General features: G+C 72.5%; 51 protein-coding genes (1 of these 51 running past the window's edge). 20 read left to right on the top strand and 31 right to left on the bottom strand.

Features of this window, described 5'->3' with window-relative positions:
- The 5 genes from J0911_RS00645 to J0911_RS00625 all read right to left on the bottom strand — a co-directional run.
- Positions 1-590, bottom strand: partial view of a fumarylacetoacetate hydrolase family protein gene (locus tag J0911_RS00645; protein ID WP_207273469.1) — the 5' portion only. It extends 193 nt beyond the left edge of the window; the window shows 590 of its 783 coding nt (coding positions 1-590); it begins with the start codon at positions 588-590; its stop codon lies off the left edge, out of view.
- A 67-nt stretch (positions 591-657) separates the two neighbouring features.
- Complete coding sequence (locus J0911_RS00640) at positions 658-1470, bottom strand: aminoglycoside 3'-phosphotransferase (RefSeq protein ID WP_207273468.1); 813 nt, start codon at positions 1468-1470, stop codon at positions 658-660.
- A 40-nt stretch (positions 1471-1510) separates the two neighbouring features.
- Entirely contained in the window at positions 1511-2320 is an 810-nt protein-coding gene (locus J0911_RS00635; protein WP_207273599.1) for an aminoglycoside 3'-phosphotransferase, read from the bottom strand.
- A gap of 190 nt (positions 2321-2510) precedes the next feature.
- Positions 2511-3281: a lytic polysaccharide monooxygenase gene (locus J0911_RS00630; protein WP_207273467.1), complete on the bottom strand. Its 771-nt coding sequence runs from the start codon at positions 3279-3281 to the stop codon at positions 2511-2513.
- 152 nt (positions 3282-3433) lie between these two features.
- Positions 3434-4348 carry a class I SAM-dependent methyltransferase gene (locus tag J0911_RS00625; RefSeq protein ID WP_207273466.1) on the bottom strand — a complete coding sequence of 305 codons (915 nt, stop codon included), beginning with the start codon at positions 4346-4348 and terminating at the stop codon, positions 3434-3436.
- Between the two features lie 88 nt (positions 4349-4436).
- On the opposite strand from J0911_RS00625, the gene J0911_RS00620 reads away from it, so the two are divergent.
- Positions 4437-5693, top strand: coding sequence for a heparan-alpha-glucosaminide N-acetyltransferase domain-containing protein (locus tag J0911_RS00620; RefSeq protein WP_207273465.1), 1257 nt, complete (start codon positions 4437-4439; stop codon positions 5691-5693).
- Here the strand turns inward: J0911_RS00620 and J0911_RS00615 are convergent.
- Positions 5662-6540: a PhzF family phenazine biosynthesis protein gene (locus tag J0911_RS00615; RefSeq protein ID WP_207273464.1), complete on the bottom strand. Its 879-nt coding sequence runs from the start codon at positions 6538-6540 to the stop codon at positions 5662-5664. The genes J0911_RS00620 and J0911_RS00615 overlap by 32 nt on opposite strands.
- A 45-nt stretch (positions 6541-6585) precedes the next feature.
- Between J0911_RS00615 and J0911_RS00610 the strand changes: the two genes are divergently transcribed.
- The 3 genes from J0911_RS00610 (at position 6586) to J0911_RS00600 (ending at position 11665) form a co-directional block, all read left to right on the top strand.
- Positions 6586-7461, top strand: a complete 876-nt coding sequence (locus J0911_RS00610) for a 3-methyladenine DNA glycosylase (protein ID WP_207273463.1) — start codon at positions 6586-6588, stop codon at positions 7459-7461.
- A 59-nt stretch (positions 7462-7520) separates the two neighbouring features.
- Positions 7521-10184 carry a DEAD/DEAH box helicase gene (locus tag J0911_RS00605; RefSeq protein WP_207273462.1) on the top strand — a complete coding sequence of 888 codons (2664 nt, stop codon included), beginning with the start codon at positions 7521-7523 and terminating at the stop codon, positions 10182-10184.
- 140 nt (positions 10185-10324) lie between these two features.
- Positions 10325-11665, top strand: a complete 1341-nt coding sequence (locus J0911_RS00600; protein ID WP_207273461.1) for an SGNH/GDSL hydrolase family protein — start codon at positions 10325-10327, stop codon at positions 11663-11665.
- Between the two features lie 65 nt (positions 11666-11730).
- On the opposite strand, the gene J0911_RS00595 is transcribed toward J0911_RS00600, so the two are convergent.
- A complete protein-coding gene (locus J0911_RS00595; RefSeq protein WP_207273460.1) occupies positions 11731-12147 on the bottom strand; it encodes a YccF domain-containing protein in 417 nt (138 codons plus the stop codon).
- 116 nt (positions 12148-12263) lie between these two features.
- On the opposite strand from J0911_RS00595, the gene J0911_RS00590 reads away from it, so the two are divergent.
- Positions 12264-12998, top strand: a complete 735-nt coding sequence (locus J0911_RS00590; protein ID WP_207273459.1) for a YggS family pyridoxal phosphate-dependent enzyme — start codon at positions 12264-12266, stop codon at positions 12996-12998.
- 17 nt (positions 12999-13015) lie between these two features.
- On the opposite strand, the gene ybaK is transcribed toward J0911_RS00590, so the two are convergent.
- Positions 13016-13522 carry a Cys-tRNA(Pro) deacylase gene (gene ybaK, locus J0911_RS00585; RefSeq protein ID WP_207273458.1) on the bottom strand — a complete coding sequence of 169 codons (507 nt, stop codon included), beginning with the start codon at positions 13520-13522 and terminating at the stop codon, positions 13016-13018.
- Between the two features lie 76 nt (positions 13523-13598).
- On the opposite strand from ybaK, the gene J0911_RS00580 reads away from it, so the two are divergent.
- Positions 13599-14354, top strand: coding sequence for a sulfite exporter TauE/SafE family protein (locus J0911_RS00580; protein WP_207273457.1), 756 nt, complete (start codon positions 13599-13601; stop codon positions 14352-14354).
- A gap of 141 nt (positions 14355-14495) precedes the next feature.
- Positions 14496-15023, top strand: a complete 528-nt coding sequence (locus J0911_RS00575) for a GNAT family N-acetyltransferase (protein WP_207273456.1) — start codon at positions 14496-14498, stop codon at positions 15021-15023.
- 28 nt (positions 15024-15051) lie between these two features.
- Here J0911_RS00575 and J0911_RS00570 read toward each other — a convergent pair whose 3' ends face one another.
- Positions 15052-15990 (bottom strand): N-acetylmuramic acid 6-phosphate etherase, encoded by a 939-nt coding sequence (locus J0911_RS00570; protein ID WP_207273455.1) that lies wholly within the window; start codon positions 15988-15990, stop codon positions 15052-15054.
- 365 nt (positions 15991-16355) lie between these two features.
- On the opposite strand from J0911_RS00570, the gene J0911_RS00565 reads away from it, so the two are divergent.
- Together J0911_RS00565 and J0911_RS00560 are read left to right on the top strand one after the other, a co-directional pair.
- A complete protein-coding gene (locus J0911_RS00565; protein WP_207273454.1) occupies positions 16356-17513 on the top strand; it encodes an N-acetylglucosamine kinase in 1158 nt (385 codons plus the stop codon).
- 33 nt (positions 17514-17546) lie between these two features.
- On the top strand, positions 17547-18437 hold the full coding sequence (locus J0911_RS00560; RefSeq protein WP_207273453.1) for a MurR/RpiR family transcriptional regulator: 891 nt from the start codon (positions 17547-17549) through the stop codon (positions 18435-18437).
- Positions 18438-18497: 60 nt separating this feature from the next.
- Here J0911_RS00560 and cimA read toward each other — a convergent pair whose 3' ends face one another.
- Positions 18498-20186, bottom strand: coding sequence for a citramalate synthase (gene cimA / locus J0911_RS00555; RefSeq protein ID WP_207273452.1), 1689 nt, complete (start codon positions 20184-20186; stop codon positions 18498-18500).
- 376 nt (positions 20187-20562) lie between these two features.
- Between cimA and J0911_RS00550 the strand changes: the two genes are divergently transcribed.
- The 7 genes from J0911_RS00550 to J0911_RS00520 are packed head-to-tail and all read left to right on the top strand — an operon-like array spanning position 20563 to position 27773.
- The gene (locus tag J0911_RS00550) at positions 20563-21774 is read left to right on the top strand and encodes an inositol-3-phosphate synthase (RefSeq protein ID WP_207273451.1); all 1212 of its coding nucleotides are present in this window, start codon (positions 20563-20565) and stop codon (positions 21772-21774) included.
- The gene (locus J0911_RS00545; RefSeq protein ID WP_207273450.1) at positions 21771-22679 is read left to right on the top strand and encodes an SCO3242 family prenyltransferase; all 909 of its coding nucleotides are present in this window, start codon (positions 21771-21773) and stop codon (positions 22677-22679) included. Before J0911_RS00550 ends, J0911_RS00545 begins: the two co-directional genes overlap by 4 nt.
- Positions 22676-23533 (top strand): sugar phosphate isomerase/epimerase family protein, encoded by an 858-nt coding sequence (locus J0911_RS00540; RefSeq protein WP_207273449.1) that lies wholly within the window; start codon positions 22676-22678, stop codon positions 23531-23533. Before J0911_RS00545 ends, J0911_RS00540 begins: the two co-directional genes overlap by 4 nt.
- Entirely contained in the window at positions 23530-24255 is a 726-nt protein-coding gene (locus tag J0911_RS00535; protein WP_207273448.1) for an EboA domain-containing protein, read from the top strand. Before J0911_RS00540 ends, J0911_RS00535 begins: the two co-directional genes overlap by 4 nt.
- A gap of 2 nt (positions 24256-24257) precedes the next feature.
- The gene (locus J0911_RS00530) at positions 24258-25136 is read left to right on the top strand and encodes a TatD family hydrolase (protein ID WP_207273447.1); all 879 of its coding nucleotides are present in this window, start codon (positions 24258-24260) and stop codon (positions 25134-25136) included.
- 10 nt (positions 25137-25146) lie between these two features.
- Positions 25147-26361, top strand: a complete 1215-nt coding sequence (gene eboE / locus J0911_RS00525) for a metabolite traffic protein EboE (protein ID WP_207273446.1) — start codon at positions 25147-25149, stop codon at positions 26359-26361.
- Positions 26358-27773: an alkaline phosphatase family protein gene (locus tag J0911_RS00520; protein ID WP_207273445.1), complete on the top strand. Its 1416-nt coding sequence runs from the start codon at positions 26358-26360 to the stop codon at positions 27771-27773. The genes eboE and J0911_RS00520 overlap by 4 nt, the downstream gene beginning before the upstream one ends.
- Positions 27774-27862: 89 nt before the next feature.
- On the opposite strand, the gene J0911_RS00515 is transcribed toward J0911_RS00520, so the two are convergent.
- From J0911_RS00515 to J0911_RS20940, 3 genes are all read right to left on the bottom strand, one after another.
- Positions 27863-28993 (bottom strand): branched-chain amino acid aminotransferase, encoded by a 1131-nt coding sequence (locus tag J0911_RS00515; protein WP_242636085.1) that lies wholly within the window; start codon positions 28991-28993, stop codon positions 27863-27865.
- Positions 28994-29107: 114 nt separating this feature from the next.
- Positions 29108-30172, bottom strand: a complete 1065-nt coding sequence (locus J0911_RS00510; protein WP_207273444.1) for a 3-isopropylmalate dehydrogenase — start codon at positions 30170-30172, stop codon at positions 29108-29110.
- 62 nt (positions 30173-30234) lie between these two features.
- Positions 30235-31008 carry an ASCH domain-containing protein gene (locus J0911_RS20940; RefSeq protein WP_307864845.1) on the bottom strand — a complete coding sequence of 258 codons (774 nt, stop codon included), beginning with the start codon at positions 31006-31008 and terminating at the stop codon, positions 30235-30237.
- A gap of 108 nt (positions 31009-31116) precedes the next feature.
- On the opposite strand from J0911_RS20940, the gene J0911_RS20935 reads away from it, so the two are divergent.
- Entirely contained in the window at positions 31117-32079 is a 963-nt protein-coding gene (locus J0911_RS20935; protein WP_207273443.1) for a DMT family transporter, read from the top strand.
- Positions 32080-32110: 31 nt separating this feature from the next.
- On the opposite strand, the gene ilvC is transcribed toward J0911_RS20935, so the two are convergent.
- The 7 genes from ilvC to J0911_RS00465 form a co-directional block, all read right to left on the bottom strand.
- Positions 32111-33139: a ketol-acid reductoisomerase gene (gene ilvC, locus J0911_RS00495; protein ID WP_207273442.1), complete on the bottom strand. Its 1029-nt coding sequence runs from the start codon at positions 33137-33139 to the stop codon at positions 32111-32113.
- A 92-nt stretch (positions 33140-33231) separates the two neighbouring features.
- Positions 33232-33756, bottom strand: coding sequence for an acetolactate synthase small subunit (gene ilvN / locus J0911_RS00490; RefSeq protein WP_207273441.1), 525 nt, complete (start codon positions 33754-33756; stop codon positions 33232-33234).
- Between the two features lie 22 nt (positions 33757-33778).
- Positions 33779-35620 (bottom strand): acetolactate synthase large subunit, encoded by a 1842-nt coding sequence (locus tag J0911_RS00485; RefSeq protein WP_207273440.1) that lies wholly within the window; start codon positions 35618-35620, stop codon positions 33779-33781.
- A gap of 257 nt (positions 35621-35877) precedes the next feature.
- Positions 35878-36642, bottom strand: a complete 765-nt coding sequence (locus tag J0911_RS00480) for a hypothetical protein (protein WP_207273439.1) — start codon at positions 36640-36642, stop codon at positions 35878-35880.
- Entirely contained in the window at positions 36643-37824 is a 1182-nt protein-coding gene (locus J0911_RS00475) for an ATP-binding cassette domain-containing protein (RefSeq protein WP_207273438.1), read from the bottom strand.
- Positions 37825-37995: 171 nt separating this feature from the next.
- Positions 37996-38985: an NAD-dependent epimerase/dehydratase family protein gene (locus J0911_RS00470; RefSeq protein WP_207273437.1), complete on the bottom strand. Its 990-nt coding sequence runs from the start codon at positions 38983-38985 to the stop codon at positions 37996-37998.
- A 128-nt stretch (positions 38986-39113) separates the two neighbouring features.
- Positions 39114-41111: a class I adenylate-forming enzyme family protein gene (locus tag J0911_RS00465; RefSeq protein ID WP_207273436.1), complete on the bottom strand. Its 1998-nt coding sequence runs from the start codon at positions 41109-41111 to the stop codon at positions 39114-39116.
- A gap of 248 nt (positions 41112-41359) precedes the next feature.
- Between J0911_RS00465 and J0911_RS00460 the strand changes: the two genes are divergently transcribed.
- Entirely contained in the window at positions 41360-43576 is a 2217-nt protein-coding gene (locus tag J0911_RS00460; protein ID WP_207273435.1) for an HNH endonuclease signature motif containing protein, read from the top strand.
- 56 nt (positions 43577-43632) lie between these two features.
- Here J0911_RS00460 and J0911_RS00455 read toward each other — a convergent pair whose 3' ends face one another.
- From J0911_RS00455 to J0911_RS00445, 3 genes are all read right to left on the bottom strand, one after another.
- Positions 43633-44775: a cytochrome P450 gene (locus J0911_RS00455; protein ID WP_307864844.1), complete on the bottom strand. Its 1143-nt coding sequence runs from the start codon at positions 44773-44775 to the stop codon at positions 43633-43635.
- Positions 44776-44918: 143 nt separating this feature from the next.
- Positions 44919-45680 (bottom strand): glycosyltransferase, encoded by a 762-nt coding sequence (locus J0911_RS00450; protein WP_207273433.1) that lies wholly within the window; start codon positions 45678-45680, stop codon positions 44919-44921.
- Between the two features lie 50 nt (positions 45681-45730).
- Positions 45731-46951 carry a 3-oxoacyl-ACP synthase III family protein gene (locus J0911_RS00445; RefSeq protein ID WP_307864843.1) on the bottom strand — a complete coding sequence of 407 codons (1221 nt, stop codon included), beginning with the start codon at positions 46949-46951 and terminating at the stop codon, positions 45731-45733.
- 71 nt (positions 46952-47022) lie between these two features.
- Here J0911_RS00445 and J0911_RS00440 point away from each other — a divergent pair, with 71 nt between their 5' ends.
- A complete protein-coding gene (locus tag J0911_RS00440) occupies positions 47023-48342 on the top strand; it encodes a cytochrome P450 (RefSeq protein WP_207273432.1) in 1320 nt (439 codons plus the stop codon).
- On the opposite strand, the gene J0911_RS00435 is transcribed toward J0911_RS00440, so the two are convergent.
- The 4 genes from J0911_RS00435 to ilvD all read right to left on the bottom strand — a co-directional run bounded on the left by J0911_RS00435 (position 48312) and on the right by ilvD (position 52853).
- Positions 48312-49289 (bottom strand): ABC transporter ATP-binding protein, encoded by a 978-nt coding sequence (locus J0911_RS00435; RefSeq protein ID WP_207273431.1) that lies wholly within the window; start codon positions 49287-49289, stop codon positions 48312-48314. The two genes, J0911_RS00440 and J0911_RS00435, sit on opposite strands and share 31 nt — an antisense overlap.
- Positions 49286-50116, bottom strand: coding sequence for an ABC transporter permease (locus J0911_RS00430; RefSeq protein ID WP_207273430.1), 831 nt, complete (start codon positions 50114-50116; stop codon positions 49286-49288). The genes J0911_RS00435 and J0911_RS00430 overlap by 4 nt, the downstream gene beginning before the upstream one ends.
- Positions 50109-50903, bottom strand: a complete 795-nt coding sequence (locus J0911_RS00425) for an ABC transporter permease (protein WP_207273429.1) — start codon at positions 50901-50903, stop codon at positions 50109-50111. The genes J0911_RS00430 and J0911_RS00425 overlap by 8 nt, the downstream gene beginning before the upstream one ends.
- Positions 50904-50990: 87 nt before the next feature.
- Positions 50991-52853, bottom strand: a complete 1863-nt coding sequence (gene ilvD / locus J0911_RS00420) for a dihydroxy-acid dehydratase (RefSeq protein WP_207273428.1) — start codon at positions 52851-52853, stop codon at positions 50991-50993.
- Between the two features lie 183 nt (positions 52854-53036).
- Here ilvD and J0911_RS00415 point away from each other — a divergent pair, with 183 nt between their 5' ends.
- Complete coding sequence (locus tag J0911_RS00415) at positions 53037-53573, top strand: DoxX family protein (protein ID WP_207273427.1); 537 nt, start codon at positions 53037-53039, stop codon at positions 53571-53573.
- A 40-nt stretch (positions 53574-53613) separates the two neighbouring features.
- Here the strand turns inward: J0911_RS00415 and J0911_RS00410 are convergent, their stop codons facing one another.
- Genes J0911_RS00410 through gatC form a run of 4 tightly spaced genes read right to left on the bottom strand, consistent with a single transcriptional unit; the run spans position 53614 to position 57526 of the window.
- On the bottom strand, positions 53614-54198 hold the full coding sequence (locus tag J0911_RS00410; protein WP_207273426.1) for a GNAT family N-acetyltransferase: 585 nt from the start codon (positions 54196-54198) through the stop codon (positions 53614-53616).
- Complete coding sequence (gene gatB / locus J0911_RS00405; RefSeq protein WP_207273425.1) at positions 54195-55706, bottom strand: Asp-tRNA(Asn)/Glu-tRNA(Gln) amidotransferase subunit GatB; 1512 nt, start codon at positions 55704-55706, stop codon at positions 54195-54197. Before gatB ends, J0911_RS00410 begins: the two co-directional genes overlap by 4 nt.
- The gene (gene gatA, locus J0911_RS00400; RefSeq protein WP_207273424.1) at positions 55703-57226 is read right to left on the bottom strand and encodes an Asp-tRNA(Asn)/Glu-tRNA(Gln) amidotransferase subunit GatA; all 1524 of its coding nucleotides are present in this window, start codon (positions 57224-57226) and stop codon (positions 55703-55705) included. The genes gatB and gatA overlap by 4 nt, the downstream gene beginning before the upstream one ends.
- Before the next feature lie 3 nt (positions 57227-57229).
- Positions 57230-57526 (bottom strand): Asp-tRNA(Asn)/Glu-tRNA(Gln) amidotransferase subunit GatC, encoded by a 297-nt coding sequence (gene gatC, locus J0911_RS00395; protein WP_192861885.1) that lies wholly within the window; start codon positions 57524-57526, stop codon positions 57230-57232.
- Between the last annotated feature and the right edge of the window lie 145 nt (positions 57527-57671).

Here is a 57671-nt window from a genome sequence, read left to right as displayed (position 1 = left end):
CCGTCCTGCTTGGTCTCGCCGTTCACGCGGGACATGACGCCGACGTCCTCGGGGTCGAGGTCGGTGTCGATCCAGGGCCCGAGCGGGCAGGACCCGTCGAAGCCCTTGGCGCGGGCCCACTGGCCGTCGGTGCGCTGGGCGTCGCGGGCGGTGACGTCGTTGGCGACGGTGTAGCCGAGGACGTAGGACGGCGCCGCCTCCTCGGTCACGTCCTTGCACAGCTTGCCGATCACGACGGCGAGCTCGGCCTCGTAGCTGATCTCGTCGGAGAAGTCGGGCAGCACGATCGGGTCGTCGGGCCCGATCACGGAGGTGTTCGGCTTGAGGAAGAGCAGCGGGCTGGCCGGCACCTCGCCACCCATCTCGGCGGCGTGGGCCGCGTAGTTCTTGCCGACGGCCACGATCTTGGACCGGGGGATCACCGGCGCGAGCAGCCGGACGCCGTCGCCCAGCTCGACGCGCTCGCCCGTGGGCATGGCCGGCATGTACAGCGGGTCGCCGCCGAGCACGGCGAGGAAGGTCCTGTCCCCCTCGGTCTGCACGAGGCCGAACCTGGGGTCGTCTCCGGTGGTGAATCTCGCGATGCGCACGCGACCAATCTACGTGTCCGGCGGCGGAGGTGGTGGTGGCCGGAGCCGGCGGGGTCCGGCTCGCGGGCTACGTCGCGTCCCACAGCAGCCGGTAGTAGGCGATGCGGTCGGGGTCGGGGTCGATGCCGTACGCCTCGTACACCAGGTGCTCGTGACCGGGTCCGTAGTTCCACACGGTGCTGAGCGCGGCGATCGACAGGTCGGCCCACGGGTCGGCGACGCCGAGCCGCCCGAGGTCGACGTGGGCGGCCCAGGTGCCGTCGTCGTGCAGGAGGGTGTTGGGGGCGCAGGCGTCACCGTGGCACACGACGGGGCCGACGACGTCGGGCGCGTCGGCCAGCCGCGCGAGCATGTCCGGGCCGGCCTTCGCGGGGACGACGCGCGCGACGCGCTCCTCGACCGACCAGGTCCAGGGGCAGTCGGCGACGGGCAGGGCGTCGTGCAGCGCCCGCAGGGCGAGGCCGATCGCGCGGACGGCGGTCTCCGGTGCCGCGAGCCATCGCGGGTCGACGGCGCTGCGCGCGCCGATCGCCTCGGTCACGAGCCATTCGCCGTCGTCGTCGCGTCCGTGCTCCAGGACGCGAGGTACGGGGGTCCGGGCCGCCGCCCAGCGGAGCCGTTCCGCCTCCTCGGACACGGTCGCGACGCCCGGCCCGATGTCGCGGGGATGCCACTTGACGTAGCGCAGGCGTCCGGCGGGCCGGTCGCCGGGCTTCTCGTCGGCCGGTGACCGGCCCGCCGGACGCCCGCCACCGGACGGCGGACCGAGCCGGAAGGTGAGACCGCCCAGCTCGTTGGCCCAGACCGGGACGACACGTTCGCCCCTCGCGAGACGGCGCACGACATCGGGCACGACGACGGGTTCGGCCGGGACGGACACGGAGGAAGGATACGAGCCCTGGGGCGGGCGGTGTCGCCGCCTATCGCCACAGCCGGGTGCGGTGCCGTTCGACGACGTCCCACAGGCGGCGGTAGTACTCGATGCGGTCCGGGTCGGGCGCGATCCCGTAGGCGGCGAAGAACTCGGTGACGAGCTGCGGGTCCTGGAACCGCCGGGCGACCGACCGTGACGCGACGGCGAGGTCGCTCCAGCGGTCGGCGACGCCGAGCTCGCCGAGGTCGACGTGCGCGGCGAACGTCCCGTCGTCGTGCAGGAGGGTGTTGGGGACGCACGCGTCGCCGTGGCAGACCACGAGCCGGTCGACGGCCGGGGGCCGTCCGACGGCGGCCCGCGCCTCGGCGGGAAGGGCGGCGGTCCGGGCGGCGGGTGTCCAGGTGAACGGGCAGTCGGCCACGGGTGCGGTGTCGTGCAGCAGGCGCAGGCCCTCGCCGATCGCGTGCGCCGCGGCTCGCGGCCGCCCCCGCCAGCGCGGCTCGATGGCGGACGTGCCCCGCAGTTCCTCGGTGAGCAGCCACGCGCCGTCGTCGCCCCGTCCGACGTCGATCACCTTCGGGACGACGGCGAACCGGCGGGCCCAGGACAGCCGGCCGGCCTCGGCGAAGGGGTCGGGGCAGGGTGCGCCGGCGGGCACCCACTTGAGGTAGCGGGCGGGCCGGGATCCTGTGTCCGGGCCGGGCAGCAGCGGCGCGCCCTCCAGGCGGAACGTGAGTCCGCCCAGGTCGTTGCGCCAGACGGGGGTGACGCTCCCCCAGCCCACGTACCAGCCGGCGAGCGCGTGCACCGCGTCCGGGATCTCGACAGGGGCGGGGTGGACACCCCGCACGACCATGGTCGGCACGCGATCATGCTGCCATGGAACGGGTGAAAAATGGATTCCAGTTCTCCAGCGTGGCGGGTAGGCACCGACCACCGGCGGGCGACGAAGGTCCCCGCCATGGCGTGCGACGCCCGGCCCCGGCGCCGAACGGCGCCGTCGACGCCGGCCGGTGCCGGCGTCGACGGGCTGGAACCGGTGTCGGTCAGCAGGGACCGAGGTCCTCCCAGACGCCCCACTGGCCGGAGTCGCTGGGCACCTCACCCTGGGTCCACCACTTGGCGCGGTAGTGGTTGCCCTGGTAGGAGACCTGGGCGCCGCCCAGGTAGGCCACACCGGCGGACCACGGCTCGGCGGAGCACTCACCGGGGTCGGGGTCCGGCGGGTCGGTCGGGTCGCCGCCGCCACCGCCGACGTTCACGTCGATGCAGGCGTAGAACGCCATCGCGGTGTCGTGGACGTTCCATCGCGCGAGGATCTTGTGGTTGCCCGACGGCAGGCCGGACAGCGTGTGGTGCACGGTCGAGGGCGGCTGGGCACCGCCGTCGTCGAACGTGCGGAACAGCTGTCCGTCCACGAAGTACTCCCACGTGGAGGTCCGGTGGTTGGCCGTGATCGTCCACGTGAACGTGTGCGTGCTGCCGATGCTGGTGCGCGGCCACGCGAGCGAGTCGTTGTCGAGGTTGGTGAAGCGCGAGCCGCCGGAGCACTGCATCGAGCCCTTGGGGGCCTCGACGCTCTGGGGCTCGTACTGGATGCCCTGGCAGTCGTGGCTCACCGTGCCGCTGGCGCAGTGGTCCTGCCGGCTGGGCGGGTCGGAGACCCAGCCGTGGGCCTGGGCGGACGGGGTCATGGAGACGGGAGCGGCGACGAGCGCCGTGACGGCCAGCGCGAGCACGGCCAGGACGGCCAGCGCCAGGCGGCCCGGCGTGAGCCGGGTGCGGGGAAGTGCTGGGGAGAGTGCGGTGCCTTTCATGTCGGATCACCTCGGTCAGTGGATGCGCGGGGAAGGCCTCCGCGTCGCGTTCGGTCCACTTGACCGTAGGAATACGCCACTCGCCTGACAATTGGGGCAACCACGTAGCCGGGGAACCCCGTATCCCCCGGCGCCGGCCGCCGGGCCGTCCGTCAGGCCCGGGCCAGCACCTCACCGTGCAGCACGGCGAACCAGCCGTCGTCGGCGGCCGCCCACTCCTGCCAGCCCTGCGCGAGCTGTTCCAGGCCGACCTCGTCCGCGAGCGCCGACTCCTTCGCCTGCACGGCGAAGTTCGACTCGGTGCACCGTTGCGCCCACAGCTCGCCCCACCAGCGCCGGTCCTCCGGGGTGGCGTAGCACCACGAGCTGGCGGTGGGCACGATCCCGGACGGGTCGAAGCCTGCCTCCCGGACCCAGGAGAGCAGGTGCCGGCCGGCGTCGGGCTCGAAGCCGTAGGCGTGCGTGACCTCGTGGTAGAGGGTGTTCCACTCGGTCAGCTCGGCGGACGCCGGGTACCAGGCCATGGCGGCGTAGTCGGCGTCGCGGACGGCGACGAGGCCGCCGGGCCGTGCGACGCGTCTCATCTCGCGCAGCGCCACGACCGGTTCCGACAGGTGCTGCAGGAGCTGGTGGGCGTACACGACGTCGAACGTGTCGTCCTCGAACGGCAGCTCGTAGGCGTTCGCGTGCTCGAACCGCACGTCGGCGGAGGGGTGCTGCGCGGCCAGCTCGCGGGCCGAGGCGAGCACGTCGGCGGCGGCGTCGACGCCGACCACCTGGCCGCCGTCGAGCTTCTCCGCCAGGTCGACGGTCACGGTGCCGGGGCCGCACCCGACGTCCAGCACGCGCATGCCGGCGCCGAGACGGGGCAGCAGGAACGCGGCGGAGTTCGCGGCGGTGCGGGCGCGATGCGATCGCAGCACGGATTCGTGGTGGCCGTGCGTGTACGACTCCGACTCCTTCGTCAGGTCGCTGCGGTGGTGACCGGGGGCATCGATCGCGTCGACGGGATCGGTCCCTGCGGGCACGTCGTGTGGGGGCACCGCAGGTTCGGTACTGGGTCTCATGTTTTCACGCTACCGAGGTGAGGCGGGCGTCACACAGGGGTTCTCACTGGTCGGGACAAGCCTCGGGGAGACCTGGGAGGATGCCGTCATGCCCACGTCGTCAGCGAGACCGCCCGCCCCGGGACCGGGCACGGCGCAGGCGCCGCACGAGGGCCGGGTGCCCGGGGTCGACATCGCCCGGGGTCTGGCCGTGCTCGGCATGTTCACGGCGCACGTCGGCGTGACGTCGGCGGACCTCGCCACGCTGGAGGGCTGGCTGGGCTTCTCGCACGGTCGTTCCTCCATCCTGTTCGCCACCGTGGCGGGCGTGTCGCTGGGGCTGGCCACGGGACGTCAGGAGCCGCCGTCCGGTGCGGGGCTCGCCGCCGCCCGGGTGGCGATCCTGGCGCGGGCGGTCGCGCTGCTGGGCCTGGTCGCGGTGCTCGACCTGCTGGGCACGCGCGTCGCGCTCATCCTCGGCTTCTACGCGGCGTACTTCGTGCTGGCGTTGCCCTTCCTGCGGCTGCGGCCCGCGCAGCTCGCGTCGTGCGCGGTGGTGATCGGCGTGGCGGGGCCCCCGATCGCGTACTACGGGCCCGAGGCCCTGGCCCGGCTGGGACTGCGGCTGCCGCGTGACGGGTCGGGCGCCTTCACGGACTTCCTGCTCACCGGCCACTACCCGGCGGTCGTGTGGATGGCCTTCGTGCTCGCGGGCCTGGCGGTGGGTCGCAGTGACCTGCGCCGCGCCGGGCTGCGGCTCGGCCTGGTCGGCGGGGGGTTCGGTGTGGCGTTCGTCTGCGCCCTCGTCTCGGCCGGCATGACGGCGGCGGGCGGCGGGCGGGCGGCCGTCGAGGCGAACCTTCAGGGGACGACCACCGCCTGGGCCGGGCCGGGCACGCTCGGCCTCGGCGATCCCTGGCCGACACCGCACTACCTCTGGCTCGACGGGCCCCATGACGACACGATGCTGGAGGTGTTCGGGTCCGGCGGGTTCGCTCTCGGGCTGATCGGGCTGTGCCTGTTCGCGGGCGGTGCCGGTGCGCGCGTGCTGGCACCGCTGGCCGCCGTGGGCTCGATGGCGCTGACGGTCTACTCGGCGCAGATCGTCGCGATCTGGGCGGTGACCGAGAGTGGCTTCGATCTGCTCGACCCGCCGACGAACGGCCCGCTGGGCTGGATGGTGCTGATCACCCTGGCGGCGGCGACGCTGTGGCGGGCCTTGTTCGGCCAGGGCCCGCTGGAGCGGGTGTTCGCCGCCTGGGTCCGGTGGGTGACCGGACGCGTGGGGCCGGGCCGGGCGACGCCGCCCACCGGTGCGACGCCGCCGTCGCCCGTCAGAGGCGTACCTCGCCCACGACGGTCGTGATCGTCTCGCCCGCGACCCACACCTCGCCGTCGTCGCCCTTCGTGACGCGGACGCGGCCCTCGCGGCCGAGCACGGTGCCCTGCGCCGCCACGTACGACGACGGCAGGACGTCCCCGGCGAGCCACTGGCCCAGGCCCGCGTTGAGACTCCCGGTCACCGGGTCCTCGGCCGCACCGAGCGACGGCACGAACGCCCTCACCTCGACGTCCGCGCCGAGGCGGCGGCGGTCGGCGGGCGAGTGCGGGCCGATGACGCCGATGGTGAGCTCCCCGAACCGTGCGGCGTCGACCCGCAGGGCGAGCACGGCCTCGGCGTCCCGCAGTTGCGCGGCCACCCAGCCGGGACCGTTGTCGACCCAGGCGGCGCGGGCGATGTCGGTCACGTGGATCCCCAGCGCACCGGCGATACGGGCCCGGTCCTCCTCGGTGACGGGGCCCGAGCGCAGGAGCGGCGGGGCGGCGAACGCCAGGGCGGCCGACCCGGTGCGCGACGGTTCGGCGCCGGCCACGGACACCTCCCTACGCACCGTCACCAGGCCGACCCCGCACTCCTGGACCACGTCGTCGCCGGCGGGCACGCCACCGGCCTCGAGCCACGCGTGGGCCGTGCCGAGCGTCGGGTGTCCCGCGAACGGGAGCTCGTGCGTCGGCGTGAAGATCCGCACGCGGTAGTCGGCGGCGGGATCCGTGGGCGGGAGAAGGAACGTGGTCTCGGACAGGTTCGTCCATCGCGCGAAGGCGGCCAGCTGCTCGTCCGTGAGGGCGCCCGCGTCGTGGACGACGGCGACGGGATTGCCGCCCGTGGGCGCCGCGGAGAAGACATTGACCTGCCGGAAGGGAAGAACCATGCGGGTCAGCCTAGGGTGCGGCGGATGCGGCCCTAGAGTTGGTGGGTGACCTCGACCCTCGGTGAGCGTACCGGCCTGCTCCCGTCCGCCACGTGGCGGGCGGCGGCCGCCGCGCACCGCGCACGTGCCGACGCGCTGACGGCGGTCCGCCGCGAGGCGCGGGCCGCCGGACGGAAGCACGCGATCGAGGACTTCCTGTTCACCTACTACCCCACCCGGATCTCCCACCTGCGTCGCTGGCATCCCGGGGCCGGGGTGGTCCTGGCCGGTGCCGCCGCGGGCCGCTGGTACACGCGGGTGCTCGGCGGCGTCACCCTCGACGTGGAGGCCTTCCTCGCCGAGCGTGGCGACACCGTGCGGTACGTGCGCACGCTGGTCGCCGCCACCGCGTCGCGCCCGGGAACCTTCGGCTGCTTCGGGCTGCACGAATGGGCGATGGTCTACCGCGACAAGGAGGCGGGGCGCGACCATCGGCACCCGCTGCCCCTGCGGCTGGGCCACACGGGGACGGACGCGGTCGTGGAGTCGCACCCGGTGCGTTGCTCGCACTTCGACGCCTACCGGTTCTTCACCCCCGAGGCCCGCGACCGCAACGCCCTGCGCCCCACCCGCGCCACACAGCCCGCGCTGGAGCAGCCGGGCTGCCTCCACGCGAACATGGACCTGTACAAGTGGTGCCTCAAGCTCGGCCCGGCCGTGCCGGGAGAGCTGCTGCTGGACACGTTCGAGCTGGCCCGCGACATCCGGTACACGGACATGGCGGCCTCCCCCTACGACGTGTCCGCGTACGGCGTCGAACCGGTCGCGATCGAGACGCCCGAGGGCAAGGCGGAGTACGTCCGCCGCCAGCGCGGCTTCGCCGACCGGTCCGCCGCGCTCCGCGACCGCCTGCTCACGGCCTGCGACGCGCTGCGGCCCTGAGCCCGCCCCGCACGGGCGCCGGTCGCGCCCCTCAGCAGGGCTGAGACAATGACCGCACCATGACGACCACGACGCCTCGCCCCGCCGGAACCCTGCTCCCCCACATCCCCGCTCCGACCGGCAAGGCCCCGGACCCGGACGTGCTGTTCGAGAACTTCGGGACGTGGGCGTCCGACGGCGGCCGTCCGCTCTACCCGCACCAGGAGGAGGCGCTGCTGGAGCTCATGACGGGCTCGCACGTCATCCTCGCGACACCCACCGGGTCGGGGAAGTCCATGGTCGCGATGGGCGCGCAGTTCGCGGCGCTGGCGGCGAACCGGTCCGGCCGCGGCGGGCGCACCTACTACACGGCACCGCTGAAGGCTCTGGTCAGCGAGAAGTTCTTCGATCTCGTGGCGGCGTTCGGCTCGAAGAACGTCGGCATGATGACGGGCGACTCCGCGGTCAACCCGGACGCCCCGATCATCTGCTGCACGGCGGAGATCCTGGCGAACCTCGCCCTGCGGCAGGCACGCAACGACGGCGGCCCGCTCACCGGGGACGACGCGATCGCCCAGGTCGTCATGGACGAGTTCCACTACTACGGCGACCCGCAGCGCGGCTGGGCGTGGCAGGTGCCGCTGCTGGAGCTGCCGGACACGCAGTTCCTGCTCATGTCGGCCACGCTGGGCGACACCACGCGGCTGCGCGAGGACCTGGAGGCCCGCACGGGCCGCGAGGTCGCCGAGGTGACGGGTGCCGAACGTCCCGTCCCGCTGGAGTTCGCCTACGTCGTCGAGCCGCTCACGGACACGATCCAGGAACTCGTCGAGACGCACCGCGCCCCGGTGTACGTCGTCCACTTCACGCAGAAGGACGCCGTCGACCGCGCCCAGGCGCTGCTCTCGACCAAGCTGGCCTCGAAGGACGAGAAGGAGGCCGTCACCGCGGAGATCGGCGCGTTCCGGTTCGGCACGGGCTTCGGCAAGACGCTGAGCAAGTTCCTGCGCGCGGGCATCGGCGTGCACCACGCGGGCATGCTGCCCAAGTACCGCCGCCTGGTGGAGCGCCTCACCCAGAAGGGCCTGCTCAAGGTGGTGTGCGGGACCGACACCCTCGGCGTCGGCATCAACGTGCCCATCCGCACGGTCCTGCTGACCAGCCTGGTGAAGTTCGACGGCGAGCGGATGCGCCACCTCACGGCGCGCGAGTTCCACCAGATCGCCGGGCGCGCCGGGCGCGCGGGCTTCGACACGCTCGGCGAGGTGCTCGTCATGGCGCCCGAGCACGTCATCGAGAACCGCAAGGCACTGCTCAAGGCCGGGGACGACCCGAAGAAAAAGAAGAAGATCGTCCGCAAGAAGGCTCCGTCCGGCGCCGTGAACTGGACCGACTCCACGTTCGAACGCCTGCGTGACGCCGACCCGGAGCCGCTGAGCAGCAACTTCACCGTCTCCCACGCGATGGTGCTGAACGTGCTGGCACGTCCCGACGGTGACCCGGTCGCCGCGATGCGGCACCTGCTCACCGCCAACCACGACACCGACGCCCTCAAGGCCAAGCACGTCCGGCAGGCCTTCCGCATCTACCGCAGCCTGCGCCAGTCGGGCGTCGTCGAACGGGTTCGCGTCCCGGACCCCACGCGCCCCGAGGGCTACCGCCCCAGCGCACGGCTCGTGGTGGACCTCCCCCGTGACTTCGCGCTCAACCAGACGCTCTCCCCGTTCGCGCTCGCGGCCATGGACCTGCTCGACGTCGACAGCCCCACCCACGCGCTCGACGTCGTCTCCGTCATCGAGGCCACGCTCGACGACCCGCGGCAGGTCCTGTTCGGCCAGCAGAAGACGGCGCGCGGCGAGGCGGTCGCGGCGATGAAGGCCGAGGGCATCGAGTACGACGAGCGCATGGAGCTGCTGGAGGAGGTCACCTGGCCCAAGCCGCTGCGGGACCTGCTGGAGCCGGCCTTCGCCACGTACAAGCAGACGAACCCGTGGGTGGCGGACGCGGAGCTGTCGTGCAAGTCGGTGGTGCGCGACATGCTCGAGAAGGCGATGACGTTCGGGGAGCTGGTCAGCGCCTACGGGCTGGAACGCACCGAGGGCGTGGTGCTGCGGTACCTCGCGGACGCGTTCCGCGCCGTGCGTCAGGTGGTACCGGAGGAGCACCGCACGGAGGACGTCCACGAGGTCATCGAGTGGCTGGGCGAACTGGTGCGGAACGTCGACTCGTCGCTGCTCGACGAGTGGGAGCGCCTCCAGAACCCGGTGGACGACGACGCCGACCTGGTCGTGGAGGGAGAGCTCGCGGACGCGGGGGCGGAGGCTCCCGCGCGACCGGTCACCGGCAACCCCCGTGCGTTCCGCCGGCTCGTGCGCAACGCGATGTTCCGGCGCGTCGAGCTCGCCGCACGCGAGGCGTACGAGGCGCTCGGCTCCCTGGACGGGGCACTCGGCATGGACGCCGACGCCTGGGCCGACGCCCTCGACCCCCTGTTCGAGGAGCAGGGCGACGACGCGATCGGCATCGGCCCGGAGGCGCGCGCGGCGAGCCTGGTCACGGTCCTGGAGCCGGGGGCGGAACTGCCGGACGGCAGCCGGGTGCCGGAGGGCACGTGGTGGGTCCGTCAGGTGCTGGACGACGCGGACGGGAACCGCGACTGGGCGATCACCGCGGGCGTCGACCTCGCGGCGAGCGACGAGGCGGGGCAGGTCATGCTCCGGGCGCTGCGGGTAGGCCCGATCTGACGGCCGGCCGCCGTACCCCGCCGACGGCCGCGCGTCATATTTTGCCCACCATTTGCTCTTTAATGAGTGCTTCTTAGACTCTACTATTGCCTACTGAGTCAGTAACGGTGCTGCCTCATCCGACAACAGGAGTCTGGTCAATGCACACCTCGCCTCGCGTCAGATCGTCCCGTGTCAGATCCACCGGTTCCGGACCGACCCACCCCCGCTCGGTCCGCGCCCGTTTCCGCGCCGCCCTGACCGGGCCGGCCGTCGCGCTCGCCGCCGCAGCCCTCGTCGCCACCTCCGTCGCCACCGCGCCGCCCGCGGCCGCCGACGGGCCCGGTGTCGGAGAACCCTGGGTCGTCACGCTCGGCGACTCGTACATCTCCGGGGAGGCCGGCCGCTGGGCGGGCAGCTCCAACGCCGACCACCGCCGCGCCGACGCACTGGGCCCCCACGCCTACCACGACAACGCCGACGGCACCGGCGAGACCATCGCGGGGTGCCACCGGGCGTCCTCGGCCGAGGCGTACTTCGGCGCCGGCACCCAGGGGCTCAACCTCGCGTGCAGCGGCGCACGGACCGCGACCTTCACCGGGTCCGGGTTCAAGCCGGGCATCGACTTCTTCGACGGATCCGCGGGCCAGGGGCAGGCCCTCGCCCTGCAGGAGGCCGCCGCGACGCGCAACGTCCGGATGGTCGTCGTCTCGATCGGCGGCAACGACTTCGACTTCGCGGGCATCGTCCAGCAGTGCGTGGTCAACTTCCTCACCTCTCCCACGTGGTGGAAGAACTACTGCCACGACGACGACTCGGTCGAGGAGAACTTCACCGCCGCCAACGTCGCCGCCGTGAGGGCCGACGTCGCCCAGTCGCTCGGCAACGTGGCCACGGCGATGCGGAACGCGGGCTACACCGACGACCAGTGGACGCTCGTCGTGCAGACCTACCCGTCCCCGCTGCCGAACGGCTCCGGGATCCGGTACTCCCAGTCGGGGTACAGCCGGCAGTTCACCGGAGGCTGCGGCATCTGGAACGCCGACGCGAACTGGGCGAACTCCACGGCTCTGCCCGTCATCAACGGGGCGCTGCTGGGTGCGGCGGCCGACGTCGGCCTGCCGAACGTCCGCACCCTGGACATGACGCACGCCTTCGACGGACAGCGCTTGTGCGAGGAGGGTGTGGGCCTCTACGAGGAGGTCGGCCTGGCGAACTGGCAGTCGCCGGGAGCGGTGGACCGGACGGAGTGGATCAACCAGATCCGCACCGTGTCGACGATCGGCGACTCGCCCTACGAGATCCAGGAGTCCCTCCACCCGAACTACTGGGGGCAGCTCGCCCAGCGCAACTGCCTCCGCCAGGTGTGGAACGGCGGGAACCCGGTCAGCGGAAGCTGCGTGGTCGGCGGGCTCGGCGCGGCGACCCTCACGGCGACGGGTGAGCCCCGGATGACCCTGGGCCCGCTCGACCAGGAGGTCATGTCACTCGCCGACGAGTGACCCGGCTGTGAGCCGAGCGGTCGGTCCCTGGCCGGGCCGACCGCTCGGCTCGCGCGCGGCGCCGGTCAGGCCGACCGCTGGTAGGTGGGCAGGAGCGTGTCGCTCGGGACGATCTCCTTGCCGAGCGGCATCAGCGACACCGGGATCAGCTTGAGGTTCGCCCAGCCCATCGGGATGCCGATGATCGAGATGAACAGCGGGATCGCGGTGACAATGTGACCGATCGCGAGCCACCAGCCGGCCACGACCACCCAGATGACGTTGCCCACGAGCGACATCACCTCACCGACCCCGGACTGCTGCTTGTCCACCACGGCCCGGCCGAACGGCCACAGCGAGTAGACGCCGATCCGGAAGGACGCGATGCCGAACGGGATGGTGACGATCAGCAGGCAGCAGATGATGCCCGCCAGCATGTACCCGAGAAACAGGCCGAGGCCCGCGAAGATCAACCAGATGATGTTCAGCAGCGTCCGAAGCATGTGGCGATTCTGCCGCATGCCGCGGCAGTCGCATCACCGGGTATCACCCTGATCCGCCCCTGACGGTGATCTCCCGGGCCGCCGGGGATCACCGGGGTTTCCATACACTCGGGTCTGTGCCGACCTCCCCCATCGCCGACCGTCTCGCCGCTGTCCGTTCCCGCGTCGCCGACGCCGCCCGCGCCGCAGGGCGTGACCCCGGGGACGTCCGCCTCCTGGTCGCGACCAAGACCCAGGAGGCCGGCGCCGTGCTCGCCGCGGTCGACGCCGGCGTCGACCTGATCGGCGAGAACCGCGTCCAGGAACTCGTGGCGAAGGCGCCCGCCCTCGCCGACCGCGTCGCGTCGGGCACGCTCGAGGTGCACATGATCGGACACCTGCAGCGCAACAAGATCAACCAGGTGCTGGCCACGGCGACGGGGGTCGAGACGGTCGACGGGACGACGCTCGCCCACGCCCTGTCGGCACGGTGCGTCCGTGACGGCCGCACGCTGGACGTGATGGTGCAGGTGAACGTGTCGGGCGAGGAGACCAAGTCCGGCGTCGGGCCCGCCGACGCCGCACCGCTCGCCCAGGACGTCGCCGCGCTGCCCGGCCTGCGGCTGACGGGGTTCATGACGATCGGCGCGCGCCTGGACGCCCGCGGCGAGCCCGCCGACGAGGCCACGGTGCGCGGCGGGTTCGCCCGCCTCCGGGACATCCGTGACGAGGTGCTGGCGTCCGGCGCGCCGGGTACCGCCGGCGCCCGGGAGCTGTCGATGGGCATGACGACCGATCTGGAGCTCGCGGTCGCGGAGGGCGCCACGATCGTCCGCGTGGGCACGGCGGTCTTCGGGCCCCGCCGGCCCTGAGCCCGGCCGGCGGGCGCCTAGCGCGCGATCGGCGCCGTCGTGCCGTGCGTCAAGGCCAGCAGGTCCTCCGGTGCCAGGCCGACGTCGAGGCCGCGGCGGCCGCCGGACACGTAGACGACGTCGAACACCTCGGCGGACTCGTCGAGGACCGTGACGTGTCGCTGTTTCTGACCGAGCGGCGAGATGCCGCCCGCCACGTAGCCCGTCGCCCGCTCCGCCCGCGCCACCTCGGCCATCGCGGCCTTCTTGCCGCCGACCGCTCGGGCCAGCGCCTTGAGGTCCAGCTTGCGGTCCACGGGCACGATGCCGACGGTGAGCGCGCCGTCGACGTCGGCCAGGAGCGTCTTGAACACCTGCCCGGGCGGCAGGCCGAGCGCGTCGGCCGCTTCGGCGCCGAAGTCGTCCCGTGACCCGTCGTGCTCGTAGGCCCGCAGGACATGGTCCACGCCCGCCTTCTCCAGCACGGCGACCGCCGGCGTCCCGCCGCTCGCCGCGGCCCGCTTCTTCTTCACCACGGGCGCCATTGTCACCGACCCGCAGGGACGTGTCCCCCGGATCCGGCGCGACGGCGGTCGCGTTGCCCGGGCGTACAGTTGTCGGGTGCTCGCTCTCCTCGTCCTGGCCATCCTGGTGGGCGGGTCCCTCCAACGCGTGACGGGCATGGGGTTCGGGCTGGTCGCGGGACCGTTCATCGTGCTGCTGGTCGGCCCGCTGCAGGGCGTCCTGCTGGTCAACGTGGTGGGTGCCGTGATGGCCCTGCTGATCATCGGCCGCGTGCTGCGCGGGGTGGACTGGCGGCGCTACGCGTGGCTCGCCGCCGCCTCGGTCGCCGTGAGCGTGCCGGCGGCCCTGCTGCTGCGCGGCGCCAGTTCCGCGGCCCTGGAGGTCGGCATCGGGGTGCTCGTCGTCGGGGCGATGACGCTGGCCCTGGTCACGTCCCGGCTCCGCGGCGAGCGGCGCCGGTTCGCCGCACGCGATCCGCGCCCGCTCCTCGTGACCGGCGTCGCGTCCGGGTTCGGCAGTGTCGCCGCGGGGATCGGCGGACCGCCGCTCGCGGTGTACGCGGTCCTGGACCGGTGGGACCCGAGGTCCTTCGCCGCCACGGCGCAGCCCTTCTTCATGACCAACGCGCTCGCCGCGATGACGGCCAAGCTCGTGTTCGCCGACGCGTCCTTTCCCGCGTTCGCGCTCTGGGAGTGGCTGGTGATCGCCGTCGCCCTGGTCGGCAGCATCGGTCTGGGTGAGCTCCTGGCCCCGCACCTCTCCCGCGAGGCCACCCGGCGCGTCCTGATCGTCCTGGCGTACGCGGGCGGCGTCGCCACGCTCGCGAGAGGCCTCGTGCACCTGCTGGCCTGACCTCGGCGGGCCGGGACCGCGGGCCCGCGAGCTGCCTGGACGCCGTGAGGCCTCTCACGATGTGGGACACACCACTGAACCGGATCACCGGTGCCCGGTATTGTCGGAGCGATCCCATTTCCTCAAGGAGAGGATGCTCCCATGCCCGTCGTCGCCCCCGCGAGCCCCACGCTGCGGCCCGCGACCGCGTCAGACGTCCCGGCCCTGGTCGAGCTCAACAACGCCGCCATCCCGGCGGTCCCGGTCACCCCCGCGGACGAGATGCGAGACCTCCTCGACATCTCCTCCCTGGCGCTGGTCGCCACCGATCCCGCGGACTCCGATCCCCTCGGGTTCCTGCTGGCGCTGGACCCTGGCTCCGAGTACTCGTCGGAGAACTACGACTGGTTCGAGAACCGCGGCCTGGACCACCTGTACGTGGACCGCATCGTGCTCGGTGAGCGCGCCCGGAACCGCGGCATCGGCCGCCGGCTGTACGACGCCGTGTTCGACGCCGCGCGCGAGGCCGAGCGCGACGTCGTCACGTGCGAGATCAACCTCGACCCGCCGAACCCGGGGTCGATGCGCTTCCACGGCCGCCTCGGCTTCGAGCAGACCGGCGAGCAGCTCACCAAGGGCGGTGAGGTCCTGGTCGCCAAGATGGCGGCCCAGGTCCCCGAACGGGTCTGACGGCTCGGCCGGGCGCGCCGGACACCGCTCAGCGCAGACGGTCGAGCGCGGCGCGCACCCCGCGGACGCCGGGCGCCGCGAGAGCGGCCCGGGCGGCCGCCTCGTCGACGCCGACCAGCAGGGTCACGAGCGCCACCCGCAGGTCTCCCCCGACGTCGCGCAGCGCCTTCTCGCAGGCCTCGGTCGGATGCCCGGTCGCCTGTTCCAGCAGGCGCACGAGCCGCCCGCGCAGCTTCTCGTTGGTGGCGACGACCTCGACCATGAAGTTCGAGTAGGTCTTGCCCAGACGCACCATCACGGCGGTCGAGATCGTGTTCAGCACCAGCTTCTGCGCGGTGCCGGCCTTCATCCGGGTGGATCCGGTGATCGCCTCGGCCCCGGTGTCGACCAGGATGGGGACGTCGGCCAGCGGAGCGAGCGGGGCCAGGGGGTTGGACGCCAGCAGCACGGTCGACGCGCCGAGTTCACGGGCCGCCTCGAGCGCACCGCGCACGTAGGGCGTGCGGCCGCTGGCGGCGATCCCGACGACGACGTCGTGCGGCGAGGCGCCGTCGAGCAGGGCGCGGCCCGCCTCGGCGTCGTCCTCGGCACCTTCGACGGCGCGGGCGAACGCGCCGGGGCCGCCCGCGATGTGTGCGACGAACATCTCCTCCCCGACGCCGAACGTCGGAAGCAGCTCGGCCGCGTCCATGAACGCCATGCGGCCCGACGTGCCGGACCCGACGTAGTGCACACGCCCGCCGGCGAGGATCGCGTCGACGGCGACGTCGACCGCGGCGACGATCTGCGGGTGCTGGGCGCGGACGGCGTCGACGACGCGCGCGTCCTCGTCCGAGATCATGGCCACGAGCTCTGCCGTGGGAACGATGTCGATGTCGCGTGTGCGGGGGTTGCGCTCCTCGGTCGGCGACGACACCCGCACCGGCGGGACGGATCCCGCCCTCCCGTACCCCGTGTCGGTGATCATCCGTGGTTCTCCTTCCCGACCGGCAGCTCGACCGTACCGGGTGGATCTGGCCACGGCACGCACCATGTCGCTCACGCTGGTCCCTCTCCTGTCATACCCGGCATCGGACCGCGTGAAATGCAGTTACCCGACTTACCACCACTCGCGGAGATTACCTCCACGCCAAGCGGGCGAAAACCATCGCACCCGACCGTTATCAAAACGTGATGATAGACCCGTCACACGGCGACGCCAACGAGGCGCGCCGACGGGTTCACCCCACGCCATTAGCACGCCATGGCATGCCGGATATTTCGCGAGTAATATGCGCGAATTTCCACGACTCTTTACGCAATCTTGGGGGGAAATCATGGCAGAATGGATTGGTGCAGACTGACACAGACGGGGACGGGGCAGCCGTCGGCGACACCGCCGGCTGGATCGTCGCGATGGACGTGGGCGGTAGCGGCTCACGCCTGACCGCCGAGTTCAGGGACGGCGGTCGGCAGAACGAGGGCATCACCATCACCCTCGAGGGCGAGCCGGTCAAGATGCTGTCCGAGGGCAGCAACGCCGCCCAGGTCGTCCGCGGACTGTGCGAGACCTTCCTGTACTGGGTCAAGAACGCGGAGTACCACTTTCAGCAGCCCCCGTACGTCCTCGCCGCCGCCGTCGGAACGACGGGCCTCACCACGGTCGTGCCGAGCGCGGCCGAGATCCACGACATCATGGGCGCGATGCTCCAGACGAACCGGACGGCCGTCGCGGGCGATGCGCTGACCGCCCACATGGGCGCCCTGCGGGGCCGGGCGGGAGCGGTGCTCTCCGTCGGCACGGGTGCGGTCGCCTTCTCGTTCGACCAGAAGGGCCGCTGGCATCGCGCCGACGGCTGGGGCCATCTGCTCGGCGACCTCGGAGCGGGCGTCTGGGTCGGCACCGAGGCGCTGCGCGCGGCCACCGCGGCACACGACGGGCGGACGCGCGGCAGGTCCGAGCGCCTGCTGGAGGTCGCCACCCAGAAGCTCGGCCCGGTCGCGAGCTGGCCCGCCCAGCTGTACATGAGCAACGACCGTGCGGCGAAGCTGGCCTCGTTCGCCCCGGCGGTGATGAGCGCCGCGGCCGCGGGTGACACGACGGCCCACGGAATCCTCGTCGAGGCGGGGCGTCACCTCGCGGCGACGCTCGCCACCGCGCTCACCCCGGACATCCCGCAGCTCGCGTCGATCACCGGACGGCTCGCGCACCGGCCGTCCCCGCTGACCGAGTCGCTGCACGAGAACCTGATGCAGGAGCGCCCGGGCGTGCGGCTCGTGCCGTGCGAGGGCACGCCGCTCGACGGCGCCAAGCTGCTGGCGCGGCGGCTCGCGGTGGATCCGACCAGCGTGGTGGGCTACCGCCCGTGGCTGACGGTGCGCGTCGACGGGCGTCACACCACGGGTGAGCACACGGACACCGGGGCGGATATGTTCAGCTCCATGTCCACCGCGCAGTTCTCCGCGACGGAGCTGCCGAACGTACTGCCCGACACCCCGGGGATCTCTTGACGTACCCGGGCCCGATGACTGGAGATCCCGCCGATGACCGGTGACGTGCTCGTCAAACTCCGCCGCTCGCTTCCGACCCTGCGCCCCGCCGAGGCGCGCGTCGCCGAGACGGTGCTGGAGAACCCGAGCCTGGTCGTCGCCTCCACGATCACCGAGCTCGCCGGCGAGGCCGACACCTCGCAGGCCACGGTCGTGCGCTTCTGCCGCGCGATCGGCTACGCGGGCTACCCGGAGTTCCGGATCGACCTCGCGCAGGCCACCAGCCGGCGCGACCTGGAGCTCGAGCGCTCGGGCATCGCCCAGGGCGAGCTCACGCAGACCGACGGCGTCGACGACGTCGTGAACAAGATCGCGTTCCACGAGGCCCGCACCATCGAGGACACCGCTCGTGACGTGGACCGGGAGGTCCTCGACAAGCTCGCGGAGGCCATCTCCACGGCCCCTCAGCTGGCCGTGTACGGCGTCGGCGCGTCCCACATCGCGGCGCAGGACCTCGCGATCAAGCTGCAGCGCATCGGACGTATCGCCTTCTGCTCGCCCGACGCCGATCTCCAGCAGTCGTCCGCCGCGGTGCTCGACCCGGGCGCCGTCGCGATCGGCATCTCGCACAGCGGCCAGACGCGGGCCACCAACACGGCTCTGGAGCTGGCCCACCGCCGGGGAGCCATCACGGCCGCGATCACGAACTACCCGGACGCGCCGATCGGCAAGGTCGCCGATCTGGTGCTGGCCACCACCGCCCGGGAGACCAAGTTCCGCGCCGGCGCGATGGCGAGCCGCATCGCCCAGCTGACCATCGTGGACTTCCTGTTCGTCCGGGTGGCTCAGCGCAGCTACGACAAGTCGCAGGAGGCCATCCGGCTCACGGCCGACGCGGTCGCGGACCAGCGCATGGAGTTCAACCGCCCGTCGCGCAACGACTGACGGGGCGGGGCGGGGCGCCGGCGTCCCCCGCGGGAGCCGCCGGCGCCCCGGCCCGGTCCCTCACTCCGCCGGGCTGCCCGGCACCGGGTCCGCGGGCGAGACGCCCGCCTTGATCAGGCCGTAGACGTACGCTCCGGTGACCGCCTCCCAGGCCGCCTCGATCACGTTGGGTCCCACGCCGACGGTGGACCACGAGCGTTCGCCGTCCGCGGTCTCGACGAGCACACGCGTGCGCGCGTCGGTGCCCTGGTCGGTGTCGAGGATGCGGACCTTGAAGTCGATCAGCTCGAACCGCCGCAGCTCCGGGTAGACCGACGTCAGGGCCTGGCGCACCGCTCGGTCCAGCGCGTCCACGGGCCCGTTGCCCTCCCCGGTCGCCACGATGCGCCCGCCGCCGACGGTGATCTTCACGGTGGCCTCGGCGAACGCCTCGGCCTCCGGCCCGTACACGTCGGCCGGGGTGTGCCCGTCCGGGACGGTCTCCACGATGGTGCGCCAGGACTGGGTCTCGAAGTAGCGCGGCAGCTCCCCCAGTTCGTCCCGCAGGACGAGTTCGAACGACGCGTCGGCGGCCTCGTAGGTGTAGCCGCGTGCCTCGTCGTGCTTGACCCGGTCGGTCACCCGGGCGAGGACGTCCTTCCGGTCGGACAGGTCGAACCCGAGCTCGCGACCCTTCAGCTCGACCGACGCGCGCCCGGCCATGTCGCTGACCAGCATGCGCATGTCGTTCCCGACGTCCTTCGGATCCATGTGCTGGTACAGGTCGGGGTCCACGCGGATCGCGCTGGCGTGCAGACCGGCCTTGTGCGTGAACGCGCTCTGTCCCACGTACGGCTGCCGGGCGAAGGGCGACAGGTTCGTGATCTCGCTGATCGCGTGGGCGATCCGGGTGGCCTCCCGCAGGCCCGCCTCCGGCACGAGCTCCATGCCGAGCTTGAGCTGCAGGTTCGCGGTCACCGCGACGAGGTCCGCGTTCCCGGTGCGCTCACCGTAGCCGTTGACGGTGCCCTGCACGTGCGTCGCGCCGGCCTCGACGGCGGCCAGCGTGTTCGCGACGGCGCAACCGGAGTCGTTGTGCGCGTGCATGCCGAGCACGGGTCCGGCCGGGCGCCCGTCGTCGTCGACCCGTCCGACGACGGCGGGGCCGCCGACGGCGTCGAGCACCTCGGCGACGATCCCCGACACCCATGTGGGGATCATCCCGCCGTTGGTGTCGCAGAGGCAGACCACCTCGGCCCCGGCCTCGAACGCGGTGCGCGCGGCGGCGAGCGCGTAGCCGGCGTCGTACCGGTAGCCGTCGAAGAAGTGCTCGGCGTCGAGCACGACCCGGCGGCCCTCGCCGGCCAGGAAGGCGACGGTGTCGCGGATCATCGCGAGGTTCTCCTCGCGCGTGGTGCGCAGCGCGCGCTCGACGTGCCGGACGTCGGACTTGGCCACGAGCGTGACGACGGGCGTCTCGGCGTCGAGCAGGGCTCGGACCTGGGGGTCGTCACCGGCGCGCGTGCCGGCCCGGCGCGTCGCGCCGAACGCGGCCAGCACGGCGTGGTGCAGGGTGAGCTCCTTGGCGGCGCGGGCGAAGAAGTCCGTGTCCTTCGGTACGGCACCGGGCCAGCCGCCCTCGATGAAGCCGACCCCGAGCTCGTCCAGCTGGGCCGCGATGGCGAGCTTGTCGGTGACCGACAGGTTCATGCCCTCCTGCTGGGCACCGTCGCGCAGGGTGGTGTCGTAGACGTGGAACGGTGTACGCATGCGTCGGGTCTCTTCCGTGCGAGGAGCCGCGGCCGCACCGGGCCGGGACTGGCGTGCGAGAACGTGCGGAGGAGCTTGTGGCTCTGCGGGCAAAGAAAAAGACCCTCCGGGGTACGGAAGGTCTGCGCGTCCGGCAAGGCGGGGCCGGACGCGCTAACGAATGATGATCGCCGGACGCGGGGTGATGCGCAGGGTCATGCGGGCCATGGTGCCACAGGTCCGGCCGGTGCGGTAGGTGTCCGCCGCGATCCGGTACCCGCCGCCACCCTTGTGCGAATCCGGTCGGCACTTTTGATTGATTCTCGGCATAAGCCGGGCTAGCGTGAAGGCTGCCCGGGGCAGCGCTGCTCCGGTGAGTGACGAACGGGGAGCACCGATGCCTCATATTCACGCCCGCGCGAACACCTCCGCCCGTACCGGCCGCCCGGCCACCGGCCTCTGGCTGGTCGGAGCACGGGGTTCGGTGGCCACGACCGCGGCCCTGGGACTCGCCGCCCTCGCGGGTGGCCACGCCGCACCCACCGGCTGTGTCACCGCGCGCCCCGGCCTCGCGACGGCCCCCATGCCGGACTTCGAGGACCTCGTCATCGGCGGGCACGACCTGTCCGCCTGTCCCCTGCCCAAGCGCGCGGAAGCCCTGGCCGACGCCGGGATGCTGCCCTCGCGTCTGGTCACCCTCACCCGCGACGCCCTCGAGGCCGCCGACGCGGAGGTCCGGCCCGGCCACGACCCCGCCCGTCCCGAGGGCAGCGGCCAGGCCACGGCCGAACGGCTCGCGTCCGACATCGTCGCGTTCCGCGAGCGCCACGGCCTGGACCGCGTGGTCGTGGTGGACGTCGCCTCGACCGAGCCGTTGCCCGACCCCCTGCCGGAGCACGACGACGTCTCCCTGCTCACCGCCGCGCTCGCCGACCCGGACCGCGCGCCGCTGCCGCCGTCGTCGCTGTACGCGTACGCGGCGATCCTCGCGGGAGCGCCGTACGCCGCCTTCACACCGAGCGCGTGCATCGCACTGCCCGCACTGGCCCAGCTGGCCACCGAACGCGGCATCCCGTTCGCGGGCCAGGACGGCAAGACGGGCCAGACCTGGCTGCGCACCGTCCTCGCGCCCGCGATGGCCGCACGAAACCTGCGGGTCCTGTCGTGGTCGGGCACCAACCTGCTGGGCGGCGGGGACGGCGCCACGCTCGCCGACCCCGACGCCGTCGGCTCCAAGCTGAGCAGCAAGTCACGCGGGCTACGGGCCGTCACCGGGGCCGGCACCACGCCGCTGCACATCGACTACGTCCCCGACCTCGGCGACGTGAAGGTCGCGTGGGACCACGTCCACGTCGAGGGGTTCCTCGGCTCCCGCCTGACCCTGCAGACCACGTGGAGCGCGTACGACTCCATGCTCGCCGCCCCCCTCGTCCTCGACCTGGCGCGGCTGCTCGCGCTCGCGCACGCGGCAGGGCTGTCCGGGCCCGTCCCCGAGCTGGGCTTCTTCTTCAAGGACCCGTGGGGATCGGACGTCCACGACGCCGCCGCCCAGGAACGGATGCTGAGCGACTGGGTCCGCAGGACCGCCGCCCGCGTGGACGCCCGATGACGGCCCCGGCCCCGACGGCGTCGTCCCTGGCCGAGCTGGTCCGGCTGCCCGCGGCCCTCACCGTCGTCGGCGACACGCTCGCCGGGCACGCCGCGGGCGGCGGGCCCACCACGGCACGCCGGCTCCTGCTGCCGGCCGCGTCGGCCGGTCTCTACCTGGCGGGCATGGCGCTCAACGACTGGGCGGACCGCGACCTCGACGCCGTGGAGCGCCCCGAGCGGCCGATCCCGTCCGGACGGGTCACCCCGGGGACGGCTCTCGCGACCGGAGCCGCCCTGACCCTGGCGGGTATCACCGCGGCCGGCGCCGCGACCGGGCGCCGCGGCGTCGCCGTCGCGTCCGGCATCGCGGCCGGCGTCTGGGCGTACGACACGGTGCTCAAGCACCATCCCGTGCTCGGCCCGGCCACGATGGCCGCCTGCCGCGGCCTGGACGTGCTGCTGGGCGCCACCACGGGCAGCCTCCGCGCCGCCGTCCCCGCCGCGGCCGGGCTCGCCGCGCACACGGCGGCCGTCACGACGCTCTCCCGCGGCGAGGTCCGGGGCACGACGCCGGCCGTGGCGTCGTCGGTCGCGGGCGCCACGGTCGCGGGTGCGCTCGCTCCCGTGCTCACCGCGAGAGCCGAGCCCCACGGGTCCGCCCGCCGGGCCACCGCGGCCGCCGCCCTCGCCTACGCCGCCACGTGCCTGCCCGGCCAGCTCCGTGCGGCGGCGGACCCGACGGCGAGCGCCGTCCGCGACGCCACCCGCTCCGGCCTCCACGCGATGATCCCCCTCCAGGCGACGTGGGCGGCCCGCGCCGGCCGGCCGGTCACGGCCCTCGTGCTCGGCGGTGTGGCCGCCGCGGGGTACGCCCTGCGGCGTCGTGCACGAGCCCGCGGCCGCCGGCAGGTGAGCATCACATGAGGCCGCCGTTCCTCCTCGGCTACGGCACGAACGGGCTCGCGGACCACCCGCTGCCCGCCGCGCTCGACCTGCTCGACGACGCCGGCTACGACGCCGTCGCGCTCACGCTCGGGTTCCCCCACCTCGACCCGCTGTCGGCGCCCCCCGGCGACGTGGAGGCGGTGGGCACCCGCCTGGCCGCGATGCGGGACGGTGCCGGCGCCGCCGTCGTCGTCGAGACCGGCACCCGCTACCTGCTCGACCCGGCACGCAAGCACCGGCCCACCCTGGTCGACCCGGACGCCGAGGCCCGGATGCGCTACCTGGCGCGGGCCGTCGACGTGGCCGCCGAGCTCGGCGCCACGTGCGTGTCCTTCTTCTCCGGCGTCCTGCCCGCGGGCGACCGGCCCGCCGAGGGCCGCGCCCGGCTGCTCGGCCGGCTCCCGGCCCTGCTGGAGCACGCGGCCGCGCGCGGCGTGGCGCTGGCGCTCGAACCCGAGCCCGGGATGCACGTCGAGACGGTGGAGGACGGGCTCCGGCTGCTCCGCGACCTGGGCGATCCGCCCGGTCTCGGCCTCACGGTCGACGTCGGGCACTGCCTCGTCGTGGAGCCCGGTGGTGTCGACGGAGCCCTGCGCGCCGCCGCGCCCGTGCTGCGCAACGTCCAGCTCGACGACATGCCCCGCACCCACCACGAGCACCGCCCGTTCGGCGAGGGCGATCTCGACCTGCCGGCCACCCTCGCGACACTGGCCGACATCGGCTACCGGGGCGTCGCCGCCGTCGAGCTGCCCCGCCACTCCCACGCCGCACCCGACCTCGTCACCGCGTCGATCACGACCCTGACCAGGGCCTGGAAGGAGGTCACCGCATGACCGACGCGCCAAGAAGCCCCGACGCCGAGCGGGCCGTCCCGACCGTCCGGCCCGGCACCGCCCTGCCCGGCGCGGGCGACCTCGCCCTGGCCACGGACGTCCTCCGCCCGCTCCTGCGCGACCCGGAGTGGCTCGACACCGCACGTACCGCCGTCGCGACCGACCCGGCGACCCTGCCCCGCCTCTTCGCGCTCGCCGGGCGCCGCGCGGGGCGCGGTCCGCTCCATCCCTCCGTCGACCCGACCGGCGTCACGCACGGCACCGTGGACGACGCCGCCCGCGCCGCACTCGTCGTCGCCCGCGCCGACGCCGCCGGACCCGGCGCACCCGGCCTGGCGAACACGCTCACCACGCTCTACCACCAGGGCGACACCGCCGAACGGCGCGGCGTCCTGCGCGCCCTCGACGCGCTCACCGTCCGCGGACCAGCGCCCACCGCCGCAGTCCCCCTCGCCGAGGACGCGCTCCGGGCGAACGACACCAGCCTCGTCGCCGCGGCCGTGGGACCGTTCGGCGGCCGGCACCTGGACGACCACACCTGGCGGCACGCCGTCCTGAAGCTCGTGTTCCTGGGCGTCCCGCTGCAAGCGGTCGCCGGCCTCGACGAACGGGCCGACGCCGAGCTGTCCCGGATGGCCCACGACCTCGCCGCGGAACGCCAGGCCGCGGGACGGGACATCCCACCCGACCTCACCCGGCTGCTGAGAACCACGAAGGAGTGAGCATGCGCATCCTGGACCCGCACATCCACATGACCAGCCGCACCACCGACGACTACGAGGCGATGTACGCCGCCGGGGTACGCGCCGTCGTCGAGCCCGCCTTCTGGCTGGGACAGCCGCGCACCTCGGCCGGCTCGTTCACCGACTACTTCGACTCGCTCGTCGGCTGGGAGAGGTTCCGCGCCGCCCAGTTCGGGATCCGGCACCACGCCGCCATCGCGCTCAACCCCAAGGAGGCGAACGACCCGCGCTGCCGCGAGGTGCTCACGGAGATCCCGCGCTACCTGCTGAAGGACGGCGTGGTGGCGGTCGGCGAGGTCGGCTTCGACTCCATGACGCCCGCCGAGGACGACGTGTTCGCCGCCCAGCTCGAACTGGCCCGTGACGCGGACCTGCCCGTCCTCGTCCACACACCCCACCGCGACAAGCTCGCCGGCACCCGCCGCACCCTCGACGTCGTCCGCGAGTCCGGGCTGCCACCCGAACGCGTGCTCGTCGACCACCTCAACGAGACCACCGTCGCCCTCGTGCACGACGCCGGCATGTGGGCCGGGTTCTCCGTCTACCCCGACACGAAGATGGACGAACGCCGCACCGTGGCACTGCTGCGCGAGTACGGCACCGCACGGATGATCGTGAACTCCGCCGCCGACTGGGGACGCTCCGACCCGCTCAAGACGGCCCGCACCGGCCACGAGATGCTCGCCGCCGGATTCACGGACGACGACGTCGACCAGGTGCTCTGGCGCAACCCGGTGGAGTTCTACGGCCAGTCGGGCAACCTGGTCCTGGACCCCGTACCCGGCTTCGTGGCGGGCGAGCCACCAGCGCCCGGCGTGGAGTTCGAGGGCTCCTCCGTCCTCCGTGGCGTACGGGCGTAAGGGGGCGGCCATGCATCTCTCCTACTGCACCAACGTGCACCCCGCCGAGGACCTGGACGGCATGATCGCCCAGCTCACCGCCTACGCCGGCCCGATCCGCGAGGCGACCGGGCACGACCTGCTCGGGGTCGGCCTCTGGCTGCCCGCACGGGTCGCGCACCAGCTCGACCGATCCACCGACGACGTCGCACGGCTGCGCGGGGCGCTCGCGGACCACGGGCTGGAGGTCCGCACCCTCAACGCGTTCCCGTACGGCGGCTTCCACAGCGAGGTCGTGGGCCGCTCCGTCTACCGCCCGACCTGGGCGGAGCGCGCGCGTCTGCAGTACACGCAGGCGTGTGCGCGCGTACTCGCCGGACTGCTGCCGGACGGCGCGGCCGGGTCGATCTCCACCCTGCCGCTCGCCTGGCGCGCGCCCTGGACACCGGCCGACGACGACGAGTCGACGCGGGCGCTGGCCGACCTGTCGGGGGACCTGCGCGTGCTGGCGGACCGGACGGGTCACGTCGTCCGCCTCGCGGTGGAGCCGGAGCCCGGCTGCGTCCTGGACACCGTGGACGACGTCGTACGCTGGCTCGCCGCCCGGACCGATGCCGGGCTCCCGGCGGAACGGCGGATCGATCCGGAACACGTCGGTGTCTGCCTCGACACGTGCCATCTGGCCGTGTCCTTCGCCGACCCGGCCGGCGCGGTGCGGCAGATCGCGGACGCCGGGCTCCGGGTGGTGAAGGTCCAAGCCTCCGCCGCGCTGCACGTGGAGGCGCCGGGCCAGGCGGTGTCACGTGCCGCCGTCGGGAGGTTCGCGGAGCCGCGGTACCTGCACCAGGTGCGGGAACGGACGTCGTCGGGCACCGTGCTCGCGGCCGACGACCTGGACGAGGCGCTGGGCGCCGCCCGGGGGCGGCCCGGCCTGCCGGGCGAGGGCCCGTGGCGCGTGCACTTCCACGTGCCGCTGCACGCGCGGCCCGAACCGCCGCTGACCTCGACCACCGGCGTGCTGCGCGAGGCGGTCGCCGCGGTGCGCGCGACCCCGCACGGCGACGAGGCGCACCTGGACGTGGAGACGTACACGTGGTCGGTGCTGCCCACCGGCGTCGCTGGCCTCGGCGGGGACGACGACGGCCTCGTGGCGGGCATCGCGGCGGAGCTGCGGTGGGCGCGCGAGAACCTCCTGGAGGATCCCGCGCCGCGGGCGGCACGGACCCGCGAGGAGGACGCCGCATGAGGCCCGTCCTGCTGCTCGACGTCGTCGGGCTGACCGAGCGCGCCCTGGCGCACATGCCGCGGCTCGGACGCCTGGCCCGCGCCGGCTGGTCCTCGCGACTGGCCACGGTGCTCCCCGCGGTGACCTGCTCCGTGCAGTCGACGATGCTGACCGGGCTGGCGCCGCGCGACCACGGCATCGTCGGGAACGGCTGGTACTTCCGCGACCTGGGCGAGGTCCACCTCTGGCGGCAGCACAACCGGCTCGTCGGCGGTGAGAAGCTGTGGGAGACGGCTCGCCGGGCCGAGCCCGGCTATCACGCGGTGAACGTGTGCTGGTGGTACGCGATGGGGATGACCACGCAGGTCACGGTGACGCCCCGGCCGGTGTACCACGCGGACGGCCGCAAGTCCCCGGACGCGTACGTCCGCCCGCCGGCACTGCACGACGAGCTGACGGAGGCGTTCGGCGACTTCCCGTTGTTCCGGTACTGGGGCCCGACCGCGTCGATCGACTCGACCCGGTGGATCGTCGCGGCCACCCGGCACCTGCTGACCACCCGCGCCGCCGACCTCACCATGGCGTACGTGCCGCACCTGGACTACGACCTGCAGCGGTTCGGCCCGCTCTCCCCCGAGGCGGACCGGGCCGCGGCCGACCTCGACGCGGCACTGGCACCGCTCCTCGACCAGGCGGAGGCCGACGGCGTGACCGTGGTCGCGGTCTCGGAGTACGGGATCGGGCCGGTGTCCCGCCCGGTGCACCTGAACCGGCTGCTGCGGCGGGAGGGCCTGCTCGAGGTGTACACCCAGCAGGGCCGTGAACTGCTGGACCCGTGGACCTCGCGCGCGTTCGCCGTCGCGGACCACCAGGTGGCGCACGTGTACGTGGCCGATCCGGCGGACGTGCCGCGGGTGGCCGCGATGCTGCGCGCGGAACCCGGCGTGGACGAGGTCCTGGACCGCGAGGCGCAGGCGGCCTACGGCCTGGACCACGAACGGTCGGGCGAGCTCGTGGTGGTGGCCGAACCGGATTCCTGGTTCACGTACTACTACTGGCTGCGGGACGACCGCGCGCCCGAGTTCGCCCGGGGCGTGGACATCCACCGCAAGCCGGGCTACGACCCGGCCGAGCTGTTCTTCGACCCGGCGGACCGGCTCTCGAAGGCGCGCGCGGGGCTGAACCTGGTGCGCAAGAAGCTCGGCCTGCGGTACGCGATGAGCACCACGCCGCTGGACGCGACGTGGGTGCGGGGCTCCCACGGGCGGCTGCCGGACTCCGCCGCGGACACGCCGCTCGTGCTGTGCTCCGACCCGCGGGTGCCGGGCGTGGTGGCGCGGCAGGTGGACGACGACGCCGGGCTGGTGCCTGCGGCGTCCGTGCGCGACCTGGTGCTCGAACTCCAGGGGGTCGACGTGCGTCCGCTCCGGTGACCGGTCACCGGAGCCCGCCACCGACGACGATGCGCCCGGCCGGACCCACCGGGTCCCGCCGGGCGCACCCGCGTTGCCTTTCCGCCGGCTCAGGCCAGGCGGCGCATCCAGCCGTGCCGGTCCTCGGCGCGCCCGTACTGGATGTCCGTCAGCTCGGCCCGCAGCGCCATCGTCAGCTCACCGGGTTCGCCACCGCCCACCTCCACGTCGAAGTCCGACGACGCCAGCCGGCCGATGGGCGTGACCACGGCCGCCGTGCCGCACGCGAAGAACTCCTTCACCTGGCCCGACTCGAGACCTGACACGAGCTCGCGCGCCGGGATCCGGCGCTCCACGACCTCGTGGCCCCGGTCGCGGGCCAGCTGGATGATCGACCTGCGGGTGATCCCCTCCAGGATGGACCCCAGCTCCGGTGTGTGGATCGTCCCGTCGGCCATCACGAGGAAGACGTTCATGCCGCCGAGTTCCTCCAGGTAGGTGCTCTCGGCCCCGTCGAGGAAGCACACCTGGTCGAAGCCGCGCTGCTGGGCCTCCAGCTGAGGGAGCAGGCTGGCCGCGTAGTTGCCGCCGAACTTCGCGTCGCCCGTCCCCCCGGGCGGGCCGGCCCGGTGGTACTTCTCCGACAGGAAGATCGACACCGGCCGCACCCCGCCCGCGAAGTACGGGCCCACGGGTGAGGCGATGACGAGGTGCTCCACCTCGAGCGCGGGTCGCACACCGAGGAACGACTCGCTGGCGAACATGAACGGACGCAGGTACAGGGACGAGTCCTCACCGCCCGGGACCCACTCGACGTCGGTCCGCACCAGCGCGGCGATCGACGCGAGGAAGTCGTCCTCGCTGAGTTCCGGGAGGGCGAGGCGGTGCGCGCTGCGGGCGTACCGCCGCGCGTTCTGCTCGGGACGGAAGGTCCAGACCGAGCCGTCGGCGTGCTTGTACGCCTTCATGCCCTCGAAGATCTCCTGGGCGTAGTGCAGCACGGCCGTGGCCGGGTCGAGCTGCAACGGGCCGTACGGCTCGACGCGGCGGTCGGTCCAGCCGTCGGCGGCACGCCAGGAGACGCGTGCCATGTGGTCGGTGAAGACCGTGCCGAACTTGGGCTTCGCGAGCAGGGATGTGCGCTCGTCCTCCGTCGTGGGCGCACCGGTGCGCCGCACCTCGAACCGGGCGACGAGGTCTTCGAGCTCGGCGGGGAGGATGTGATGGGACATAGTGGTCATGATCAAAGCCTTTCACCGGATGAGGTCAGTGTTCCATGTCCGGCCGGTGAAGGGGACCTGTCCTGTGGGGATACTCCCCTGCGGCCGGGCGGCGTACCCGGCCGTGGGGATGTGCTACCCCGCGATCCGAGCCGCGATGTCGGCGCCGATCTGCGCCGTGGTGCGTACGGACGACGACGTCGCCCGCTCCGCGATGTCCGCGGCGACCGCCGCCTGGACGACGGCGGCCTCGTCGGCGTGGCCCAGGTGGTCCAGGAGCAGACCGACCGACAGGATCGTCGCGGTCGGGTCGGCCTTGCCGGTCCCCGCGATGTCGGGGGCCGAGCCGTGCACCGGCTCGAACATGCTCGGCGCGGTGCGGTCGGGGTTGATGTTGGCCGACGCCGCGAGCCCGATCCCACCGGTGATGGCCGCCGCCTGGTCCGTGAGGATGTCACCGAACAGGTTGTCGGTGACGATCACGTCGAACCGGCTCGGGTTCGTCGTGAGGAAGATGGTCGCGGCGTCCACGTGCAGGTAGTCGGTCGTGACGTCGGGGAACTCGGCGTTCACGGCCTCGACGGTGCGGCGCCAGAGGTGCCCCGCGTGCACCAGCACGTTGTGCTTGTGCACCAGGGTGAGGTGCTTGCGCTCGCGCTTCGTGGCCCGGGCGAACGCGTCGCGCACCACGCGCTCGACGCCGAAGGCGGTGTTGACGCTGACCTCGGTGGCGATCTCGGCGGGCGTGCCCACGCGCAGCGCACCACCGTTGCCCGTGTACGGGCCCTCGGTACCTTCGCGGACCACGACGAAGTCGACCTCGCCCGGGTCGGCCAGCGGGCTGGTCACGCCCTCGAAGAGCTTGGACGGGCGCAGGTTGACGTAGTGGTCGAGCGTGAAGCGCAGCTTGAGCAGCAGGCCGCGCTCCAGCACGCCGGACGGGACGGTGGGGTCACCGATCGCGCCGAGCAGGATCGCGTCGTGCTGCCTGATCCGCTCGAGGTCCGCGTCGGTGAGGGTCTCCCCCGTGGCGTGCCAGCGACGGGCACCCAGGTCGAACTCGGTGGTCACGACCTTCGTCCCGCTCGGCGCGAGCGCCGCCTCGAGGGCCCGCAGCCCCTGTTCCACGACCTCGGTGCCGATGCCGTCGCCGGCCACCACCGCGAGGTCGATCTGCTGGTCCGTCACGTTCTGCGCCATGCACGGAGCCTAGCGTGAACGACCGCGAAAATGAGACACGGGTCTCATGCTCTGGGACGGGCTCAGCTCCTGGGGTACAGGAGCTCGAAACGCTCGACCACCAGCGGCATGTCGTCCGCGAACTCGCGGCCTTCGGGGAGGTTGCGGCGGAAGTACTTCTCGTGCTCGGTCCGCCAGCTGTCCAGCGTCCGGTCGTCCTCGCCCTCGGCGGCGGCCGTCTCCTCGTCGACCTCGTCGAACGGGACCGTCTCCACGCTGGTGGTGCGGATCAGCGCCCGCGGCTGCCGCTCGCCGTCGAGCAGGATGGACAGCTCGCCGACCTGCGGCACCGGCTCGCCCGCGTCCTCGTACTCCCACGCCGGCGACGTCGTCGCCGTCTTGGTGCCCGCCAGCACCAGGTCCAGCAGCTCGTCGGCGATCTCCGGCTTGTCGCCGAACGACCACGCCGGTGGCGGCACCGTCTCCGACGCCAGCACGCCCGTCACCACGCCTGTCTTGGCCATCCCGGCGTACGGCCGCACCGCCTCCCAGAAGGACTGGACCGCGACGGCGACCTCCTCGTCACCCGGCTCGGCACTCGCGAAGTCCTCGGGGTCGAAGGTCGCGGGGTCGAAGGGCTCGGGGTCGAGGTCGCCGGGGGCGGCGTCGACCGCCTCGACGTCGTCGGCCTCGGCGTCGTCGGGGACGAGCTCCTCCCCGTGAAGGTTCTCGGGGTCCAGGTCCTCCGGCTCGAACTCCTCGGGATCGAGGTCTTCCGGCTCGAACTCCTCGGGGTCGCCCTCGGGCGCCGTGGTGGCCTCGTCGTTCTGCTCGGGTTCACGCGTCTCGTCGCTCACGCCGCCCATCCTGCCGTATCGCGGGAACATTGTGACCCACGCTACGTGTGACCCACCCGACCCGCCCGGGCACACCATGCGTCCACCCCGGAACATACGCTCGGTACCGTGTCCCACTCCTCCACCCGCCGTCGCGATCCCGCGTTCGTCGCCGCGGTCGCGCTCGCCGTCGTCGGCGGAGCCGCGGTCGCCGTGCAGAGCCGCGTCAACGGTACGCTCGCCGAACACGTCGGCAGCGGCTACCTCGCCGCCGTCATCTCGTTCGGCTCCGGCCTGGTGCTGCTGTGCGCCGCCCTCCTCGCCTCCCGCCGCGGCCGGGCGGGCCTGCGCCGGATCGCGGGGGCGCTGCGCGACGGCGGCCTGCGGCCCTGGCACTGTCTCGGGGGCGCGGCGGGCGCGTTCTTCGTGGCCTCGCAGGGGCTCGCCGTCGGGTCGCTCGGCGTCGCCGTGTTCATCGTGGCGTTCGTGACGGGCCAGTCGGTCGGGTCGATCGTCGTGGACCGGCTCGGGATCGGCCCCGGCGGGGTGCGGCTCGTGACACTGCCGCGCGCCATCGGTCCGGCCCTGACCGTGGTCGCCGTCGCGATCGCGATGTCCGGCGGGATCGAGTCGACGTCGGCCCTCGCGCTGGCCGCGCTGCCGCTCCTGGCAGGTGTCGGGGTCGCCTGGCAGCAGGCCATGAACGGCCGCGTCCGAGCGGCCGCCGACGACGTCCTGGCCGCCACCTTCGTCAACTTCGCGGTCGGGACAACCGCACTGCTCGTCGCGCTCGGTCTCTCGGTCCTGTTCGACGGTGCGCCCGACGGCATGCTGCCCGCCGACCCCCTGCTCTACACCGGCGGCGCGATCGGCATCGTGTTCATCGCGCTCGGGGCCGCGGTGGTGCACCGCGTGGGCGTGCTGCTGCTGAGCCTGAGCCTGATCGCGGGGCAGATCGTGGGAGCGCTCGTGCTCGACGTGGCGGCCCCGGACGCCGCTGCGCCGGGGCCGCTCACCTACGCCGGTGCGGCTCTCACGCTGGTGGCGGTGGCGATCCCGCTCCTGTTCGAGCGCCGCCCCGACCGGCGCTGAACGAGAGCGGGCTCGGCCGCCTCCCCACAGCTCAGCGAGCCGCCGAGCCCTCCACGTAGTCCGTGTCGGACGGCTTGATCCATGCGAACATCTTGCGCAGCTCGCGGCCGGTCTCCTCGATCGGGTGCTGCTCGCCCTTGGCGCGCAGCTCCTTGAACTCCGGCGCGCCGGCGTCCTGGTCGGCGATGAACCGCTCGGCGAACTTCCCGTTCTGGATGTCGGCGAGCACCGCCTTCATGTTCTCCTTGACCTCGGGCGAGATGACGCGCGGGCCGGACACGTAGTCGCCGTACTCGGCCGTGTCGGAGACGCTCCAGCGCTGCTTGGCGATACCGCCCTCGACCATGAGGTCGACGATCAGCTTGAGCTCGTGCAGCACCTCGAAGTACGCGATCTCCGGCTGGTAGCCGGCCTCGGTCAGCGTCTCGAAGCCGTACTGCACCAGCTGCGACGCGCCACCGCAGAGGACGGACTGCTCGCCGAACAGGTCGGTCTCGGTCTCCTCGGTGAAGGTCGTCCTGATCCCCGCGGCGCGCAGGCCGCCGATCGCCTTCGCGTAGGAGAGCGCCGTCTCCCACGCCGTCCCGGACGCGTCCTGCTCGACGGCGACCAGCACGGGGACACCCCGGCCGTCGGCGTACTCGCGGCGCACCAGGTGCCCCGGGCCCTTGGGCGCGACCATGAACACGTCGTGGTCGGCCTCGGGCTTGATGTAGCCGAACCGGATGTTGAAGCCGTGGCCGAACACGAGGGCCGCGCCTTCCTTGAGGTTCGGGGCGATCTCGTCGGCGTACACGAGGCGCTGCACCTGGTCCGGGGCCAGGATGACGACCACGTCGGCGTCGCGCACGGCGTCGGCCACGCTCGCCACCTTCAGGCCCTGGTCCTCGGCCTTGGCGCGGGAGGCGGACCCCTCGCGCAGGCCCACGGTGACGTCCACACCGGAGTCACGCAGGTTCAGCGAGTGCGCGTGACCCTGACTGCCGTAGCCGATCACCGCCACCTTCTTCTGCTGGATGACCGACAGGTCGGCGTCGTCGTCGTAGAACAGCTCAGCCACGGTTCTTGCTCCTTGATCGATGTGGATTGGGTCGACGTTACGGTGAATGGTTGGCAGCGTAAGCCCGCCGCTCCGTCCGGAGCGGCGGGGTCTCACGCGGACCGCACCACGCGCTCCAGCGCGCGGTCGGTGATGGATCGCGGGCCCCGCCCGATCGCGAGGGTCCCCGACTTGACGATCTCGCGGACACCGAAGGGCTCGAGCGCGGTGAGCAGGGCGTTCAGCTTGGCTCCCGTCCCGGTCGCCTCGATCACCACGGCATCGGGCGTCACGTCGACGACATGCGCCCGGAACAGTTCGACCACCTCGAGAACCCCGGACCGCGCGGCGGCGTCGGCCCGGACCTTGACGAGCAGCAGCTCGCGCTGGACGGACGACTCGGGATCGAGCTCCACGATCTTGATGACCTGCACCAGCTTGTTGAGCTGCTTGGTGACCTGTTCCAGGGGGTGGTCCTCCACGTCGACCACCACGGTGATGCGGGAGATCTCCTCGTGCTCCGTCGGCCCGACGGCGAGGGAGTGGATGTTGAACGCGCGGCGTGCGAACAGACCGGCCACGCGGGTCAGCACGCCGGGCTCGTTCTCCACCAGGACGGAAAGGGTGTGACGGCTCATGATTCTTCTTCCTCGTCCTCGGTCAGTCTTCGCGTTCCCACGACGGCGAGATACCGCGCGCGTACTGGATGTCGTCGTTGCTCACGCCGGCGGCGACCATGGGCCACACCATCGCGTCACGCGAGACGGTGAAGTCCACGACCACGGGCCGGTCGTCGATCTCCCGGGCCCGCTTGATCGCCGTGTCCACCTCGGACGGGCTCTCCACGCGGATCCCCTCGCAGCCGTAGGCCTCCGCCAGCTTGACGAAGTCGGGCACGCGGGCGGTGCCGTGGCCGGTGTGCAGGTCGGTGTTGGAGTAGCGCTCGTTGTAGAAGAGCGTCTGCCACTGCCGCACCATGCCGAGCGACGAGTTGTTGATGACCGCCACCTTGATCGGGATGTCGTTGATCGTGCAGGTCGCGAGTTCCTGGTTGGTCATCTGGAAGCAGCCGTCGCCGTCGATGGCCCACACCTCGGCGTCAGGCTGGCCCACCTTCGCGCCCATCGCGGCCGGGACGGAGTAACCCATGGTGCCCAGACCGCCGGAGTTGATCCAGGTGCGCGGCTTCTCGTACCTGATGAACTGCGCCGCCCACATCTGGTGCTGGCCCACGCCGCCCGCGTAGATCGCGTCGGGCCCGGCCAGCTCGCCGAGCCGCTGGATGACGTGCTGCGGGGCGAGGTGCCCGTCGGCCGTCTCCGTGAATCCGAGCGGGTAGGTCTCGCGCCAGCCGTCGACCTGCCGCCACCAGCCCTCGAGGTCCGGCCTGCCGACCGCCTCGTGCTCCTTGGCGAGCTCCGGCAGCAGGTCGCCGATCACCTCGCGCAGGTCCCCCACGATCGGCACGTCGACCGCCCGGTTCTTGCCGATCTCCGCGGGGTCGATGTCGGCGTGGATGATGGCCGCACGCGGCGCGAACGAGGACAGCTTGCCCGTGACGCGGTCGTCGAACCGGGCACCGAGCGCGAAGATCAGGTCGGCCTTCTGCAGTGCCGCGACCGCCGGGACCGTGCCGTGCATACCCGGCATGCCGAGGTTCTGCGGATGGGAGTCGGGCACGGCACCGCGGGCCATGAGCGTGGTCACCACAGGTGCGCCGGACAGGTCCACCAGCTTGCGGAGCAGCTCCGAGGCCCCCGCCCGGACCACCCCGCCACCCACGTACAGCACCGGCCGCCGGGCCGTGGCCAGCAGCTTCGCCGCCTCACGGATCTGCTTCGCGTGCGGTTTCGTCACGGGGTGGTAGCCGGGCAGAGCGAGGTCCTGCGGCCAGGAGAACGTGGTGTTCATCTGCATCGCGGACTTGGCGATGTCGACCAGCACCGGGCCGGGCCGGCCGGTCGACGCGATGTGGAACGCCTCGGCGATCGTCCGCGGGATCTCGGCCGGGTCCGTGACGAGGAAGGAGTGCTTGGTGATGGGCATCGTGATGCCCACGATGTCCGCCTCCTGGAACGCGTCGGTCCCGATCGCGCCCGCTGCCACCTGTCCGGTGATCGCGACCATCGGGATCGAGTCCATGTGGGCGTCGGCCAGCGGCGTCACGAGGTTCGTCGCGCCCGGGCCCGACGTCGCCATCGTCACCCCGACCTTGCCCGTCGCGTGGGCGTAGCCCGACGCCGCGTGCCCGCCGCCCTGCTCGTGCCGCACGAGGACGTGTCGTAGCCGCTTGCTGTCCATGAGCGGGTCGTAGGCCGGAAGGATGGCTCCGCCCGGGATCCCGAAGACCGTGTCCGCACCGACCTCCTCGAGGGACCGGACGAGCGACTCCGCCCCGGTCACCTCCTCGGCGGTGACAGCCTTGGCGCGAAGGTCCGCGCGTACCTGCTCACGCGCCTCGGCGCGCGCCGCGAGCTGGGCCGGTGTCGGTGTGGCGGTCATGTCGGTCTCCTGCCGTCGCGCCCCCGGAGGGGTGGCTGCGGATGTTTCGGACAACAAGAAACCCCTCGGTCGTCCGTGGACGACAGGCGAGGGGCGAGCGCGCTGACGAAGCCTGCGAGTGGCCTCAGTCGGCGCGCTCAGGAATAAGTACTACAAGGTTCGTCTGCACGTGACGCACGTTACGCCGAAATGACGCCCGTGTCACCTGCCGGGCCGAAGATCCCACGATCCGAGATGCGCGACGGCGGGCACGCAGGTCAGCGAAGCTCCCGGCGCCGGAACGTGAGCATGCCGAGCATCGTCACCACCGCCGCGGCGGTGAGCAGGAGCAGGCCGCTCGCCCACCAGGACCCCACCGGCCCACCCGCTCCGGCGTCAGCTCCCGTCGGCCCCGCGGCCCAGGCCCGGGCATGCGCGAGCGGCGACCAGGGTTCGGCGTCCAGCGCGGCCAGGACGGCCTCGACGCCGACCGGTACCAGGACGACCAACGGCACCGCCGCCCACCAGCGCCCGACGGCCGCGCCGACGGCGGACCCGGCGACCGCCGCGCACACCGCGAGCGCCAGGACCCGTGCGCCGGACCAGGCGAGCTGGCGGAGCAGCCCGGCTTCGTCCGCCGTCGTTCCCGGGTCGTCCGGCGGGCCGGCGACGACGGTGACGCCCCACAGACCGGCCGCGATGAGCAGGTAGGCGACCGCGACGGCGGGGAGCACCGCGGCTACGGCCGCTGCCGCCCGTATCCAGTACACACGGTCCCGGCGGGGCTCGACGGTGAGGAGTGCGCGGGTTCCCCCGTTCGGCCCGGTGGCCAGGAGAGCCCCGGCCACACACGCGAGAAGCACCGGGACGAGGGCGTACCCGGCGAGATCGCCGTCGGCGACGGTCCGGGAGAGGGGGCGACCGTCGCCGGTGAACGCGGCCAGGAGGACCACCGTGACGACGTACACGAACGTGCCCGCCGCCACCCACCGTGCGACCGGGCGGAGTGCGAACCGCCGCAGTTCCTTGGCCAGCAGACGCATCTACGCGGACTCCTCGGTCGTGCCGTTCTTCGTGCGGCCGTCCCGTGTGGGGGTCACGCCCGATCCTCCGGCCGTCTCGGCTGCCCGTCGTCGGCCGAGCAGGGCCGTCTCGGCTCTGTCCTGTCGTGCGGCCTCCTTGGCGGCTGCAGCCTTTTCGCGTGCTGCGGCCCGGGCGTCGTACGCGGCTTGCTTCTCGGCCACCTTCGCCTCGAACGCCGCGCGCCGTTGCCGACGCGGCGAAGGCTGCTCTGCGGGCTCCGGTTCCGGCGCGAGCCGTCGCACGAGCGAGTCCAGCGACTCCCGCCGCGTGCTCATCTCCGTGACGTACAGCTTCTTCCGGGCGAGCGCCCTGGTCACGTCGGCGGGTTCCTCGACGCCGTCGACGAGGATCGCGTCCCCGTCGCGGTCGGCCCGGAACTTGGCGGCGCGCAGCTCGGCGACGGCGCGGTCGCCGTCGTCCACACGCAGCCGTACGGTCGTGGCGAGGTCGCCGATCACGTCGGTCGCGGGTCCGTCGCCGACCACGCGTCCGCCGGCCAGGACGGTGACGGTGTCGGCGAGTTGCTGGGCCTCGACGAGGTCGTCGGTCGTCAGGAGAACGCCGATGCCGCGATCGGCGATCTTGCGCACGAGGGTGCGCACCTGGCGCGCTCCCGTGGAGTCCAGTCCACGGGTCGGGTCGTCGGCGATCAGGAGGTCGGGGCCGGCAAGAAGCGCAGCGGCGAAGGCGAGCCGGCGGCGGTCACCCGGCGGATAGGTACCCACGGCGTCGAGGGCGGCGTCCGCGAGGCCGGTCCGCCGGAGCGCGAGGTCGACCTGTTCCGCGCTGGTGGCCGCCGGGTGCATCAGCAGGTTGCGCCGGCCGGTCAGCCGGTCGAGGAACCCCGGTTCGCCGACGACGGCGCCGACGCGCCCGGCGAGCTCACGCCCGACGTCGGGCACCGCCACGCCCAGCAACCGTGCCGCTCCGCCGTCCGCACGGGCGAGCCCGAGGAGAAGGCGCAGGACGGTCGACTTCCCGGCCTTGGCGGGACCGAGCAGCACGTGCACGCCGCGGGCGGGTACGAGAAGGTCGAGGCGGTCGACGGCGATCGTCCGGCCGCGGACGCCGGAGTAGGTCTTCCGCAGGCCCAGGGTCTCGACGGCGGCCGCGACAGAGGGCGGGCGATCGTCCGGGCTCACCCGGACAGGGTAGGGCATTCCGGATAGGCCTCGGTGGTCCGTCGGTCACCGTTGCCGGCCGATGGATCCGGTCCGATGGTCGGCGGTCCGGTGGTCGGCGGTCCGATGGTCGGCGGTCCGGTGGTCGGCGGTCCGGTGGTCGGCGGTCCGATGGTCGACGGTCCGAGCCGGTCACCAGAATCCGGCGCCCAGGATCGAGGTGGCTGGCGGATCGACGCCGAGCCGATCGCGCAGCACGGTGAGGTCGTACGTGCGCTCCATCGCGAGGTGGCTCAGCGCGTAGCGGGACACCCGGGGCTCCGTGCCCGTCAGTGCCGCGGCCCGTTCGGCGACCACCGCGGCGCGGAGGGCCGCCTGCTCGGGCACGGCAACCACGCGCACGTGCCTGCCACGCGCGAGCATCAGCAGTTCGAGGATCTCGCGCAGCACCACCGGTGCGGCGTCGGCGACGTTCACGACCAGTGGCAGACCGCCCGCGATCTCGCGCGACAGGTCCGCCGTCAGGGCCGCCCGGACGGACGCGGCCAGCGTAGCGACGTGCGTGAGATGGTGCAGCGTCGTGCCGCCGCCGGGCAGGGGCAGCCACCGGCCCCCGATCAGCGCTCCTTCGAGGCGCGGGAGCAGGGTCGTGTCTCCCGGCCCGTACACGGCGTGCGGACGCAGGACGACGACGGGACCGCGGTCGGGCTCGGCCGCGTCGAGTGCGAGCCAGTGTTCGGCGGCCGCTTTCGTGGCACCGTACGCGTTGAGGTAGCGGAAGGGCCGTCGTCCCCGGTCCGCCGTCGGCCCCTCGTCCTCACGGATGCGGACGCTCGGCGTCGTCGGGTCGTACACGCTGCCGGACGACACGTGCACGAATCGCGCCTTGCCGAAGGTCGTGCGCACGGCGCGCGTGCCCTCCACGTTCACCACCCACGCCGCGGCTCGCGAGCCACCGTCGCCGACGACGGCGGCGCAGTGCACGACGGCATCGACATCGCCCGGGTGCGCATTCCCTTCGAGGGGGCCGTCGCGCAGGTCCCAGGCGAGATGGCGAACTCCTTCAGGGAGGTCGGCGGGCATGCGGCGTGAACTGGCGAGCACGTCGTGCCCGTGTGCCGCGAGTTCCTTCACGACGGCGCCGCCGACGAAGCCGGACGCCCCGGTCACCGCCACACGCATGCGCTCCCTCACCTTCTCCGGCCGCACGTCCCTCGGCCACGTTCCCGGGACAGACCGAACCGTACCGGTCGAATGTGTACGGGCCTTCCCAGACGTACGGACCCTCCCAGACGTACGGGCTTCGTCCTTCAGCTCGGTACGGACCGTCGTACGAATGCCGCGGCCGCGGCGGCGAGAGCCCCCCGGTCCGGCTTACGGGACCGGCCCGCCAACGGCACGAACGGCGTCTCGACGACCAGGTCGGGCAGGGCCCCGTGGTCCAGGATCCCGGGTAACCGGGACTCGACCGCTCGGGAGAGGGCGGTCTCGGCGAGTGTCACACCGCCGGAGGCCGCACCGCCGAAGGCTGCACCGGTAGGGGCCACGCCGGCTGACTCCGAGCCGGCGACAGGCGAGCCGGCGACGGGCGAGCCGGCCGCGGGAGATGGCCGGCCTTGCTGCCGTGCGCCGCGGGCCCGCGGGTGGTCACGATCTGCCACGACGACGAGAACCACCCGCTCGTCGCCGTCGTCCATCGGGACGCCGACCATCAGGGCGTCGCCCACGCCCGGCAACGCCCGCAGGCGCGGCTCGAACAGGCCCGGATAGATGTTCACCGTGCCCCGGATGATCATGTCGCGGGTACGGCCGACGAGAGTGAGTCGGCCGGCGTCGTCAACCCGCGCCAGGTCGCCGGTTCGGTGCTCCGTCGCGGCGGGCCGGCCCGCATCGAGGTCGGCGAGATAGCCGGCCATGAGGGACGGACCCGAGATCACGAGCTCGCCGACGCCGTCGTGATCCGGGGCGTCGATGCGTGCCGTGACGCCGTCGAGCGGGGTGCCGATGAGGTCACCGGCAGGCGGAGACAGACCGGCCGAGGCGGTGGACGGCGGGAGACGTTCGGTTGCGGCCGCGGCGGAGAAGGCCGCCTTGTCGATACCATCGGCGACGGCGACGGGAAGCATCTCCGTGGCCCCGTACACGCAGACCCAGCGTGTCTCCGGCAGGAGACGAGTCGCACGCTCCATCAGCGCAGGGGTCACCGGCGCGGCTCCGACAGCCATCACCCGTGGCCCTACCGGCGTCCGAGCCCTACCGATGGATGCACGGTTCGCACGACCAGATCGGCGTCGTGCACGGCCGGACGAGCGGGCCGTAGTCACACCGCGACGGCGATCCTCCTCGATCACGTCGAGGAGGGCCGTGATGTCCGCAGGCACCGCGAATGACGAGTCCGCACCCGCCAGCCCCCGGGCGAACGCGCCTGGGTCCGCAGCAGGTGTGCGTGCCGGGATCTCCCAGGTGCCGCCGGCCAGGAGCGCGGGTAGACCGAGGAACATCTGGTCGGTATGCGCACGCTGCCCGGCCCGCAGGTCTCCCACCTGGGCAAACAGGTCAAGCATGCCGCCAAGGGAGGAGGTGGTGTGCACGACGGCCCGCGGATCCGACGTCGTGCCCGATGTGAACACGACAAGAGCTTCCCGGCCCGCGCCCGCCCCGCTCGGTTCTCGGCCGACCACCGAACCACCGGCCACCGAACCATCAGCCACAGGACCATCAGCCACAGGGCCGTCGGCCGATGTACGACGGTCCGCCTGCCCGAGGGCCAGCCGTGCCGCACGCCGTGCTCCGCGCGGCACTCCCGGAAGCCACGCCCCCGAGTACAGATGCCGGACCGGCAGCCGCGCGTAGTGCGGAAGGAGCAGTCCACGCGCGCGTGCCACCCGGGTGAGCGGACCCGAGGACACCGCGTACAACAGCGCCTCGGTCGCCGCCCAGCGCGGATCGGCGGCCGTGAGGCGAGCCTCGAAGAGCTCGGGCGTCGAACCCGGGTCGACGAACACGATCGAGCCGCCCGCGTGGATCACCGCGAGGCAGAGGATGATGCCTTCCGGGCGCGGCCGGATGCTGAACAGCACGCGCTCACCGGGCTGCATCCCGGCTGCGCGCAGGCCGGCGGCGGTGTCCTCGACGCGGCGCGCCAGCTCCACGAACGTGACCTCCTCGCGGACCCGGCATCCGCGACGAGCGCCATGCGCTCCGGGATAGGCGTCGCCGAACCAGCGCAGCGCGACACCTCCACGGTCGATACCCCCTTCGGCGACCGAAGTCAGCAGTTCGTCGACGAACGTCTCTCCAGTGCTCACGGGACCCGAACGTAACCGAGCATCGGCGGTGCGTGGCCCAGACTCCGACGTTCCGTGAGCCGGCCGCGTGTCGGTGCGTACATCTAACGTCTCCTTCGCCGTGCCGTTGTGCCGGCTCCATCAGAACACTCTCATCGCCGATGTGACAAGTTATCCACAGATCCCACTTTCTGATGGCGAAACCCGTGTGGCACACATAGGATCGAACACAACAGCGAAGAACCAGCAGGGGACGGAGGCGGCGGCTGATGACCGGTTCAACCTTCGACGACGCGAGTCGCGCTCCCGAGATCGACGTGCGACGTGGCGAGGTGGAGTGGGTCGGTCCCACCGGCGAGGTCGGGTACCGGTCCGCCGCAGAGTTCGCGCCAGCACTCGATGGCCGGGGGCCGGATGGTTGCTCCTCGGACGACGCGGGACTGGTGGACGCGTTCGGGAAACTGCTGTTGCCGCCGGACCACAGCGAGCAGGAGCTCGCCGCGATTCTGGCGACGAACCCGTACATCCACCAGGAGGAGGAGAACATCGGCCCCGGACCTGCCGGTCCGCATGGTGGCGTGAGGCGCGCTGATGGCGGCACGAGCCGGGGCGTTTCGGGTGCGTGCGGCGGGGTCGTGGTTGTGGACGTCACGGGGCTGCTGCTCGAGGACGTGGACCACCTGCCCCCGGGTGTGGCGCTGGTCAGCACGTTGCAGAACCTGACCGGCCTGGAGACGCGGTTCGGCACCGGCGACGGGTCGGGCGGCGTGACGCACGTGACCGACACCGGCGAGCGTGCACCGGCGAGCCTGGATGATGGCGACCTGCGACGCGTGATCGCAGGCTGGGAGCGGGTCGCCTCCTGGGTGCGTGCCGCTCAGGCGCGGGTTGCGGCGGAGTTGATGACCCGCACGGACGGCCCGTTGGGACGAGACTCGGCCGCTGGCGAGATCGCCGCCGGACTGCACGTGACTTCCGGTGAGGGATGGCAGATCGCGATGCGGGGTGAGGGTACGTCCCGCTACCCGCGGCTTGCCGAAGCACTGGCCGCCGGACACATCGATGCGAAGAAGGTCGACACGTTCCTGCGTGCTGGCACCGACCTGACGCCTCAGGAACGTGGCGAGGCCATCGAGGATCTGCTGCCGAGCGCCCGCACCCGCACGTGGCGCTGGGTCAGTGAGCAGCTGAACGCACGTGCCGCGGTGCTGCACGGCAGGAGAGCGCGTCAGCGGGACGTCGTGGAGCGGTGCAACGTGTGGGCCGAGCCGGCGGGTCCCGGCATGGGGCGCATCGTCGCCGACATGCCCGTGGTGGACGCGGCTCGTACGTTCAACACCGTCCAGGCCGCCGCCAAGGCACTCAAGGATGTCCCCGGGGAGGCGCGCCCTCTGGGCACCCTCCGTGCCGCAGCACTGGCCGCGCTGGTCACCGGTCGCCTCGTCCTGCCGTGTCCCGCCGACGAGACGGACGACAACCTCGACGGCACCATCAACGAGTCGCACAACGGCTGCGATGACGCCGCTGACAACCGCGACGCCGACCACGACAAAGGTGGTCGCAACCATGGTGACAACGGTGGTCGTGACGGCGAGGTCGTCGAGCCGCCACGACTGGTCGAGCCCGTGCTGGACACCGACCTGATCCCCGTCCCGCACGACCGGTCGCACGACCCGCACGGCAGCACGCTCACCGGCTCCGCACAGGGCAGCACCGACAGGACGAGCAGCCGGAATACTGGAAGCCAGAACGTGGGAGAACAGAGCATAGGAAACCAGTACATCGGACGCCCGAATACAGGCGGCGATACGGCGGCACTCGGCACACGGATCCGCGTGGTGGACGTGACCACCGTCGTGAACGTGACCGTGCCCGCCACCATGCTCCTGGACCCCGGGGACATCACTCCCGGCATCCTGGAGGGCATCGGCCCCATCCCGGCCGACACGGCTGCGCGCATCGCCGCCGACAGCACGTGGCGGCGGCTCCTGACCGACCCGGTCACCGGTGTTCTCACCGACTACTCCACCCGCACCTACGCCCCCGGAGCCACGCTACGAGCCGCCGTGGGCGCCCGTGACCGCACCTGCCGGTTCCCGGGCTGTGACCGGCCGGCTCTGGCCGCGGGCCGCACGGTCCTGGACCTGGATCACATCGACGCGTTCGACCACGATCACGACTACGCGCCGAGCGAGCCAGGCCAGACACGCGCGACGAACCTTCATGCTCTATGCCGCAGACACCACAACCTGAAAACGCATGCGGACTGGTCGGTCAGCCGGGATGCGGACACCGGGATCACACACTGGTCCCCACCCAGCGGCGTGCCCGCCGTCGTCGAGCCCACCATTACCGATCCCACCATCCGGTACGCGCTCGCTCACGGCATGACACTCGCGACACCACCCGCCACGGCAAGCGCTGCACCCGGAGACGAGGAGGCCGATCAGCCCCGTGGACGCCATCCGGGAGCGCCGCCGTTCTGAGCACTCGCCCCGCCCGACGGGCCCCGTTCATCGGCAGCCCGCCCTCCGGGCGCTCGTCACGTCCCGGCCCTCCGGCTCCGGTCTGGCGTCGGTGCGGCGAGCACGAGTTCCTGGTACGCCGGTACGAGCACCCCACGCGCGGGCCGTCGTCGTCCCACCACGAGTTGCCGACCGTGCGCAGCCAGCGACGCGAGGGCGTCGAGCACCGCCTCAACCTGCGCCATGGCCAGCGGCATCCCGAGGCAGAAGTGCGGCCCCGCCCCGAACCACAGGTGCCGCACGTCGGGGTCGACGGGTCGTTCCGGATCGAAGCCGCCAGCGGCACGACAGCAGTTCACCGTCGCGATCACGATCCGGTCGCCGTCGCGCACCGGCTCACCGCCCAGAACGGCGGCGGTGCGCACCGACCGCAGCATCGCCGGGGTGGGGACCGTCACCCGCAGCGCCTCCTCGACGACGCGGCGGCGCAGATCTCCGTCTCCTGCCGAACCCAGGAGCCGGTCCATCCATCCGGTGTCGTGCGCGATCGCGAGCAGCCTCGGCACGAACGACTGGATCGTCTCGGTGCCCGTCAGCACGAACGCCCCGACCGCACCCATCGCCTCGCGCTCCGACAGCCCGAGTCCGCGCATCCGCCCGGGAACGGTCGACTCGTCGCCCCGGCGGTATGCGTCGCGCGCGGACGCCGTCAGCTCGCCCAGCACCCGCCGGGCGTACGCCACCTGTGTCGTCGTGAGCCGACGCCGATGCAGCCGGACCATCCCCGTCACCGCCCGCGCCGCGGCCATCGACTCCCGTACCGCCGTATCGGTGGGCGGGAGGCCCACGAGCCCGCAGATCACCGCTCCGGCCTGGTCGGCGACCACACGCGCGAGGTCCACGGTCTCACCCGCACCGAGGCGTGCCACCATCCCGGCGAGCGGTCCCGTAGCACCCGACTCCCGCGAGTCCTGCTCCTGCCCTGGCGCTCTGACCAGCTCCCGCACCGCGCGTGGCGAGAAGATCGGGCCGAGCGCCCGGCGCATCGCGGCGTGTTCCGCACCCTCCATGTTCAGCAGCACGGACGGCCCGAGGATCGGTGTCCACAGGTCCGACGGAGCTCCCGGGCCCACCTTCGAGTAGCGGTCGACGTCGAGGAGCACCTCTCGCGCGAGCGTGGCGTCGTTCACCACCAGCCCGACCCGGGGGATCCGCACCACCGGCCGATGCCGAAGCGCCCTCACCGCGGGATAGGCGACGGGATGTGCGGCGCGCTGGACGCGTTCCTCCCATCGGGCCTCGGCCGGGCGAACCTCCGACGGACGTGCCACCATCGAACTCCCCGCGCCACGGCCCCCGCCCGTCACCGGATGTCCACCATCTCGGGCCGGTACCGATGGTCCGCGTACCAGCCCAGTGTCCGCACCACACCCCACGCGTGGACCCGCCGGGTGGAAGCGCGTACCCACACCCCGCGATGCTCCCCGTAGGCGGTCGTCAGCCGGCGCACCGCGTTGACCAGCGCCCGGTCCTCGTGCACGTCCTCGATCCTGGTGCGCGGGAACCCACCCGCCCGCTCGTACAGGTTCGCCGTGATCGCCATGTTGCAGCCCGGAGCCATCACGTAGGGGCCCAGGTATCCCTCACCACGGTTCCCGGGGCGCACCTTGCCGAACGTGCCGGCCAGCCATACGACGCCCGCCAGCACCGACTGCTGCACGCGCGACACGGGACGGTCGTCCGTCCGCGGGACGAGCCGACCCGCGATCAGCTCGTCCCCCGTGCGGAACGCGTCCCGGACGGCTCGCGTCCATCCCGGGGGTGGCAGGCAGTCGGCGTCGGTGCGGGCCAGAAGCTGCGCCCCGCGGGCGATCGCGACCCGCATGCCCGTGTCGGCGGCGGCCCCCGTCCCCTTCTGGGGCTCGTGCACCACCTGCCACCGCCGTCCGCGCCCGAGCCGGGCGATCGTCGCGTGCACCAGTTCCGCGGTCCCGTCCGTGGAACCGTTGTCCACCACGACCAGGTCGAAGTCGTCGTCCTCCTGCGCGTGCAGTGCCTCGAGCGTGCGCGCGATCCCGTGCTCGTGCGCCTCGTTCAACGCCGGGACGACGACGGCCAGCCGCACCCCGGCGTCACCTTGCCCGCCCGCGTCACCATCCCGCCGCGGACCCCCGCTCACCACCGCACCACCATCGCCCCCATGCTGATCCCGCCGGCGAGGCCGACCAGCAGGGCCACGTCCCCACGCCGGAGCCGCCCCGTCTGCTCCGCCAGGCTGAGCTGCAGCGGCAGGCTCGCCGAGGCCACGTTCCCGTGGTCGCCGATCGTCACGATCGCGCGCTCCCGGGGCACTCCCAGGCTTGCGAACACGTCGTCCAGATAGGCCACGGCCACCTGGTGCACCGCGACGAATCCGATCTCCTCCCACGTCACACCTGCCTTCGACATCGCCTCGACGACCACCTCGGGTCCGAGTTCGTCGAACGCCTCCCGCAGCCGAGACCCGTCGATCTCGAAGTAGCTGCGTTCGGGATCACGCGGGTTGAACGTGCCACCACCCGGCAGCATCCCGACGTCCCAGTGCCGGGACGCCGCCGTGAACGCCGACGCCAGGATGCCCGACGGCATCGCCCCCGCCAGGCCGGCGAGCTCCGCGTCGAGGGCGGCCCCGCCCAAGCCCGCCGTGTCCAAAGCGGCCCCGTCCAGCCCCGTCCCCTGCAAGCCCACTCCCTGCAAGCCCGGCGTCTCCGGCCCACCAGCGCCGCGCGCCGCCTCGACGAGCACCGCCGCACCGGCGTCGGACATCGTGTACCCCGGCGCCGACAACGCGTACGTCGCCCGGTCCGGCACGTCCCGCCGCACGGCGCGGCTCGGCATCTCACCACAGGCGATCAGCACCCGCTGGTAGCGACCCGTACCGATCAGCGCCTCGGCCACCTCGATCCCGTTCAGCACCGAGTTGCAGGCGTTCTTCACGTCCATCACCGGGCACGACGCGCCCAGCTTCGCGGCGGTGATGTGCGCGGTGGCAGGTTCGACCATGTCCTGCGACGCCGACGCGAAGATCAGCAGGTCGACGTCCGACGGCGCCAGCCCGGCTCCGGCGAGCACCTTCCGAGCGGCCGCCACCGCGAGATCGGACGCCTGCTCGTCGTCCTCCGCGACATGGACCCGCCGCGCACCTGTCAGCCGGGAGACCATGGGGATCCGCGGCACCACTTTCGGGTTCCGTCGGTGCAGCTCCCGCTCGACCGCAGCGACGTCCCGCGTCTCCGCAGGTAGATGGACGGCGACCCCCGCGATCCAGGCGACAGGAGGCGTCGGCCCCGGTACGACGGCGGCCGATGGCTCGACCGCGGTCGGAGGTTCGACGGCGGCCGTGGTTTCTATCGACACCTGGCACACGGTAGCGACCCTGGCCGACACCTCCGACACAAGTCCGCCGCACGGCACGGCACACTCTCCCCATGACTCCGCTGCCCACCACCCGGCACGAGCTCGGGCTGCTCTGGCGAGCGCGCCCCGCGATGGCCGGACTCCTCCTCGCCGGACAAGGCCTCGCACGTCTGCCAGGGCCCGCGATCCGCAGTGTCCCCGGTATCGGCTGGGTGACCGGTGACCCCGTCGTCGCGCGCGAGGTCCTCAAGGACCACCGATCCTTCACGATGGTGGGCGAGGGCGGCGTCGGCGACCTCTGGGCACAGATCCTCGGCGAGTGGGTGCGCGACCTGTTCGACGGTCCGGGCCACCACGACCTGCGCACGCGCGCCCGCGACCTGTTCACCGAGAGATCTGCCGCCGAACTCGTGGCGGAGGCCTGGGGACCGGTCCTGAGCGACGTCGGCACGCGGCTGTCCGCCGGCGAGCCCGTCGACATCGCCCACACCGCACGCGTGCTCGTCGGCCGCATGATGATCGAGCTCCTCGGCATCCCGGCGCCCGCCGGCCCCGGCCCCGACGCCGACACCAGCCCCGGCACCGCCCCCGCGTGGCCCGACGACAACGGGGCGCTCGCCGCCTTCCGCACCGGCGAGCGGCTCGCGAAGCTCGCCCTGGGCACCGCCACGTCCACCACGCTGTCCCCCACCGCGATCGCCGAGGCGAAGCTCATCACCGACGAGCTGACCGCGGGCGTGCCCGAGGCCTTCCGTACCGCACCCCCGACGCGCCTCCTGGGCCGTGCCCGTGAGCTCGGGCTGGGCCTCGAGGAGACCACCGGCCTGGCGGGCCTGCTCATGGTCGCCGGGACGGAGACGTCCGCGAGCGCCATGATGCGCACGACGGCGCTCCTGGTCGACACCGGCGAACAGCACCGCCTGCTCGCCGCACTGGCTGCCGGTGCGGCCGGCACCGGACCCGCCGGTGCGGACACCTCGTCGTCCGCCACGACTCCACCGGGCACGGACCCCTGGGAGCCGGTGGTCCGCGAAGGGCTACGGGTGACGAGCCCTGCGTCGGTCATCGGACGCGGCGTCTCCCGCGACGTCGAGATCGGCGGTGCCCGCCTGCGCGCGGGTGACCGGATCATGCTGCTGGTCTGGTCGGCGAACGCGGCCGCGGGACCGTTCCGCGCGGACCGGGAGTACGTCCGGGAGACCCGCCAGCTCTGGTTCGGAGCGGGCCGCCATCTCTGTCTCGGCGCGGCGCTCGCGCGTGCGGAGATCTCCGCGCTGCTGCGCGTGCTGTGGCCCGCGGACGGCGCCGTCCCGCTCCGCGTGGTCCGGCGCCGCGCCGCCCGGCGGGTGATCGTGCCGGGTTACGAGGAGCTGGTGGTGGCGCGTTCGTAGATCCGGCGCACCACGTCCTCGACGGCGGGCTCGGCGATCGTCAGGTCCAGGACGTCGGCCTGTTCGGAGACGGCGGCGAGCACGCGGGCGGCCGTCGTCGCGGCCGGGTCGAACGCGAGGTGCTGCCGCAGGCCGCCGCCCTCGCTGCGCAGGTGCCGCGCGCCGGGCACGGCGAGCTCGGCGCACGGTTCGGCGAGGTCCACGACCAGCACGCGCTCCGCCCCGACTGTCCGGCCGAGCCCGTCGAGGCTCCCGTCGTAGGCGAGCCGTCCGTGGTCCACCACGAGGACGCGGTCGCACAGCCGCTCGACGTCGCCCATGTCGTGCGTGGTGAGGAGCAGGGTGGTGCCGTGCTCCGCCCGCTCGCGGACCAGGAACTCGCGCAGCCGCTGCTTGGAGAGCACGTCGAGCCCGATGGTCGGCTCGTCGAGGATCAGCAGCTGCGGCCGGTGCAGCAGCGCGGCCGCGACCTCGGCGCGCATCCGTTGCCCGAGCGACAGCTGCCGCACGGGCGTGCCGAGGTAGTCGCCCATGTCGAGGGTCTCGACGAGTTCGTCGGTGCGGGCCCGTTCCCGGGCGCGGGACAGCGAGTGGATCGCGGCGAGGATGCCGAAGGACTCCCGCACGGGCAGGTCCCACCACAGCTGCGACCGCTGCCCGAACACGACCCCGATCCGTCGCGCGAGCTTCTTGCGGTCCTTGACCGGTCTCAGCCCGCAGGTATGCACGTCGCCGGCGGTCGGCACGAGGATGCCGGCGAGCATCTTGATCGTGGTGGACTTCCCGGCGCCGTTGGCGCCGATGTACCCGACCGCCTCGCCCGCGGCGATGCTCCAGGTCATCCGGTCGACGGCGGTCAGCCGCCGGACCTTCAGCCCGTCGCGCACCCGGAAGTCGCGGCTCAGGCCGCGCACCTCCACGATCGTGTCCGACGTCGTCCCGCTCATCCTCCGCCTCCCTGGTAGTGCCGTACTCCGGCCCGCCACGCGAGCAGCGCGACCGTCCATGCCCACGCCGCGGCGGCCGGCGCGTACCACCCGAGCCAGGCGGGCAGCCATTCCGCGCCGGGCTCGCCGAGCAGCAGCATCGCCGGCAGGTAGGCACAGAACGCCATGGGGAACACGAACCCGAAGATCACCGTGATGCTGCGCACCCACACGGTGGCGGGCTGGGTGGACGCGTGTCGCCCGCCGTACACGAACGCGTTGGTCACCTCCTGCGCGTTGAGCAGGAAGAACTGCAGCCCGCCCGCCGTGACGAAGTTGGCGCAGAAGATCGCGAACCCGCACACCAGTGACATCGCCAGCAGCGCTACGGCCCGCGGTCCCCAGTCGACGTCGTTCACGACGAGCGCGACGACGAGGACGACGACGGCCAGCGCGGAGCGTCCGACGCGCCGTAGGCTGATGTCGCTGGTGACGAGCTGGGCGAGCAACGGCTGGGGCCGCAGGTACAGGATGTCGACGGTCCCGGACCGTACCTGCCGCGCGAGGCTGTCGACGTGCCCGAACAGCATGTCGGCGTTCGAGAACGCCAGCTCGGCGAGCCCGAAGACGAGGAGCGCCTGCATGAGGTCGAGTCCGCCCAGGGTCCCGTTCGCGGCCGAGAAGAGCACGACCACCTCGGCCAGCTCCGTCAGCCCGACGACCGCGGTGCCGAACAGGTCCGCCCGGAAGCTCGCCCGGTACGCGCGCTGCGCGCGGACCCGCGACGCGAGCACGGCGCGGTAGGGACGCACCAACTCGCTCGCCCTGCCGGCGAGGCCGTCACCCACCCTGCACCTCCAGCGTGCGCCTCCCCAGCCGGGTCGCGACCTGGCCCGCGGCGAGCGCGAGCGCCAGCCAGCCCGCCTGCACGGCGAGCAGCCACAGCGCGTCGGTGCCGGTGGTCCGGCCGCTGAGCACGTCGATCGGGTACATCATCACGGCGGGGAACGGGGTGGCGACGGCGATCGCCTCCAGCCAGCCGGGGAACAGCCAGACCGGCGTGATCAGGCCCGTCAGCAGGCCCGCCACGCCCATGTACAGCACCTGCAGGCCGCGTACCTCCACGAGCCAGAACCCGGCCGTGCCGAGCAGGTAGGCCAGGGCGTGCGAGAGCGTGATGCCCAGCGCGAGGCTCACCGCGCCGAGCGCGTACGGGAGCACCTGAGCCGGCATCGCCATGCCCACCAGGAGCACGCCCACGCCCACGCTCGGGAGACCGCGCGGGATCAGCGCGAACAGGCCGCGGCCGACGTCGTCGGCGATGCTCGCGAGTTGCACGTCGGCCGGACGCAGGAAGTCCACCGCGATGTCTCCGGACTTGATCCGCTCCGCCGAGCTCGGCAGGGACCAGATGTTCACCGATCCGAGCAGGCCCTGGCTCAGCCACACGTAGGCGGCCATCGTCCCGGCGGTGTACCCGTCGAGCTCGCCCCCGCCGTCGTCGACGAGGGTCAGCAGGATTCCGGACTTGAGCAGGCCGAACGTGGCGTTGGCGAGCAGGCCGGCGAACGCGGCGGGGAGGTAGCGGGACTGGGTGCGGAAACCCGCGGCGAGGATCCGGGCGTAGACGCGCACAAGCGCGAGACCCTAGTCGTCCGTCGGCTCAGGGGGCAACGCCATTTCGCGGTGTCCGGAGCGACGACGCTGCCTGCTCGCGACCTCTCAGCGTGCCGGGAGCCGCGACAGGTCTCGCACCGCGCCCTTGTCGGCGCTGGTGGCGAGCGCGGCGTAGGCACGCAGCGCGGGCGACACGTACCGGTCGCGCGCGGCAGGCTGCCACGGACGCTCGGACGACTCCATCTTCTGGCGCCGCTCCGCCAGCACGTCGTCGGGCACGTGCAGCACGATGGATCGCGCCTCGACATCGATCGAGATCTCGTCCCCGTCCTCGACCAGCCCGATCGTGCCACCGGCGGCGGCCTCCGGGGAGACGTGCCCGACGGAGATCCCGCTCGACCCGCCCGAGAAGCGCCCGTCGGTGATGAGCGCGACCTGCTTGCCCAGGCCGCGGCCCTTGATGAAGGACGTCGGGTACAGCATCTCCTGCATGCCCGGCCCGCCGGCCGGCCCCTCGTACCGCACGACGACGACGTGGCCGGGCTCGACCTGCTTGGTCAGGATCTTCTCGACGGCCTCGTCCTGCGACTCGCAGACGAGCGCCCGGCCGCGGAACCGGAACACGTCCGGGTCGACGCCGGCCGTCTTGAAGACGGCGCCGTCCTCGGCGAGGTTCCCGCGCAGCACGGCGAGGCCGCCCTCGACGGTGTACGCGTGCTCGATGTCGCGGATGCAGCCCTCGGCGGCGTCCGTGTCGAGCGACTCCCAGCGGTTCGAGGTCGAGAACGCCTGCGTGGTGCGCACGCCGCCGGGCGCGGCGTGGAACAGTTCGAGCGCCTCGTCGGTCGCCTTCCCACCGCGGATGTCCCAGTCGTCGAGCCACTCACGCATCGTCGGGGTGTGCACGGTGGTGACCTCACGGGCCAGCAGGCCGGCGCGGTCCAGCTCACCGAGCAGCGCCGGGATGCCGCCCGCCCGGTGCACGTCCTCCATGTGGAAGCTCGGGTGGTTGGGCGCCACCTTGCTCAGGCAGGGCACACGCCGGCTGAGCTCCTCGATGTCCGCGAGCGTGAAGTCGACCTCGGCCTCCTGCGCCGCCGCGAGGATGTGCAGCACGGTGTTCGTGGAGCCACCCATCGCGACGTCCAGCGCCATGGCGTTCGTGAAGGCATCCTTCGTGGCGATCCCGCGGGGCGCGGCCGTGTCGTCCTCGTTCTCGTAATAGCGGCGCGTGAGGTCCACGATGGTGCGGCCGGCGTTCAGGAAGAGTTCCTTGCGTGCGGCGTGCGTGGCGAGCGTGGAGCCGTTGCCCGGCAGGGAGAGCCCGAGCGCCTCGGTGAGGCAGTTCATCGAGTTCGCGGTGAACATTCCCGAGCACGACCCGCACGTCGGGCAGGCGTTCTCCTCGACCATCCCGAGGGCCTTGTCGTCGACGTTCTCGTCGGCCGAGTAGTTGATCGCGTTGATGAGGTTGAGGGGGGTCCTGGCGACGCCGTCGGCGACGATCGCCTTTCCGGCCTCCATGGGCCCGCCGGAGACGAAGATCGCGGGGATGTTCAGCCGGAGCGCCGCGTTGAGCATTCCGGGCGTGATCTTGTCGCAGTTGGAGATGCACACGAGCGCGTCGGCGGTGTGTGCGTTGACCATGTACTCCACCGAGTCGGCGATGAGGTCGCGGCTCGGGAGCGAGTACAGCATGCCGCCGTGCCCCATCGCGATGCCGTCGTCGACGGCGATCGTGTTGAACTCCTTGGCCACGCCGCCGGCCTCCCGGACGGCACCCGCCACGAGGTCACCCATGTCCTTGAGGTGCACGTGGCCCGGGACGAACTGCGTGTACGAGTTCGCGATCGCGATGATCGGCTTGCCGAAGTCCTCCGAACCCATGCCGGTGGCACGCCAGAGGGCGCGGGCACCGGCCATGTTCCGGCCGTGCGTGGAGGTGCGGGATCGCAGCGGACGACTCATGCGGTCACGATAGTCGCGCTGTCCGGCACCTGACACGCACGGGTCACACTACGGACACCCGGCAGGGGCGGCGCCGACGGGCTCAGACCTGCGGCGCCGACGGCGCCACCACAGATCCGATATCCTCGCATAAACGTTTTATGGGCTGCCGCACACTCCCCGCACCGCCGCACGATTCGGCGCATGACTTCCACCAAGATCGCGCCAGCGACTCCCCAAACCGCCTCCGAGTCCCCCACCGCCCGGATGCTCGCCCTGTGCCGCATCCTCCTGGGTTTCGTGTTCCTCTGGCCCGCACTCGACAAGTCGTTCGGCCTCGGTTACGCCACCCCCGCGGATGCGGCATGGCTCACCACGGGCAGTTCGCCCACCGCGGGCTACCTGGGGCACATCGAGGGGCCCCTCGGCGGCTTCTTCGGCGGCCTCGCGAACCCTGTCTCGGACGTGCTGTTCATCGCCGGAATGGCCGGCACGGGCATCGCCCTGCTGCTCGGTATCGGGCTGCGGATCGCCGCGGCGTCAGGGGCGCTCATCATGACCCTGCTGTGGCTCTCCGCGTGGACCTTCGCGCCCGGCTCGAACAACCCGATCGTCGACACCCACGTGATCTACGGGGCTCTCGCCGTCACCGTCGCCGTCGCGCGAGCCGGCGACGTGTGGGGATTCGGCCGCGCCTGGGCCGCCTCCGGCATCCCGGGAAGCCGGACCTGGCTCCGCTGACGCCACGCGGACGACCGACATCGCGGCCGGTCGTCCGCGGTCAGTCGTTCGCGGTCCGGTACTCGTCCTCCAGGACACTCATCACGTACGCGTCCGACCAGCCGTCACCATCCGGGTAGACGTCACGCAGGCGCCCCTCCTCACGGAAGCCCAGCGACTCGTACAGGGCCTTCGCCCGCGGGTTGATGCTCAGGACGTCGAGCCCGACCCGGTGCAGCCGGGGGCCGGGGTGCTCCGGGTCACCGACGAAGGCGAACCGGAGCACCTCCTCGATCGCCTCGCGCCCGTATCCGCGGCCGCGATAGTTCGGCAGCATCTGCAACCGCAGGTTCGCGGACCGCCTCTGCGGGTCGATGTCGTTCAGCACGATCTCGCCGATCAGCTCGTCGCTGACCGGGACGCCGTCGCGCACGGCCGCCGGGACGACGGCCCAGTCGAACCTGCCGGGGCGGTCCGAGACGACCGCCGCCCACTTGTCGATCTGCTCCCGCGTGAACGTCTCCGTCGTCCCCGTCAGGCGCATGCCCTCCGGGTCCTGGACCGCCTCCCAGAGACGGTCGGCGTCGCGCGGTTCGATCGGCCGCAGGCGCACCAGCTCGCCGTGCAGCACCGGCCCTCTGGTCACTGTCCGATCCGCTCCAGCACGAGTTCACGCACGCGCTTCGCGTCCGCCTGCCCCTTGGTGGCCTTCATCACCGCACCGATGATCGCGCCGACGGGACCCTGGTTGCCGCCGCGCACCTTCTCCACGATGTCGGGCTGCGCGGCGAGCGCCTCGTCGATGGCCGCCAGCAGCGCGCCGTCGTCCGACACGACCTCGAGTCCGCGCGACCGTACGACCGCGGCCGGGTCGCCCTCGCCCGCGAGCACGCCGTCGAGCACCTGGCGGGCCAGCTTGTCGTTGATCGTGCCGGCCGCGATGAGCTGCTCGAGCTCGGCGATCTGAGCCGGGGTGACCGCCATGCTCGCGAGCGCGACGTCGGCCTGCTTGGCGCGCCGGGCGAGCTCGCCCATCCACCACTTGCGGGCGCCGGCGGGCGAGGTTCCCCCGGCCACGGTCGCCTCGATGAGGTCGATGGCGCCGGCGTTGACGACGTCGCGCATCTCCGCGTCGGCATACCCCCACTCCTGCTGGAGCCGACGACGGCGTGCCGCGGGCATCTCCGGCAGGCTGGCCCGGATCTCCTCGACCCACTCGCGGCTCGGCGCGACGGGGACGAGGTCCGGCTCGGGGAAGTAGCGGTAGTCCTCCGCGTCGGACTTCACACGGCCCGACGTCGTGATGCCGGTGTCCTCGTGCCAGTGGCGCGTCTCCTGGATCACGACGCCACCCGCGTCGAGGACGGCCGCCTGCCGGGAGATCTCGTGCCGCACCGTGCGCTCGACGGAGCGGAAGGAGTTGACGTTCTTCGTCTCGGTGCGGGTACCCAACGGCAGGTCCGGGCTGGGACGCAGGGAGACGTTGACGTCCGCGCGCACGTTGCCGCGCTCCATCCGGGCCTCGGACACGCCGAGTGCGCGGAAGATGTCGCGCAGCGTCTGCACGTAGGCGCGCGCCACCTCCGGCGCCCGCTCACCCGCACCCTCGATGGGCTTGGTGACGATCTCCACGAGGGGGATCCCCGCGCGGTTGTAGTCGACGAGGCTGTACTCCGCGCCGTGGATGCGGCCGGTCGTACCGCCCACGTGCGTGTTCTTGCCGGCGTCCTCCTCCATGTGTGCGCGCTCGATCTCGACGCGGAACGTCTCGCCGTCCTCGAGCTCGACGTCGATCCAGCCGTCGTACGCGATGGGCTCGTCGTACTGCGACGTCTGGAAGTTCTTCGGGACGTCCGGGTAGAAGTAGTTCTTCCGCGCGAACCGGCAGGACTCCGCGATCTGGCAGTTGAGCGCGAGGCCGATGCGGATCGCGTACTCGACGGCGGTGCCGTTGACCACGGGCAGCGCCCCGGGCAGTCCGAGGGACACGGGCGTGGTCTGCGTGTTCGGCTCGCCGCCGAACTCGACCTCGGCCGCGCAGAACATCTTGGTCCGTGTGCCGAGCTCGACGTGCACCTCGATGCCGAGGACCGGGTCGTAGCGGCGCACGGCGTCGTCGTAGGCCACGAGATCGGTGGTCGGTGCGGCGGTCATCGGGTCAGCTCCGTGGTCTTCAGCTCGGGGGCCTGGGCCAGCAGCGGCCCGCCCCAGGTCTTCTCGAGCGCCGCCTCGAGGGCGGCACCGACTCGGTACATACGGTCGTCGGCCTTCGCCGGGGCGAGGATCTGGAAGCCGACCGGGAGGCCGTCGGACAGTCCGTTCGGCACGGACATGCCGGGGACGCCGGCGAGGTTGGCCGGGATCGTCGCCACGTCGTTGAGGTACATCGCGAGCGGGTCGTCGAGCTTCTCGCCGAACTTGAACGCCGTGGTGGGCGCGGTCGGCGACACGAGGACGTCCGCCTGCGCGAACGCGGCGGCGAAGTCGCGCTGCACGAGCGTGCGCACCTTCTGCGCGCTGCCGTAGTACGCGTCGTAGTAGCCGGCGCTCAGGGCATAGGTGCCGAGGATGACGCGGCGCTTGACCTCGTCGCCGAAGCCGGTGCCACGGGTCGCCGCCATGACGCGTTCCGCCGTGACGGGGCCGTCGGCCGGCTCGATCCGCAGACCGAAGCGCATGCCGTCGAACTTGGCGAGGTTGCTGGACGCCTCCGCCGGCATGATCAGGTAGTACGCGTCGAGCGCGTAGGTGAAGTGGGGGCACGAGACCTCGACCACCTGGGCGCCGAGCGAGCGCAGCGTGTCGAGCGACTCCGTGAACCGCGCGCTGACGCCGTCCTGGTAGCCCTCACCGGAAAGTTCCTTCACCACGCCGACACGCAGGCCGCTCAGGTCACCCGTGGCTCCCTGGCGCGCGGCCTCCGCGAGAGCGGGCAGCGGCTCGGCGATCGAGGTCGAGTCGTGGGGGTCGTGGCCGCCGATGAGCTCGTGCAGCAGGGCGGCGTCGAGAACCGTGCGCGTCACCGGGCCCGCCTGGTCGAGGCTGCTCGCCATGGCGATGAGGCCGTACCGGGAGACGCCGCCGTAGGTGGGCTTGACGCCGACCGTGCCGGTCACGGCGCCCGGCTGACGGATCGAGCCGCCGGTGTCGGTGCCGATGGCGAGCGGTGCCTCGTGTGCGGCGACGGCGGCGGCGGAACCGCCGCCGGAACCGCCCGGGATGCGCTCGAGGTCCCACGGGTTCTTCGTGTTGCCGTAGGCGGAGTGTTCCGTGGAGGAGCCCATCGCGAACTCGTCCATGTTGGTCTTGCCGAGGATCGGGAGTCCGGCGGCCTTGATGCGCTCGACGAGCGTGGCGTCGTACGGCGGGATCCAGCCCTCGAGGATCTTCGAGCCCGCCGTCGTGGGCAGGCCCTTCGTGACGACGACGTCCTTCACGGCGATCGGGACGCCCGCGAGCGGACCGAGCTCCTCACCTGCCGCACGCCGGGAGTCGACGTCGGCCGCGGTCGCCAGCGCCTCCTCGGAGCTCACGTGCAGGAAGGCGTTCAGGTCGCCGTCGACGTGCGCGATGCGGTCCAGGTGGGCCTGCGTGGCCTCCACGCTGGACACGGTGCCGCCGGCGATCGCCGCGGCGAGCTCTGACGCGCTCAGGCGCGTGATGTCACTGGTCATCTCTCACTCCTCGCCGAGGATCTGCGGGACGAGGAACCGGCCGTCCTCCTGCTCCGGGGCTGCCGCCAGGACGTCCTGCTGCGGGAGCGGCTGCTGCGGCACGTCGTCGCGGAACACGTTCGTGAGCGGGATCGGGTGGCTCGTCGCGGGGACGTCGGCGGTGGCAACCTGGCTGACCCGCGCGATGGACTCGACGATGACGTCGAGCTCACCCGCGAGACGGTCGACCTCGTCGGAACGCAGGTCGATCCGGGCCAGGCCCGCGACGCGCGCGACCTCGTCTCGGGAGATGGTGGACATGCCGCAAGTCTAGTGGCGACAGGGCGCGGGGGTGTTCGTGGCTGGGCGTGTGGGGGGGGTTGGTCTGTGGGTGTGTTGAAGGCCCCCGCTCACGTGTGTGAGTGGGGGCCTTCATGAAGAGGGGTCCGGCGGCGTCCTACTCTCC

Origin of the sequence: Myceligenerans salitolerans (assembly GCF_017349295.1) — a bacterium.
Lineage (GTDB): Bacteria > Actinomycetota > Actinomycetes > Actinomycetales > Cellulomonadaceae > Myceligenerans > Myceligenerans salitolerans.
Note: the sequence above shows the minus strand (reverse complement) of the source record. Positions and strands in the feature narration are given on the sequence as shown.

Coding starts and splice junctions, on each gene's coding strand:
- J0911_RS00635 (WP_207273599.1), bottom strand. CDS start 2,320: ATGGTCGTGCGGGGTGTCCACCCCGCCCCTGTCGAGATCCCGGACGCG.
- J0911_RS00630 (WP_207273467.1), bottom strand. CDS start 3,281: ATGAAAGGCACCGCACTCTCCCCAGCACTTCCCCGCACCCGGCTCACG.
- J0911_RS00625 (WP_207273466.1), bottom strand. CDS start 4,348: ATGAGACCCAGTACCGAACCTGCGGTGCCCCCACACGACGTGCCCGCA.
- J0911_RS00620 (WP_207273465.1), top strand. CDS start 4,437: ATGCCCACGTCGTCAGCGAGACCGCCCGCCCCGGGACCGGGCACGGCG.
- J0911_RS00615 (WP_207273464.1), bottom strand. CDS start 6,540: ATGGTTCTTCCCTTCCGGCAGGTCAATGTCTTCTCCGCGGCGCCCACG.
- J0911_RS00605 (WP_207273462.1), top strand. CDS start 7,521: ATGACGACCACGACGCCTCGCCCCGCCGGAACCCTGCTCCCCCACATC.
- J0911_RS00600 (WP_207273461.1), top strand. CDS start 10,325: ATGCACACCTCGCCTCGCGTCAGATCGTCCCGTGTCAGATCCACCGGT.
- J0911_RS00595 (WP_207273460.1), bottom strand. CDS start 12,147: ATGCTTCGGACGCTGCTGAACATCATCTGGTTGATCTTCGCGGGCCTC.
- ybaK (WP_207273458.1), bottom strand. CDS start 13,522: ATGGCGCCCGTGGTGAAGAAGAAGCGGGCCGCGGCGAGCGGCGGGACG.
- J0911_RS00575 (WP_207273456.1), top strand. CDS start 14,496: ATGCCCGTCGTCGCCCCCGCGAGCCCCACGCTGCGGCCCGCGACCGCG.
- J0911_RS00570 (WP_207273455.1), bottom strand. CDS start 15,990: ATGATCACCGACACGGGGTACGGGAGGGCGGGATCCGTCCCGCCGGTG.
- J0911_RS00560 (WP_207273453.1), top strand. CDS start 17,547: ATGACCGGTGACGTGCTCGTCAAACTCCGCCGCTCGCTTCCGACCCTG.
- cimA (WP_207273452.1), bottom strand. CDS start 20,186: ATGCGTACACCGTTCCACGTCTACGACACCACCCTGCGCGACGGTGCC.
- J0911_RS00550 (WP_207273451.1), top strand. CDS start 20,563: ATGCCTCATATTCACGCCCGCGCGAACACCTCCGCCCGTACCGGCCGC.
- J0911_RS00545 (WP_207273450.1), top strand. CDS start 21,771: ATGACGGCCCCGGCCCCGACGGCGTCGTCCCTGGCCGAGCTGGTCCGG.
- J0911_RS00540 (WP_207273449.1), top strand. CDS start 22,676: ATGAGGCCGCCGTTCCTCCTCGGCTACGGCACGAACGGGCTCGCGGAC.
- J0911_RS00535 (WP_207273448.1), top strand. CDS start 23,530: ATGACCGACGCGCCAAGAAGCCCCGACGCCGAGCGGGCCGTCCCGACC.
- J0911_RS00530 (WP_207273447.1), top strand. CDS start 24,258: ATGCGCATCCTGGACCCGCACATCCACATGACCAGCCGCACCACCGAC.
- eboE (WP_207273446.1), top strand. CDS start 25,147: ATGCATCTCTCCTACTGCACCAACGTGCACCCCGCCGAGGACCTGGAC.
- J0911_RS00520 (WP_207273445.1), top strand. CDS start 26,358: ATGAGGCCCGTCCTGCTGCTCGACGTCGTCGGGCTGACCGAGCGCGCC.
- J0911_RS00515 (WP_242636085.1), bottom strand. CDS start 28,993: ATGACCACTATGTCCCATCACATCCTCCCCGCCGAGCTCGAAGACCTC.
- J0911_RS00510 (WP_207273444.1), bottom strand. CDS start 30,172: ATGGCGCAGAACGTGACGGACCAGCAGATCGACCTCGCGGTGGTGGCC.
- ilvN (WP_207273441.1), bottom strand. CDS start 33,756: ATGAGCCGTCACACCCTTTCCGTCCTGGTGGAGAACGAGCCCGGCGTG.
- J0911_RS00485 (WP_207273440.1), bottom strand. CDS start 35,620: ATGACCGCCACACCGACACCGGCCCAGCTCGCGGCGCGCGCCGAGGCG.
- J0911_RS00480 (WP_207273439.1), bottom strand. CDS start 36,642: ATGCGTCTGCTGGCCAAGGAACTGCGGCGGTTCGCACTCCGCCCGGTC.
- J0911_RS00470 (WP_207273437.1), bottom strand. CDS start 38,985: ATGCGTGTGGCGGTGACCGGGGCGTCCGGCTTCGTCGGCGGCGCCGTC.
- J0911_RS00460 (WP_207273435.1), top strand. CDS start 41,360: ATGACCGGTTCAACCTTCGACGACGCGAGTCGCGCTCCCGAGATCGAC.
- J0911_RS00440 (WP_207273432.1), top strand. CDS start 47,023: ATGACTCCGCTGCCCACCACCCGGCACGAGCTCGGGCTGCTCTGGCGA.
- J0911_RS00435 (WP_207273431.1), bottom strand. CDS start 49,289: ATGAGCGGGACGACGTCGGACACGATCGTGGAGGTGCGCGGCCTGAGC.
- ilvD (WP_207273428.1), bottom strand. CDS start 52,853: ATGAGTCGTCCGCTGCGATCCCGCACCTCCACGCACGGCCGGAACATG.
- J0911_RS00415 (WP_207273427.1), top strand. CDS start 53,037: ATGACTTCCACCAAGATCGCGCCAGCGACTCCCCAAACCGCCTCCGAG.
- gatB (WP_207273425.1), bottom strand. CDS start 55,706: ATGACCGCCGCACCGACCACCGATCTCGTGGCCTACGACGACGCCGTG.
- gatA (WP_207273424.1), bottom strand. CDS start 57,226: ATGACCAGTGACATCACGCGCCTGAGCGCGTCAGAGCTCGCCGCGGCG.
- gatC (WP_192861885.1), bottom strand. CDS start 57,526: ATGTCCACCATCTCCCGAGACGAGGTCGCGCGCGTCGCGGGCCTGGCC.